Source organism: Acidovorax sp. GW101-11A03 (genome assembly GCF_059424825.1).
Genome location: NZ_JBWKZU010000016.1, coordinates 1 through 57,671, shown reverse-complemented (window position 1 = coordinate 57,671; position 57,671 = coordinate 1). Strand labels below are relative to the sequence as shown.

The window sequence follows — 57,671 nt, the reverse complement described above, 5'->3', positions numbered from 1 at the left end:
GTGGACTTTGCCAAGTCCGCCAAGGAACGCGACGCGATCCTGGGCACCTGGCAAAAGACCATCGGCCGCTGAGCCGCATTCCTGAACCGCTGTACTGAACCGCACTCCCCGAGGACCACACACCATGTCCCTGCAGATCACCGACCTGCACAAGAGCTTTGACGGCCAGGTCGCGCTCGAACGCATCCACCTTGCCGTGGGTGCTTCGGAGTTCGTGTGCCTGCTGGGCCCCAGCGGCTGCGGCAAGACCACGCTGCTGCGCATCATCGCTGGGCTGCTGCCTGCCGACGGCGGCCGCATCACGCTGGGCGGGCGCGACCTGGCCACGTTGCCGGCGCGCGACCGGGGCTTTGGCATCGTGTTCCAGTCGTACTCGCTGTTCCCGCACATGACGGTGGCGCAGAACGTGGGCTACGGCCTGGCCATCCGCCGCACACCGCCCGATGTGGTGCAGGCGCGCACGGCCGAGCTGCTGGACATGGTGAAGCTGGCCGACTTTGGCGCACGCTACCCGGCGCAGCTGTCGGGCGGCCAGCAGCAGCGCGTGGCCATTGCGCGGGCACTGGCGGTGAACCCTTCGCTGCTGCTGCTCGACGAGCCCCTGTCGGCGCTGGATGCGCGCGTGCGCGCCGACCTGCGCCATGAGCTGCGCGAGGTGCAGCGCCGCCTGGGCATTCCCACCATCATGGTCACGCACGACCAGGAAGAAGCCCTGGCCATGGCCGACCGCATCGTCTGCATGCAGGGCGGGCGCATTGCACAGGCGGGCTCGCCGCGCGAGCTGTACCTGGCGCCGCGCACCCGCTTCGTGGCCAACTTCATGGGACACAGCAACCTGCTGCCGCCCGCACAGGCCCGGCTGCTGCAGCCCGCGCTGGGCGATGCCCCCGAAGGCATGGCGCCCGAATCGGCCCTGCTGTGCATCCGCCCCGAACGGCTGCAACTGCAGGCCAGCGCGCAGGGCACGGGACGCGTCATGGGCACCACGTTCCTGGGCAGCATCCAGCGCGTGCAACTGCGCTGGAACGACATGGACCTGCTGGCCGAATCCAGCAGCGCCAGCACCTGGGAGGCAGGCCAGAACGTAGACATCTCGGTGGGCGCGCAGGACTGCGCCTGGGTGCAGGCATGAGCACCACTGCCGCCCCCCACCTGCCGCCCATGCATGCCAGCGAGCGCTGGCTGCTGCGTGCCTGCCTGCTGCTGCCGCTGGCCGCGCTGGTGCTGTTTTTTGGCGTGCCCATGCTGGCCATTGCCTGGCGCAGCCTGGAGCAGGACACGGGCGGCATCGGCTGGGGCAACTACGCCGCGCTGCTCGACACCCCGGGCGTGTGGCGGGCCCTGGCCAACAGCCTGCTGCTGGGTGCCGTGACCACGGCCGTCACGCTGGTGCTGGCCTTTGTGGTGGCGTTTGGCCTGGAGCGCACCGGCATGCCGGGCCGCCGCTTTGTGGCCGGGGCGCTGGCCCTGCCCATGCTGGCGCCCTCGCTGGTGCTGGGGCTGGGGCTGATCTTCCTGCTGGGGCGCAACGGCATCGTGGGCAAGATGCTGGGTGTGCGGCCCGAGATTTATGGCTTTTGGGGTCTGCTGATCGCAGACGTGCTCTATGCGCTGCCGCAGGCCGTGCTCATCGTGCGCACCGCGTTGCGCCAGGGCGATGCCCGGCAGTACGACGCCGCCGAGGTGCTGGGCGCCACGCCCTGGCGGCAGTTTTGCGACATCACGCTGCCGCAGGCCCGCTACGGCCTGCTGAGCGCGGGGTTTGTGGTGTTCACCATCACCATCACCGACTTTGGCAACGCCGTGGTCATTGGCGGCAACTTTGCCGTGCTGGCCACCGAGATCTACAACCAGGTCAGCGGGCAGATGAAGTTTGGCATGGGCGCGGTGGTGGGCATGCTGCTGCTGGCGCCCGCCGCGCTGTCGGTGTTCATCGAACGCATGGCCGCACAGCGCGCCGGTGCGGGGGCCGAATCGGCCCTGCCGCCCACACCCGCACGCAGCCCGGGGCGCGATGCCGCGTTCTTCATCGCCTGCATGGGCATTGCGGGCAGCATCGTGGCCCTGGTGCTCACGGTGGTGGTGGCCAGCTTCATCCGGCTGTGGCCCTACCGGCTGGACCTCACACTCAAGCACTACGACATCACCATTGCGGGGGGCTATGCGCCGCTGTGGACCTCGGTGTGGGTGTCGGCCCTGGCCGCCAGCGTGGGCACGGCGATGCTGTTTGTGCTGTGCTTTGGCATCCGCCGCCTGCCGGGGCGGCTGGCGCAGGCAGCCACAGCGCTGTCGGCCCTGCCGGTGGGCGTGCCCGGGCTGGTGCTGGGGCTGGCCTATGTGTTCACCTTCAACACGGCCACCTGGCCCTGGGGCATGCTGTATGGCACGGCCATCTTGCTGGCGCTGTGCAACTACTACCACTACCACACGCAGGGTTTCATGACCATGATGACCGGCATGCGCAACGTGCCCACCACACTGGAAGACGCGACCACCGTGCTGGGCGGCAGCACCGCCCGCGTGCTGCGCGATGTGTACCTGCCCGCGCTGCTGCCCACGCTGCTGGCGGTGCTGGTGTTCTTGTTCATGCGCTCCATGGTCACGCTGTCGGCGGTGATCTTCCTCATCACGCCCTCGCTGCCCATGGGGGCGGTGACGGTGATGCGGCTGGATGAAGCAGGGCTGACCTCGCAGGCTGCGGCGTTCTCTACCTGCATCATGGCGGTGGTGGGGTCGCTGGCGCTGCTGCTGCACGTTGGCACGCAGCGCCGAAAACCAGGTTCCAAGCCCGCCTAACATCGCCACCATGCTGCAAGAAGAACGTTTCCTCCGCATCCGCACCCTGCTGTCCACGCTCTCGCGTGTGAGCACGGAGCGCATTGCGCAAGACCTGGACGTGTCGCGCGAGACCGTACGCCGCGACATCCTGGCCCTGGAGTCGCAGGGCATTTTGCGGCGCGTGCACGGGGGCGTGGTGGCCCAGGGGCCGGAGCCAGAACCCCCGCTGGCCGTGCGCCAGGCGGTGCGCGAGCGCGAAAAGCGCGCCATCGCCCGCGCCGCCCTGCAACTGCTGCAGCCGGGGCAAACGCTGTTCATTGATGCAGGCAGCACCACCACCCTGCTGGCCGAAGCATTGTCCAGCCTGTCGGGCCTGACCATCATCACCAACGGGCTGAACGTGGCGCTCAAGCTGGCGGCAGCCGACGCCGGGCGCAGTGCGCGCAATGACGTGATCCTGCTCGGAGGCCGCACCGACCCTGCCGTGCAGGCCACGCACGGCGACACCACCGTGGCCGAAATCCACCGCTACCGCGCCGATGTGGCCCTGCTCTCGCCGGTGGGCATCAGCGTGCACAGCGGCGCCAGCAGCTTTGAACACCACGAGGCCGCCGTGGCACGCGCCATGTCCGCGCAGGCCAAAGAGCTGATCCTGCTGGCCGACCACAGCAAGGTGGGGCAAGCCAGCCGTGTGACCTATGCCAGCCTGGCCGATGTGGGCACGCTGGTCACCGACGCGGGTGCCCGCGCCCTGCCCGCCTTCTCGGCCCTGCAGGCGGCGGGCTGCCACATCGTGGTGGCCTGATCACAATCTAGAAAAGGCAAAACACACCATGGCCTACCAGCACACCATCGGCGGCGAGCGCTGGCAGTTCAGCGACCTGCGCGAGGTGATGGCCAAGGCCACACCGCTGCGCTCGGGCGATGCCCTGGCGGGAGTGGCAGCCACATCGGCGGTGGAGCGCATGGCCGCCCGCCTGTGTCTGGCCGACATTCCCCTGTCGCGCTTTCTGAGCGAGGCGCTCATCCCCTACGAAAGCGACGAGGTCACGCGCCTCATCCTCGACACCCACGACGCCACCGCGTTCGCGCCCATCGCCCACCTCACCGTGGGCGACTTTCGCAACTGGCTGCTGGCCCACGGCACCGACAGCGCCCTGCTCGCCACCGTGGCGCCCGGCATCACACCCGAGATGGCGGCCGCCGTGAGCAAGCTGATGCGCAACCAGGACTTGATCGCCGTGGCGCGCAAATGCCGCGTGGTCACGCGGTTTCGCAACACCATCGGCCTGCCGGGCCACCTGGCCGTGCGGCTGCAGCCCAACCACCCCACGGACGACCTGCGCGGCATTGCAGCGTCGATGATCGACGGCCTGCTGTATGGCGCGGGCGACGCGGTGATTGGCGTGAACCCCGCCACCGACAGCATTGCCGCCCTGACGGGGCTGGTGCACATGCTGGGCGATGTGATCGAGCGGCTGCAGATCCCCACGCAGTCGTGTGTGCTCACGCATGTGACCAACACGATCCAGATGGTGGAGCAAGGCGCACCGGTGGACCTGGTGTTCCAGTCCATCGCGGGCACCGAGGCGGCCAACGCGAGCTTTGGTATTTCACTCGCGCTGCTGAAGGAGGCGCGGGAAGCCGCCCTGTCGCTGCACCGCGGAACCCTGGGCGACAACGTGATGTATTTCGAAACCGGCCAGGGCAGTGCCCTGTCGGCCAACGCGCACCACGGCGTGGACCAGCAGACCTGCGAGGCACGCGCCTATGGCGTGGCCCGCGCGTTTGCGCCGCTGCTCACCAACACGGTGGTCGGCTTCATCGGCCCCGAGTACCTGTACGACGGCAAGCAGATCATCCGCGCGGGCCTGGAAGACCACTTCTGCGGCAAGCTGCTGGGCGTGCCGCTGGGTTGCGACGTGTGCTACACCAACCACGCCGAGGCCGACTCGGACGACATGGACACGCTGATGACGCTGCTCGGCACGGCGGGCCTGACTTTCATCATGGGCGTGCCGGGGGCGGACGACATCATGCTCAACTACCAGAGTACTTCGTTCCACGACGCGCTGTATCTGCGCGAGGTGCTGGGCCTGCAGTGCGCACCCGAGTTTGGCGCCTGGCTGCAGCGCATGCACATCACCGATGCGGGCGGGCGGCTGCTGCCTGCCCACGATCAACATCCAGCACTGGCGCAAATGCGGCAATGGAGGTTGGGCGCATGACACACGAACCAGCGCAACGCGGCATCCCTCCCGACCCGTGGGACGACCTGCGCGCCCACACCCAGGCGCGCCTGGCCCTGGGGCGTGCGGGCGCGGCCCTGCCCACGGCCGAACTGCTGCGTTTTGGTCTGGCCCATGCGCAGGCGCGCGATGCCGTGCACATCCCGCTGGACGCCGAAGCGCTGGCCGCGCAGCAGCAGGCCCAGGGCTGCGCGACGCTCCTCGTGCACAGCGCCGCCCCCGACCGCGCCACCTACCTGTTGCGCCCCGATCTGGGCCGCCGCTTGTGCGATGCCGATGCGCAGGCGCTGCGGGCATCCTCTGCAAACGGAACCACTTCCATCGACCTGCTGCTGGTGGTGGCCGACGGCCTCTCGTCCCTGGCCGTGGCGCGGCAGGCGCCGCCGCTGATCGACGCGATTCGCCAACAGGCGCCCGCCGGCTGGCAGCTGGGCCCCGTGGTGATTGCCCAGCAGGCCCGCGTGGCGCTGGGTGACGAGGTGGGCGCACTGCTGGGCGCGCGCCTGGTGGCGGTGCTGATCGGCGAGCGGCCGGGCCTCAGCTCGCCCGACAGCCTGGGCGTCTACCTGACCTGGCACCCGCAGGTGGGGCGCCACGATGCGCAGCGCAACTGCATCTCCAACGTGCGGCCGGAAGGCCTGCCCCCCGCCGCTGCCGCTGCGCGCCTGTGGTGGCTGTGCCAGGAGGCGCGGCAACTGGGGCTGACGGGCGTGGGGCTGAAGGACCGCAGCGATGCGGTGACGCTGGCGGCTGACCAGGGCGGTGACGCAGCGCAGCTGCGTTGAGCCCCCCTCTGGCACAACGCGCAAAGCAGTCCCAAACCGAGCGCCAGCCTCTGAACCCGCGCTGCAACGCCCTCCCATCTCTGCCCCAGGGCGAGACGGCAAGGCCACCAGCGCCGCCTACAGCCGGTGCGAGCGGTCTCCGTGGCTAAACCCCAGCGGCTCCCACGCCTCGCCCGCGCCCACGGCCAGCACCTTGAACAGCTCGCCCATCTCGTGTTCCATGATCAGTTTGGCCGTTGTCGCCCGCTGGGCTTGCGGTAGCTGCTCCATTTTTGGGAGCAACCCACAGTTGATGAGGAAATGCGCCTGCGTGGTGTAACCCAGCACATTCAGGCCCGCCTCCTGCGCGGCCAGCGCCATGGCGGTGAAGTTGACGTGGGCGGTGATGTCTTTGAGGCCCACCGCCACCAGCGGGTCACCATCGGCCAGGTGGCCTTGGTGGCACATCACGGTGCCCATGTGGCGCTGGGGGTGGTAGTACTCGCTTTCGCCAAAGCCGTAGTCCAGCAAGAAAGCCGCGCCGCGCGTGAGCCGGTCGGCCAGCATGCGCATGAAGCCTTCGCCCTGCGCGTGGATCTCGGTCAGGTAGTCCTGCGGGCCTTCGATGTCCACGGGCGGGCGCAGGTCGGTGGGGCGGTCGGCCCAGGCAAAACTGCCGTCTTCGGCCACCACCACGCCGCGCTCATGCCACACACCGCCCTGCTGACCGCCGTGGCGGGCGAGCAGTTGCACCGGCATGGCATCGAGCACTTCATTGCCCACCACCACGCCGCTGAATTTCTCAGGCAAGGTATCCACCCAGTGCAACTTGTTGGCATGCGCCACCAGTTTGGCCTGCTGGCGCGCGCGCAGGCTGCCCGACAGATCGACGATGGTGTAGCGCTGCACCTGATCGCCCAACGCATCCAGCAACTGCAGCGCCAGCGCGCCGGAGCCCGCGCCGAACTCCCACACCTCGTCGGTCCCGGTCTGCGCCAGGGCTTCGCCCACCTGCACGGCCAGCGTCTGGCCGAACAGATCTGTCATCTCGGGTGCGGTCACAAAGTCGCTGCCCGATTCGGGCATGGCGCCGAACTTGGTGGAATCGTTGGCGTAGTAGCCCAGGCCAGGCGTGTACAAGGCCAAGGCCATGAAGCGGTCAAAACCCAGCCATCCGCCCTCGGCGGCAATGGCCTGGGCGATATGCTGGTGCAGGGCGGTCGTTAAACTGTCGGGTCTTTGGGTCACGGCCCGCATTGTCCCCCAGCTCCCATGCCTCACCCCACCCACCCGCGCACCGTTCTGGTCACAGGCGCCGCCAAACGCCTGGGCCGCAGCATTGCACTGGCGCTGGCGGCGGGGGGCTGGCAGGTGGCGGTGCACTACCGCTCGTCGCAGCAGGATGCTATGGATACCGTAGCTGCCTGTGCCCAACTGACGGGCGGTAGCGCCCTTTTTGATGCAGATTTTGAAGACGAGACCGCCGTGCGCGCCCTGCTGCCCCGCGTGGTGGCGCACTTTGGCCGCGTGGATGCGGTGGTCAACAGCGCCTCGCTGTTCGAGCACGACAACGCCGAGACCTTCGGTTTTGCCGCACTCGAAAAACACCTGCGCAGCAACACCGCCACCCCCGTGCTGCTGGCCCAGGCGCTGCACCAGCATGTGGCCGATCGCGTGGCGGCGGGCGAGGCCGATGCGCAGGGCGCTGTGGTCAACCTGCTGGACCAGAAGCTCTGGAACCAGAACCCCGACTTTGTGAGCTACACGCTCTCCAAGGCCGCGCTGGAGGCGGCGGGCACCATGCTGGCCCTGGCGCTGGCGCCGCGCGTGCGGGTGGTGGGCGTGGCACCCGGCCTCACGCTCACCAGCCACATGCTCAGCGACGACAAGTTTGCACAGCTGCATGCGCTCTCCCCGCTGGGCCGCTCGTCCACCGCCGAGGACGTCGCCGCCACCGTGAAGTTCGCGCTGGAGAACCGGTCGATCACCGGCACCACGCTGCTGGTGGATGGTGGCCAGCACCTGATGAAGTTTGACCGCGATTTTTCGCTGATGTGAGCACCCGCACACACGCACATATATACAAACAGGCCCACCCAAGCCAGGACCTCTTTCCATGACCCACGCTGTTGGCACCCAGATCCTCACGCTCACCGGACTGCGCTTTGACGCCAACCTGGGCATCCTCGACCACGAAAAGACCGACCCGCAGCCCATCCAGGTCGATGCCGAACTGAGCCTGGGCGTGCAACCGCTGGCCCCGCGCGACGACGACATCGGCCATGTGCTGGACTACCGGCGTGTGCGCCAGATCATCATCGACGAGTGCACGGCAGAGCATGTGAACCTGCTGGAGAGCCTGATCGGCAAGCTGGCCAACCGCCTGATGCAGTTGCCCGGCGTGCTGGGCGTGCGGGTGAAGATCGCCAAGCTGGAGATTTTTGACGACTGCGAAGTGGCGATCCGCATGGAAACCGGGCAGTGGTGAGCCCCCCTGCCCCTGCCGCCCGAACGGCGGGAATGAGACAATCGGGGGATGAGTACCGTCTGGACAGAAGCCGAATCCCCCGCCGTGGCCGCCCCTGCGCCCGCTACTGCGCCACGCCCTGAGATCAAGATCGAGCGCGAAACCCACAAGCTGGAAAAGCGCCTGTGCCGCGAGGTGGGCAAGGCGATTGTGGACTTCAACATGATCGAAGAGGGCGACAAAGTGATGGTGTGCATGTCCGGCGGCAAGGACAGCTACACCCTGCTGGACATCTTGCTCAAGCTCAGGGCCCGCGCGCCCATCCACTTTGACCTGGTGGCCGTGAACCTGGACCAGAAGCAGCCCGGATTCCCCGAGCATGTGCTGCCCGAGTACCTGAAGAGCACCGGCGTGCCCTTCCACATCGAGAACGAAGACACCTACAGCATCGTCAAGAAGCTGATTCCCGAGGGCAAGACCACCTGCAGCCTGTGCAGCCGCCTGCGCCGGGGCATTCTGTACCGCGTGGCCGATGAGCTGGGCTGCACCAAGATCGCGCTGGGCCACCACCGCGACGACATTTTGCAGACGCTGCTGCTCAACATGTTCTTCGGCGGCAAGATGAAAAGCATGCCACCCAAGCTGGTCAGCGACGACGGCAAGCATGTGGTGATCCGCCCGCTGGCCTACGTGGCCGAGAAGGACACGGCCCGCTGGTCCGCGCACCGCGACTTCCCCATCATCCCCTGCAACCTGTGCGGCAGCCAGGAGAACCTGCAGCGCAAGCAAGTGGGCGAGATGCTGCGCGAGTGGGAGAAAAAATTCCCCGGCCGCGTGGAGAACATGTTCACCGCGCTGCAGAACGTGGTGCCCTCGCACCTGCTGGACGGCAACCTGTACGACTTCAAGAACGCCCGGGCCACGGGCATCGCCAGCGAAGACGGCGACAAGGCGTTCGACAAAGAAGAGTTTGCGGCGCCCTCGCCATCGCTGCCCGGCGTGCAGGTGGTGCAGCTGTCGTGAACTGCTGGGACCAGCGGAACTCTCACAGAGGTCCTTCTTCCAGGAAACTCTGACCATGACACAACGCCGCTGGATTCCCCTTCTTCTACTTGGTCTGGCCACCGCGCTGCTCGCGGGCTGCAGCACCACCCGCGTGGTCGAAGGCCAGGTGCAGAGCTTCTCGACCCTGGCGGCCGTCCCCACGCCCGCCACCTACCGCATTGAACGCCTGCCTTCTCAGCAAGCCCCATCGTTTGACGCCATCGCCACACTGGCCGAGCAATCCCTGGCCCGCGCGGGCCTGCAGCGCGACGATGCCACGCCCCGCCTGCTGGTGCAGCTGGGTGTGCAGGCCGACGCCGTGCCGCGCTATGACCCGTTCCGGCCCTATGGCCCCTACGGCCCCGGCCCCTGGGGCATGGGCGGCTGGTACGGCCGGGGAGGCTGGGGCGTGCATGGCCTGTGGCGCTTTGGCGAGCCCACACCCCTGCACCGCCGCGCCGTCAGCATCGTGATGCGCGACGCCGCCAGCCAGGCCGTGGTGTACGAAACCTCGGCCGTGCACGAGGACGTGTGGGTGAGCGACCCGGCCGTGTATGGCGTGTTGTTCGACGCCGCGCTCAGCGGCTTTCCGAAGCCGCCCCAGGGACCCCGCCAGGTGCGTCTGCCCCTCGCACCGCCAGCTCCTTGACACCCTGCAGCCCCCACCAACCTACTGCATGCAAGCCACCCGCATCGTTGCCATCCGCCACGGCGAAACCGCCTGGAACGTGGACACCCGCATCCAGGGCCACCTGGACATTCCGCTCAACGACACCGGCCTGTGGCAAGCCGACCAGGTGGCCCGCGCACTTGCCGACGAGCCCATCGCGGCCATCTACACCAGCGACCTGCAACGCGCCCACGCCACCGCCCAGGCCGTGGCCCGCACCACGGGCGCACCGCTCACCACCCACGCCGGCCTGCGCGAGCGCAGCTTCGGCCATTTCCAGGGCCGCACCTTTGCCGAGATCGAGGCCGAGCTGCCCGAGGACGCCTACCGCTGGCGCAAGCGCGACCCGCTCTACGCCCCCGAGGGCGGCGAGTCGCTGGTCACATTGAGAGAACGCATCGAACGCACCGTGGCCCAGCTGGCGCAGCAGCACCTGGGCGAGCAGGTGGTGATGGTGGCGCACGGCGGCGTGCTCGATGTGCTGTACCGCCTGGCCACGCGCCAGGACATCCAGGCGCCGCGCACCTGGCAACTCTCCAACGCGGCCATCAACCGCCTGCTGTGGACACCCGACGGCCTGAGCCTGGTGGGCTGGGCCGACACGCAGCACCTGGACAACAACGCCCTCCGCGATGAAACCCATTCCTGAAGCCTTGCAGTCCACCGTGGGACAGCGCGTGGACCTGATCGACACCCCCGCCCTGGTGGTGGACCTGGACGCCATGGACCGCAACATCCAGCGCATGGCCGACTTTGCGCGCAAGCACCAGGTGCGCTGGCGCCCCCACGCCAAGATGCACAAAAGTGCCGAGCTGGCCCTGCTGCAGCAGCAGGCGGGCGCCCAGGGCGTGTGTGTGCAAAAAGTGGCCGAGGCCGAGGCTCTGGCCGCCGGGGGCGTGCACGACATCACCATCACCAACCAGGTGGTTGCCATGCCCAAGCTGCACCGCGTGGCACGGCTGGCCGCCCAGCTGGCGGCGCGCGGCGGGCGCCTGGGCGTGGCGGTGGACCACCCCGAAGGCGTCACCCGCCTGGCCGAAGCCATGGCGCAGCATGGCAGCGATGCGGGCATCGACGTACTGGTGGAGATCGACGTGGGCCAGGGCCGCTGCGGTGTGCCGCCCGGCGAGGCCGCCGTGCCGCTGGCGCTGGCCGTCTCGCGCAGCCCGCGCCTGCGGTTTGCGGGTCTGCAGGCCTACCATGGCCGCGCCCAGCACCTGGGCAGCAGCGTGGGCCGCCGCGAAGCGATCGCCCAGGTGGTGCGCGCCGCCCACCACACGCGCCAGCTCATCGAGGCCGAGGGACTGACCGTGCCGCTGATCACCGGCTCGGGCACCGGCACCCTGGTGCACGAGGCCGCCAGCGGCGTGTTTGGCGAGCTGCAGGCGGGCTCCTTCATGTTCATGGACGCCGACTACGCCCGCAACGAGCGCGAGCCCGCGCAGCCCGCGTTTGAACACGCACTGTTCGTCAAGACCCAGGTGGTGTCGGTGCGCGACACCCACGCGGTGTGCGACGCGGGCCACAAGAGCCACGCCATCGACTCCGGCCTGCCCACCGTGGCCCTGCTGCCCCCCGGGCATGCGCTGCGCTATGGCAACGGCGGCGACGAGCATGGCCTGCTCTACGCCGATGGCCCCGAAGCCCGCCTGCCCACGCTGGGCCGCATGCTGTGGCTGATCCCGGGCCACTGCGACCCCACGGTGAACCTGCACGACTTCCTGATCGGCGTGCGCGGTGGTCTGGTGCAGGGCGTGGTGGAGCGCATCATCCGGGTGGATGCGCGGGGGGCGCTGACGTAGGCGCAGCCCTCTAAACATTGCGGCTCTAGGGGTTCACCTGCCCCGGTGTGGGCTGGTTGCTGGCCCACAATCCGGCGCCATGAGCCCCAGCCAGATCATCGTCCTTGCCACGCCCGTCTTCTTCTTGCTGATCGCCATCGAACTGGCTATCGGCTTCAAACGCCAGCGCAATACCTACCGGCTGGCCGATGCTGTGAGCAGTATCAGCCTGGGCATGCTCAGCCAGACCAGCGCTGTGTTCACGCGGCTGCTGCGCGTCGGCATCTACACAGCGCTGTTCGAGCATATGGCGCTGTGGCGCAACGATGTGTTCTGGACCAGCCTGCCCGGCTGGCTGCTGGCACTGGTGTTCTACGACTTCTGCTACTACTGGCTGCATCGCATGGGGCATGAGTCGGCCGTTCTGTGGGCCGCGCACGCGGTGCATCACCAGAGCCAGGACTACAACCTCAGCACCGCGCTGCGCCAGACCAGCTCGGGCGCGCTGCTGGGCTGGATTTTTTATGTGCCCATGGCGCTTGCCGGTGTGCCGCCGCTGGTGTTTGCAGTGGTGGCGCTCATCGACCTGCTGTACCAGTTCTGGGTGCACACCGAGCAGGTAGGGCGCCTGGGCTGGTTCGACCGCTGGTTCTGCAGCCCGAGCAACCACCGCGTGCACCATGCCGTGAATGACCCGTACCTGGACAAGAACTACGGCGGCATCCTGATCCTGTGGGACCGGATGTTCGGCACCTTCAAGGACGAAGACGACCAGGAGAAATGTGTGTACGGCACGCGCGGTCTGCTCGACAGCTGGGACCCGCTGTGGGCCAACGCCCAGGTGTATGCGGGGCTGGCACACGACAGCTGGCACGCGCGCAGCTGGCTCGACAAACTCAAGGTCTGGATCAAGCCGCCGGGCTGGCGGCCTGCGGATGTGGCGGAGCGTTTTCCCAAGCCCGCCTTCAGCATGGCGCAGATGCAGCTCTACCACCCGCCCATGTCACGGGCCGTGCAGGGGTTTGCGCTGGTGCAGTTCGGCATCCTGCTGGCCGGGGTGGCCGCGTTTCTATGGCAGGCCGACGCGGCGCCGCTGGCGCACAACGCGATCTGGTTTGCGGTGCTGCTGGTCAGCCAGTGGGCGCTGGGCGCCGTGATGCAGGGGCGCATCGGCATGGGGATGGCGCTGATGCTGCAAAGCGCCGCCCTGGCCACGGCCACCAGTGCGCTGGGGCTGACCGAGTGGCACTGGGTCTTCAAGCCCCTGACGATGGCAATAGCTATTATTTTGATAGCGATAAGCGCTTATTCATTGCGCGCAGAAGACCTTTTTGACTCCAAAAACTGGTGGCTGATGGCGGCGGCACTGGCCGGGTCGCTGGCGGGCGACGTGTTTTTGATGTTTTCCGGCTTCTTCATCCCGGGGCTGGTGAGTTTCCTGGTGGCGCACCTGTTCTATGTGGCGCTGTTCAAGAGCGGACAGAGCTGGTTTCCGCACCGGGGTGCGCTGGTGGCCACACTGGGTATTGGCGTGGCGATGTACGCTTTCTTGTGGGCCGCTGGCCTGCCGCCCGCGCTGCGCGCGCCCGTGGCGGCCTATGTGCTGGTGATTGCGCTGATGGCGGCTCAGGCCATCGGGCGTGCCACCGTGCTGCGCGATGGGCCTGCGCTGCTGGTCGCCCTCGGCGCGGGGTTCTTTATGCTGAGCGATTCGCTGCTGGCCACCAACCGTTTTGTGCAGCCCCTGCCCTGGTCGCAGGTGTGGGTCTTGTCCACGTACTACGCGGCGCAGGCGCTCATCGTGGGGGGCTGGCTGCTGGGGCAGCAGGCGGGCGGCAGCGCTCCAGGCCGTTCGCAACCGGCGGCCCCCTCGGCAGCCATCACGGCCTGAGGCCGCCCCGCCCTGCATCAAGCCCGTTGCCGCATGGCCTCCAGGGCCACACGTGGCAGGTGAAAGACGCCCGCCGCAGCCGAGGCCGCCGCCAGCCACAGCAATACACCCGTCCACCACAGGGCCCAGACCCAGGCGTTGAAGTCGGCGGGTGCTGCCAGGGCTTCGGCCTGGATGGCAGGAAGGGCCACACCCGCCAGCCCCCGGGCACCCGCGAACCGCACGCAGGCTTCGCCCCAGACCCACGCCGCAAACGCCGCCAGGCTCACGGCCATCAGCACCAGAAACATCCGGGCCTGCCCCAGCCACTTGAGCGCCACCACGCTGACCACCAGCGCACCAAACGCCACCGCGATGGCGGCGCCCGCCAAAGGCTCCCGCGCCAGCGGCAGACACACTGGCAAGGCAACCTGCACCGGCCACAGCGGCCAGGAAGCCCCCGCCCCCACCAGCCCGCGCCACATAGGCTGCCACGCATCCACCACCGCCAGCCCCACAGCCACCGCTGCCAGGCAGAACCCGCCGCCGTAACGCCAGGCGGAGCGCGGGTCTACCGGCAAATCCCGCGGCGAGCCCCAGCGCCTGCGCAGCGTGCACACCAGGGCCCAGGCCCAGACACCGTCGGCCGCCAGCCAGACCAGCGCAGGCAGGCCCATCAGGCTGACAGGCGCACCCACAAACACCGGGGCCACGCCGTAGCACAGCGTGATGAACGCATGCAGGCACACGCTTGCGCAGGCCAACACCAGCGCCAGCTGCTGCACCGTCCACTGGAACGGGCTCAGGCCCATCCTGGCGGCAAAGTCTTCGTCTGCCAGCAGGGGGCCGGGCTTTTTGACGGGAGGGAGGTGTTTGCGGCCACGCCGCCTTTGCCGCGCCATCGCCTGCGCTGCCAGTCTGTGCCTAGAGGGATCAGGCCCCGAACAGATCGGGATTGCCGCGCTGCGCCGGGGGCTGCAGCCCCAGGTGCCGGAACGCCGCCAGCGTGGCGATGCGCCCGCGCGGCGTGCGTTGCAGAAAGCCCTGCTGGATCAGGTAGGGCTCGATCACATCCTCAATCGTGCCCGCCTCTTCGCCAATGCTGGCGGCAATGTTGTCCAGCCCCACGGGGCCGCCGTCAAAGCGGTGGATCACGGCTTCGAGCAGCTTGCGGTCCATCACGTCAAAACCTTGCGGGTCCACGTCAAGCATGGCGAGTGCCTTGTCGGCAATGGATTTGGTGATGCGGCCATCGCCCTTGACCTCGGCGTAGTCGCGCACGCGGCGCAGCAGCCGGTTGGCAATGCGCGGCGTGCCACGCGAGCGGCGGGCGATCTCAAAGCCGCCTTCGTCGTCCATGGGCGCGTTGAGCAGGCCCGCACTGCGATTGACGATGCGCGCCAGCTCTTCGGCCGTGTAGAACTCCAGCCGCGCCACGATGCCAAAGCGGTCGCGCAGCGGGTTGGTGAGCATGCCCGCACGCGTGGTGGCGCCCACCAGCGTGAAGGGCTGCAGGTCGAGCTTGATGCTGCGCGCGGCGGGCCCTTCGCCGATCATGATGTCGATCTGGTAGTCCTCCAGCGCCGGGTAGAGGATTTCCTCGACCACGGGCGAGAGGCGGTGGATCTCATCGATGAAGAGGACGTCGTTCTTCTCCAGGTTGGTCAGCAGCGCCGCCAAGTCCTTGGGCTTTTCCAGCACCGGGCCGCTGGTCTGGCGCAGGTTCACCCCCAGCTCGGCCGCGATGATGTGCGACAGCGTGGTCTTGCCCAGGCCCGGCGGGCCAAACAGCAGCACATGGTCCAGCGCCTCTTCGCGTTTCCTGGCCGCACCGATGAAGATTTCCAGCTGCTCCCGCGCCTTGGCCTGGCCCACGTACTCCTGCAGCAGCTTGGGCCGCAGGGCCCGCTCGATCGCCTCCTCTTGGGGGGAGCTGGGCGCTGCAGAGACAACGCGCTTGGTGGGGGCGGGGGCGAAATCGTCGGTTTGGATGGTCATGTGGCGAGCGCATCGAGCCTGTGCAATCCGCGGCGGTCCGATAGCGTGGAGCGTTGAAAAAAGCCCTCAAAGCGGCAACACCCCATGGGTTGTGTCGCCGCATTTTTGCTTCTTACTGAGTGGTCCACGCATGGTACATGGGGCCCTCGTACCGGAAGTCTGTATGCACCTGAATCACAAAGTCACGCTCTGCAGCACTGATAGTGTAGAAGTGTGCGCCGGTCTTGCTGTTGTAGAAACGATAGATCGGAGAAGCACCATTGCCAGAAGCCGTTTGCGCATACCAGCTAACAACTTCATAACGGAACTCAGGGAAGGTGGCGATCACAAAATCCCGCTCGGCCACGCTGCCAGAGTAAAAATGTGCGCCGCTGGTCGCGTTGTAAAAACGGAATACGGGGTCTTTTCCGGAACTCACATCGGGGTACGCATAGAAGGCGATGTTCTCGTAACCGAACTCTGGAAAAGTGCGGATCACGAAATCCCGCTCGGAGGCACTCGCCGTGTAGAAATGCGCCCCGGTCTTGCTGTTGTAGAAGCGGTAAACCGCTGTACGCCCCGTGCTCCCCCCCGTCGGTGCCAGCCAGTTCTTCAACGCAGCGTTGTAAGCAACATCAAAGCGCCCATAGAAGTCCGAAGACGATTTGTTGGAACATACCGCACTGCCACCATACAAGGTACCTACGACCTTGCCACTGAGAAACAGGGCGGAACCGCTGCTTCCCCCCTCTGTCGTGCCCTGGCTCCAGTTCACCCGGTAGTAATTGCCGCTGGTGCCCGAGCACGAGAAACTTGTCCCTGAAGTCGTCGCACAGGATGACTGCCCCATCACTGCGCCATAGCTCAGTTTGAGCAAATCACCGCTGGGGTGATGCAACCCGATGATGGACGCACCCGAGGCGACGGTGGAGGCATCCCAACCTGCAAAAACAGCCCCTGCAGGCGGGGTGTCGCTCAGCAGCAGAAGAGCCGTATCGGTGTCGGCACTGGCATATAGGAGCTGGGCTCCGCCGACCTTCCTGGAGCTGGAACTCTGCAGCGCACCGCTGTTGCAGCTGGAAGAACGGAAGAACCAATCTGTACGCAAAGTTGAGGCGACGGTTTGATCGGAAATGCAGTGGTTGGCACTCAGGAAATAAGGTTTCCCTGTCGAATTGCCATCATTGAGCAGTGTGCCCGTGCACAAATAGGACTTCGCGTCTTTGACGAACACCATACGCGCAACCGCATTGCGCTCACTGGCCCCATCTGCGTGGCAAGTGGCATCCAGATTACAGGCATCCGAATCCCCAACATCCTTCGTCCTTTGCTGCTGGGCCTGGAACTCCTCTTCCGTGGGCACCGCAAGATTGACAAAAATATGCGACAGCGTAGGTACTGAAATGTTGAGCGCAGTCGTTGCCACGCCGCGGGGCAGTTCAACCTCCAGGGTCGCCTCTGCTTCGCCCGTATCAGGCGTCCACCAGGTCCTCGCAGCATCCGAGTGATCGCCCGCCGCTTGGTTGCGCTCGATCAACTGCAGAATTTCGTGACCCGCAATTTCGAACACCTTACCTGGCGAAGCCTGGGTGTAAACACGCACCGTGGCACTGCCTGGCAGTTGCTTGACCAGAACCCCCAGGCGCACACCATAGGCCCCTTCTGCCCGAAAACTAATGGCGGCTACGGCGCCCCCGGCCGGGGTCTCTTTCCACTGCCAGAGCGATTGGGTTGCTGAGCCCGACTTGGTGGCGGACACATCACGGCCAGCACCTACCAGCTGCGGTCCCACGGAAGCGGAAGCCTCGGTCTTCTCAACGGCGAGCTCTCCCAGACTGACCACGGATGCCTTGGGTGCTGCAGCTGCACTGCGCGATTTAACGCGTGCCACATCCTGCACCGCGCTGACGGGTTGCACACGGCTTTCCACGGAGGAGCGCAGCTGTGCGCTTGCTGGGGCATCACTGGATCCCCCACACCCCGACAGCACAGCAACTGCAGCCGTCAGGACAACCGCCCAGCGCCGGATGGAAAATTCTTTCATTGTCAAAATCCTTTGTTCCGCATAGACCAGCGCTGTGATGCCACGGGCACGGGGGCACCGCCACTGCCCCGCTCGGGGCTAGAGTGCCATGCTCGCGCAGCTCCAAGGCTTGGTCGGGACGCAATTATCAGCGCGCCAGTGCCTTCAGTGCCAGCTTAATACCGTCACTCACCCCCACCTCCGCAGGCAGCGCCTTGAGCGCCGCCGCCGCCTCTTTGTCGTTGTAGCCCAAAGCCAACAGCGCCTGCAGGATGTCGGCCTGCGCATCGCTGGTGGCAGCGCCACGCACTGCGCCCATGTCTGCGCCCAGCTTGCCCTTGAGTTCCAGCAACAGGCGCTCGGCCGTCTTCTTGCCGATGCCGGGCACTTTGACCAGGCGCCCCGCCTCCTGCAGCGAGATGGCCTGGGCCAGGTCGCCCACGCCCATGCCGCTCAGGATGGACAGCGCGGTGCGCGGGCCCACGCCCGATATCTTGATCAGCTCCCGAAACGCCTGGCGCTCCTGCGCCGTGCCAAAACCATACAGCAGCTGCGCGTCCTCGCGCACAATGAACTGGGTGAGCAGGCTCACACGTTCGCCCACGGCGGGCAGGTTGTAGAAGGTGCTCATGGGCACATTCACCTCATAGCCGACGCCGTGGCAGTCCAGCAGCACCTCGGGGGGATTCTTCTCCAGCAGGGTGCCGGTCAATTTGCCTATCATTGATGTCCTTTTGCCGACGCTGGCCTGCCGCGCGGCACTGCCGCGTGGCCTCGTCATGTGGCCGTTTCTATTGCCTGACGGGAATTATCAGCGTGATCCTGCGCCACACCTTCACTCCCCACAACAACACCCGGCTCACCCACCTGTGTGGCCCGGCCGACGCCCACCTGCGCACCATCGAAGAGGCGCTGCAGGTCAGCATTGCGCACCGGCACGAACAGTTCAAGGTGGACGGCCCCAAGGCCAAGGCCACGCAGGCCATGGAGCTGCTGCAGGCCCTCTACGAAATGGCCGAGCGCCCCATCCCCGAAGACCATATCCAGCTGATGCTGGCAGGCGACAGCGAGCTGCTGGAAGCGCCGGACGACGCCATCGTGCTCAACACGCGCCGGGCCGACCTGCGCGGGCGCACGCCCACACAGAACCTGTACCTGCAGAACATCGCCACGCACGACATCACCTTCGGCATCGGCCCCGCAGGCACGGGCAAGACGTACCTTGCCGTCGCCAGCGCCGTGGATGCCCTGGAGCGCAGCGGCGTGCAGCGCATCGTGCTGACCCGCCCGGCCGTGGAGGCGGGCGAGCGCCTGGGCTTCCTGCCCGGCGATCTGGCGCAGAAGGTGGACCCCTACCTGCGCCCGCTGTACGACGCGCTGTACGAACTGATGGGGCACGATAAGGTGCAAAAGGCCTTCGAGCGCAACGCCATCGAGATCGCGCCACTGGCCTTTATGCGCGGGCGCACGCTGAACAACGCCTTCGTGATCCTGGACGAGGCCCAGAACACCACGCCCGAACAGATGAAGATGTTCCTCACCCGCATCGGCTTCGGCTCGCGCGCCGTGGTCACGGGCGACGTGAGCCAGATCGACCTGCCCAAGGGCGCGATGAGCGGCCTGGTGGACGCCGAACGGGTTTTGAAACGCGTCAAGGGCATCGCCGTCACCCATTTCACCAGCGCCGACGTGGTGCGCCACCCGCTGGTCGCCCGCATCGTGGACGCCTACGATGCCCCTCGCCGCGCTGCAGCTACGCGCAGTCGCGAGTAGAGCTATTATTTTTATAGCTGACAAGCCTTGCCTGTTAGGCGGCAGCAGCCCAAAAATCCTCACAATGCCATTGAACCAACTCTCCCTGTCGCTGCAGTTCGGCGCCTTTGACGGCGCGGCAGCACACCGCGCCGTGCTCCCGCGCCACAAGGTCACGCGCTGGATCCGCCACGCCCTGGCCACCGACGCAGAGATCACCGTGCGCATCGTGGGTGCCGACGAAGGCCAGCAGCTCAACCGCGAGTACCGCCACAAGGACTACGCCACCAACGTGCTCACGTTCGACTACACCCAGGAGCCCGTGGTGACGGCCGACCTGGTGCTCTGCGCCCCGGTGATCGAGCGCGAAGCGAAAGAGCAGAACAAGAGCCTGGAAGAGCACTACGCCCACATGCTGGTGCATGGCACGCTGCACGCCCAGGGCTGGGACCACGAGACCAGCGAGGCCGATGCCGAGGAGATGGAGGCGTACGAGACGGCCATCCTGCAAGAGCTGGGCTTTGCAGACCCGTACGCGCAATAGCCATTGCACGTCCATGTGGCCCACACGGCAGGGGGTGACATGGCCATTTTTGCCCCCCTTTTGGGCAAAACACCTTTGTGCGGCGGCGGCCGGTTCCATGCCGGATAGCCGCGCCACAGTCACTACCATCGGAAGGCCTAGCGCCTGTGCCGCCATCTTCCGACCCGAGACATGTTCGAAACCGCCCTGCTGCTCACCGCCGCCTTCGTCGCCGGCGCTCTCAATGCCGTCGCCGGTGGCGGCAGCTTTCTGACGCTGCCCGCCCTCGTCTTCATCGGCGTGCCGCCGGTGGTCGCCAATGCCACGGGCACGGTGGCGCTGCTGCCGGGTTACGTGGCGGGGGCCTGGGGGTTCCGGGAGGACACCGCGCCGCCGCCGGGGCTGTCGATGCGGCTGCTGGTGGTGTTGTCGCTCATCGGTGGCGCGGCGGGGGCGGCGCTGCTGCTGGTCACGCCCGATGCCACTTTCCGCCGCGTAGTGCCCTGGCTGCTGCTGGCGGCCACGGCGTTGTTTGCGTTCGGGCCGCAGTTGCGCCGGATGCTGGCGGGCGGCACACCGTCCGCCGCCAAGGCCACCGTGGGCGTGCTGGCGGTGGCGGCCTATGGCGGGTACTTCAACGGAGGGCTGGGCATCCTGCTGCTGGCGCTGTTCGGCCTGCTGGGGCAGACCAACCTGAACGCCATGAACGGCCTCAAGAACTGGGTGTCGGCACTGCTCACCGCCATTGCCGTCGCGATCTACGCGGCCGGTGGCGTGGTGCAGTGGCCAGCGGCGCTGATGATGATGGTGGCAGCCACCGCAGGCGGCTATGGCGGTGCACGCGTGGCGCGGCGCATTCCGGCCGACTGGCTGCGCGGCGGCATTGTGCTGACGGGGCTGGTTATGGCGGGGCTGTTCTTCTGGCGGCAATAGCCTACCCGGGCTGGAACAACGGGCCAAAATGGCTGCTACCGCGCGTCCATCAATCGGTTTCAGCTATTAATTTTGACAACCATCAAGCCACTGCTGGCGCGATGCGCAGCGGTATGGTCACCGGCCCGTCGTTGACCAGGTGCACCTGCATGTCGGCCGCAAACTGGCCCGTGGCCACCACGGGATGGGCCTGGCGGGCCTGGGCGACAAAGTAGTCGTACAGGCGGCGCCCCTCGTCGGGTGCAGCGGCCTGGGTGAAGCTGGGGCGGTTGCCCCCGGTGGTGTCGGCGGCCAGGGTGAACTGGCTCACCAGCAGCAGGCCGCCGCCTATGTCCTGCACGCTTTTGTTCATCTTGCCCGCTTCGTCCGAAAAGATGCGCAGCTTGAGGAGCTTGGCCAGCAGCTTGTCGGCCTCGGCCTCGGTGTCGCCGCGTTCGGCACACACCAGCACCAAAAGGCCCGCGCCGATGGCGCCCACGGTCTGCCCGTCCACTTCCACGCGCGCCTCGCGCACACGTTGCAAAACACTGATCACTTCACGGCTTCCTTCACATCGTCACGGGGGTCGTCAAAATGCGCTTCCACGTCGCTGGGCAGCAGCTCGATGGTGGCACGCAGGCCGGGCACGGCGGTCATCAGCGCGCGCTCCACCTGACCACGCAATTCGGCGGCGTGGCGCAGGGTCCAGTCGGCGGGCATGTGCAGGTGCATGTCCACAAACTGGCGCTGGCCCGCGCGGCGGGTGGAGACATGGTCGAACCGCACGGCGCCCGGTGCCTGGGCCGCCACAAACTGTTGCAGCGTGGCGTCGATGGTGGCCTGCACCTCTGGCTCGACCGCCGAATCCATGAGGCCCTGGGACGACCGCCACACCAGCTCCACGCCTTCTTTCAGAATGTTCAGGGCCACGGCAATCGCCGCCACGGCATCCAGCCACAGCCAGCCGGTCAGGGCCGCGCCCGCGATGCCCACCAGCACACCGGCCGAGGTCCACACATCCGTGACCAGGTGGCGGGCATCGGCCTCCAGCGCGATGGAGCGGTGCTCGCGTGCCGAGCGGAACATCACCCAGGCCAGCAGCCCGTTGAGGGCCGAGCTGAGCACCGACAGGCCCAGGCCCCAGCCCACCTGCTCGATGGGCTGCGGGTCGAACAGGCTGTGCCCCGCCGCCCACAGGATGCCTGCCGACACGCCCATGATGAGGATGCCCTCGAACCCCGAAGAAAAGTATTCAGCCTTGTGGTGGCCGTAGGGGTGGTCGTCATCGGCTGGCCGTGCCGCCACCGTCACCATGGCCAGCGCAAACATGGCGCTGGCCAGGTTCACGAAGGACTCCATCGCGTCCGACAGCAAGCCCACCGAGCCCGTGACCACCCAGGCCAAGGTCTTGAGCGCGATGGTGACCACCGCCACGGCCACCGAGGCCCACAGCAGGTTGCGGGGCGAGAGCCAGGGGTGGGATGTGGGAGCAGCAGCGGACATGGAGGGGGCGCGAAGGAGCGGCAGCAGTCGTGTCGGGAATTACACCAGAGCCACCTTAAGCTCTGTTCAGCCAGCGATCCCCCCCCCGGCTGCGGGGGGGATGCCCTGTGCAGCCCCCATGCCAGAATCCGCGCATGCTCCCCGCCTGGCGCCCTCTGTTGCGACATACGCCCCACCTGCCCAGCCTGGTGGTGTGGGCGTTGGTCGCCTGCGCGGGGTGCAGCTGGCTGGCGCTCAACCGCCTGCAGCAGCTGCACGCAGCGTTCGAGACCGACGCGCGCATCGTGCACCGGCTGCTCAGCCAGCGTGTGGTGCAGCACGACGCGATCCTCGCCACCCTGGCCCTGCTGCAGCCCTCGGCGCCCGACCAGGGCAGTGCAGCCGATGCCACCCTGCCCCGCCTGCCCTCGGTATACCCGCAGATCCTGTCGGTGCTGCAGCGGCCCGGGGGCGCGGGTGAGGGAGGCGAGGGAGGCTGGCCGGGCGCACTGCAGGCGCCGCTCTCGGCGGCCGAGGCCGCCTCGCGCCGCTCCGGGCATGCCGAGATGGCGCTGGTGGACCTGCCCGCCGGCCGCTTCCATCTGGTGCTGGCCAGCACCCCGGCCAGCCACGCGCTGCAGATCGACCTGCGCGCCACCGTGCCGCAGGACGAATGGCCGATGGACATGGCCACCAGCCCGGTGCGGGTCACCCTGGAACAGGGCGCCGCCGCCTTTGTGGTGCAGCCGGGCCGCGTGGGCGAGGGGTTGGGCTGGTCGTATGCCTTCCACAAACTGCTGGCCGCACCCAGCCAGCCGCTGGATGTGGTGGCGCGGCGCACGGTGGGGCTGGCCGAGCTGCCCTGGCTGGCCATGCTGGGCTGGTGCGTGTTCACCGCCGCGCTGTGGGGCGGTGGCCTGGCCTGGTGGCGCCAGCGCATTGCGCGCCAGCGGGCCGAGGAGCTGCTGCGCCTGGGCCAGGTGGCGCGGCTGAACACGCTGGGCGAGCTGGCGGCGGGCATGGCCCACGAGCTGAACCAGCCGCTGACCGCACTGCTGTCAAGCACACAGGCCGCCCAGCGCCTGCTGGCCGACGACCCGCCCGATATCGACACCGCGCAGACCGCCATGGCCCGCGCCGTGGAGCAAGCGCGCCGCGCATCCACCGTGGTGGGCCGCCTGCGCCGCCTGGTGGAGCGCCCTGAACTGGCGGGCCAGGCCCAGCCGCTGGCGCTGGCCACCGCCGTGCAGGATGTGCTGCACCTGCTGGAGCCCGAGATGGCGCAGCGCGGCGTGGCACCCACGGTGTCCATCGCGCCCGACCTGCCCGCCGTGCTGGCCGAGCCCGTGGCCCTGCAGCAGATCGTGCACAACCTGCTGATGAACGCGCTGCAGGCGCTGGACCAGGTGCCCCAGGCCGAGCGCCAGCTGGCGCTGCGCCTGTGGATGCCGGACGCCGCGCATGGAGCCCTGTCGGTGCGCGACCACGGCCCCGGCGTGCCGCCCGAGGCGCGCGCGCACCTGTTCGAGCCGTTCTACACCACGCGCAGCGGTGGGCTGGGGCTGGGCCTCACGCTGTGCGAGAGCCTGGCCCAGGCCATGGGCGCCAGCCTGGCCCTGGCGCCCGCCGACCCCGCCGTGCGGGGCGCGGAATTCCTGCTCGTGCTGCCTGCGGCGCCCGACACGCCCGCGCCCTCCTCCATGCCATGACCGACGCCGCCCACTCCCTCTCTCCCCTGATCCACCTGGTGGACGACGATGCCGCCGTGCGCGAGGGCCTCTCCCTGCTCATCAGCACCGTGGGCCTGCGCGTGCAGGCCTGGGCCGACCCGCAGTCCTTCATGGCCGGGTTTGACCGCGCCAGCATCGGCGCCATCGTGCTCGATGTGCGCATGCCCGGCATCAGCGGCCTGACGGTGCTGGAGCAGCTGCTGGCGCAGGGTGTGGACCAGCCCGTGATTTTGCTCACCGGCCACGGCACGGTGGAGATGTGCCGCCGCGCGTTCAAGACCGGTGCGGCCGAGTTCCTGGAAAAGCCGGTGGACGACGAAGTGCTGATCGAGGCCCTGCAAAACGCCGTGCGCCAGCATGTGCGCTCGCGCGAGCGCCACCAGGCCGACCAGCAGGCGCGCGAGCGTTTTGCGCAGCTCTCGGCCCGTGAGCGCGAGGTGCTGGGGCTGATCGTGGAGGGGCTGACCAACAAGGAAATCGGCCGAGCGCTCGAACTCTCCCCGCGCACGGTGGAAACACACCGCGCCAACCTGTTTGCCAAGCTGGGGGCGGAGTCGCTGGCGCAGCTGATCCGGCGGTATGCGGCGCTGGTGGATGCGGCATCCTGAATCAGTCTGCAAAGGCCTTCCGTAGTTTTACGGAGGCCCGCGCGTAGCCGCCCGAATGGCTGAAAACGGCGCCAATTTTTACAGTTCTCCCACGGCGCCACAAAGGGTGGCACCGATCTCAAAAACACCGGAGAACACCATGCACAACCGCCTCGCATCCGCCGCCGCCCTCACCCTGTCCCTGATCGCCACCGCTGCCAGCGCCGAAGGCGTGCGCACCGAAAAGAACATGTCGCTGGACCTGGCCACGCAGATCGCCGCGCAAACCGTGGCCACCTGCACCGCCAACGGCTACAACGTCACCGCCACCGTGGTGGACCGCGCGGGCACCGTGCGCGCAGTGCAGCGCGCCGACAATGCCGGCCCGCACACGCTGGAAGCCAGCCGCCTGAAGGCCTACACCTCGGCATCGGCCAAGAACACCACGCTGGCCATGATGGAAGGCGCACAGAAGAACCCCGCAGCGGCCAACCTGGTCAACATCCCCGGCTACCTGCTGCTGGGCGGCGGCGTGCCCGTGAAGGTGGGGAACGAAGTCATCGGCGCCGTGGGTGTGGGCGGTGCACCCGGCGGCCACCTGGACGAGCAGTGCGCCGTGGCGGGCATCGCCAAGGTGCAGGACTTGCTGAAGTAATCAGCCGCCCTCACCCGCAACGCGAGTTATCGGAGGTCCCCATGAAGCCCTGGAACCTTGTATTCGCATTGGCCGCGTCACTGGCCTACGCCACCACTGCCCAGGCCCAGGTGCCTCCCACGGCGGCCGAAACCGCTGCCTACCAGGGCCTGCATGCCGCTGCGGCGCGGGGCGATATGCCCGCGCTTGCCAAGCTGATCGCGGCAAGGGCCGACGTGAATGCCCGCGATGGCTACGGCCGCACGCCACTGCATGTGGCGACCTTTGCCCGGCAGGCCGATGCCATCCGCGCCCTTGCCCAGGCCGGGGCCGACCTGAATGCGCTGGAGAACGACCGCTACGACGCCGTGACCATCGCCGCCGTGGCCGACGACGAAGCCACGCTGCGCCTGCTGCTGCAACTGGGCGCCAGCGCCAAACAGGTGACCAGCCGCTACGACGGCACGGCCCTGATCGCCGCCGCACACCTGGGGCACGACGGCGTGGTGCGCCAGCTGATTGCCGCCGGGGCGCCGCTGGACCATGTGAACAACCTGCACTGGACGGCGCTCATCGAATCCATCGTGCTGGGCAACGGCGGCCCGCGCCACCAGGCCACGCTGCAGGCGTTGCTGCAGGCGGGCGCCAGCCACGCACTGACCGACCGGCAGGGCAACACGCCCCTGCAGCTGGCACGCCAGCGGGGCTACGGCGCCATGGTGCAGATGCTGCAGGCGGCGGGCGCGGTCAAGTGAGGGGCGGGGTTGGCGAAAGCACCGGGCGAGCCCGCAGTTCGTGACCCGACACGCCCCTGGACCCACGGCCTGCGCACAATCTGTGAACGGTTGCGCTGCACCGCGCCACCCGGCCCAAGCAGTATCAAATCAATAGCTGCTCAGGCTTACTGGACGAGCGGTAACGGCCAATTTCATTCAAAGCTTTCATTGCCCAGCACCAGGCGCGCCTTCACGCTCTTGCCCTTGACGCGCCCACTGTTGAGCCGCTGCACGGCCTGCGCGCCAATCGCACGGTCCACGGCCACGTAGGTCGAGAAGTCGTTCACATTGATCTTGCCCACCTGCTCGCGGGTGTAGCCCATGTCGCCGGTCAGCGCGCCCAGCACATCGCCCGCGCGGATCTTCTCCTTGCGGCCCCCGATGATCTGGATGGTGATCATGGGCGGCACCAGCGGGCCGTTGCCCGTAGGCGTGAGGTCGGCCAGCGGGAACCAGCGCGACTCGCGGCCCTGCAGCTGCTCGATCTTGCCCACGCTGCCCATCTCGTCCATGCTGGCCAGGTTCAGCGCCAGGCCTTCGGCATCGCCCCGACCGGTGCGGCCGATGCGGTGGATGTGCACCTCGGGGTCGGGCGTCACGTCCACGTTGATGACAGCTGCCAGATTGGCGATATCGAGGCCGCGCGCCGCCACATCGGTGGCCACCAGCACCGAGCAACTCTTGTTGGCAAACTGCACCAGCACCTGGTCGCGCTCGCGCTGCTCCAGCTCACCAAACAGCGCCAGCGCGCTGAAACCCTGCGCCTGCAGCACGCCCACCAGGTCGCGGCACTGCTGCTTGGTGTTGCAGAACGCAATGGACGAGTCGGGGCGGAAGTGGTTGAGCAGTTGCGACACCACATGCAGGCGCTCGCTGTTCTTCACCTCGTACCAGCGCTGCTCGATCTTGCCCTCGGCATGCTGGGCCTGCACGGTGATCTGCTCGGGCGACTTCATGAACTGGGCGCTCAGTTTGGCGATGCCTTCGGGGTAGGTGGCCGAGAACAACAGGGTCTGGCGCTCTTTGGGGCACTGGCGCGCCACGGTCACGATGTCGTCGAAGAAGCCCATGTCGAGCATGCGGTCGGCTTCGTCCAGCACCAGGGTGTTCAGCGCCTCCAGCGTCAGGTGCTGGCGCTCCAGGTGGTCCATCACCCGGCCGGGTGTGCCCACCACGATGTGCGCACCATGCTCCAGGCTCAGCATCTGGCCGCGCAGCGGCACGCCACCGCACAGGGTCACGACCTTGATGTTCTCCTCGGCGCGCGCCAGGCGGCGGATCTCGGTGGTCACCTGGTCGGCCAGCTCGCGCGTGGGGCACAGCACCAGGGCCTGCACCGCAAAGCGGCGGGGGTTGAGGTTGGCCAGCAGCGCCAGCGCAAACGCGGCCGTCTTGCCGCTGCCGGTGCTGGCCTGGGCGATCAGGTCCTTGCCCAGCAGCGCGGGTGGCAGGCTGGCGGCCTGGATGGGGGTCATGGTGGTGTAGCCCAGCTGCTGCAGGTTGGCCAGCATGGCGGGGCTCAGGGCCAGCGTGCGGAAATCGGTGCTGGCGGGGGTTTCTTTGGAGGTCATGGCCCGATTATCCGGCCCGGGGTATCCGGGCAACTACCTTACGCCCCCGTCAGGGGTATCGGCTATAACCATCGGACACGCACCGAGTGGGACATGCCAGATTCATCCAATGCAGCCAACGCCCCGGGCCAGGGAGGCTCCAGCGACTCGCTGCTGCGCCTGATCGCCGACTCAGTGCCGGCGCTGATGGCCTACTACGACCTGCCCGGCCTGCGCTGCCAGTTTGCCAACCAGGGCTACGCTGCCTACAACGGCCACAGCACCGAATCCATCCTGGGCCTGACCGTGCAGGAGGCCATTGGCGACAAGGCCTGGCAGGCGATCGAGCCGCATGTGGAGCGCTGCGCGCAGGGCGCGCGCGTGAAGTACACCCGCGAGCAGACCCTGCCCAACGGTGAGACGCGGATGATCGAGGTCACCCTGATCCCGCATTTTGGCGACGCGGAGCAGCAGCTCGGCTCGTTCGTGCTCATCACCGACATCACTGAGCGCTGGCGCGCGGAGCGCGAGGTGCGTCAGAGCGAAGAGCGCATGCGCAAGTTCACCGAGGCCACGGACGAAGCCATCGTGTTCCACCGCGACGGCCTCATCACCGACGGCAACGAGGCACTCACCCGGCTCACGGGCTACAGCCTGCAGGAAGTCATCGGCCTGTCGATCTTCAACTTCATCAGCCCCGAATGGCGCGCCACGGCGCTCGAATACACCCGCAGCGGCCGGGAGGACCCGTACGAGGTCACCATCTGCCACAAGGATGGCCACGCCATCCCCGTCGAGGTGGTGGGCAAGACCATGCCCCTGCACCACGCCGACTACCGCATCGTGGTGGTGCGCGACATCACCGCCCGCAAGCAGGCGCAGGAGCGCGAGGCCTTCATCGCCCTGCACGACACCCTCACGCAGCTGCCCAACCGGCATTTCCTCATGGAGCAGCTGTCGCAGGTGCTGTCGCTGGCGCGCAGGCGCCATGGCTCTGTGGCCGTGCTGTTTGTGAACCTGGACCATTTCAAGACCGTGAACGACTCGCTGGGCCACCACGCAGGCGACCAGCTGCTGCGCAACGTGGCCGAGCGCCTGCGCCAGGGCGTGCGCGATGCCGACGTGGTGGCGCGTCTGGGCGGCGACGAGTTTGTGGTGGTGCTGACCGACGTGCAAAACCAGGACGACGTTGCCATGGTGGCCGACAAGCTGCTGGCATCCATGCACGGCGTGTTCACGGTGGACCAGCTGCCGCTCACCATCTCGCCCTCCATCGGCATCAGCCTCTTCCCGGACCATGGCGGCAGCGCCGATGTGCTGCTGCGCTGCGCCGATGCGGCCATGCACCACGCCAAGGAAAGCGGGCGCGGCAACCGCCAGTTCTATGTCTCCAGCATGGATGCCAGCGCACTGGACGTGCTGCAGCAAGAGCGTCAGCTGCGCGAGGCCATTGCCCACAACCACTTCGTTCTGCACTACCAGCCCCAGATCTGCCTGGCCGACGGCACGCTGCAGGGCCTGGAGGCGCTGGTGCGCTGGCGCCACCCGGAGCGCGGGCTGGTGGGCCCGGACGAATTCATCACCTTCTCGGAATCGCGCGGCCTCATCACCCCCATCGGCCGCTGGGTGATGCGCGAGGCCTGCCGTCAGCTCAAGGCCTGGCAGGACCAGGGCCTGGCCCTGGTGCCCATGGCCGTGAACTTCTCGGCCCTGGAATTCCGCCAGCGCGACGTGGCCGCTGAAATCGCCGCCGTCCTGCTCGAAACCGGCCTCGCGCCCCAGTACCTGGAGATCGAGCTGACGGAATCCGTGCTCATGCACCAGACCGGCCAGGTGCTGGGCACCCTCAACGCCCTCAAGGCCCTGGGCGTGGGCATCTCCATTGACGACTTCGGCACGGGCTATTCATCGCTGGCCTATCTCAAGCGCTACCCCATCGACAAGCTCAAGATCGACCGCTCCTTCGTGGCCGACACCCCCGGCAACTCCGACGACGTGGCCATCGTCACCGCCATCATCCAGATGGGCCGCAGCCTGCAGCTCAAAACCGTGGCCGAAGGGGTGGAGACGCAGGCACAGATCGATCTGCTGGCGGGGCTGGGGTGTGACTTGATTCAGGGGTTTGTGGTGTCCGCCCCCCTGGACGCCGAGGCCACGGAGCGCTGGTTGCGGAATGCTCCGGGCTCAGGCCTGTGAAGCGACAGCGTCGGACTGTTCAACCAGCACAAGGCCGGTCATCCCCTGCTTCGTCTCAAGGCTGAATGTTAGCTGAATCGCCCCGGCTGAACTAGACACCTTCGAGCCTCAAACCTGAGGCCCAATAGGAGGTGCCATGACAAAGCAGCCATATCCCGAAGAATGCAAGATCGAAGCGGTCAAGCAGATCACGGAGCGAGGCCACCGGGTGGCCGATGTATCTGCCCGGATCGGCGTGAGCCAGCACAGCCTGTACAAGTGGATCAAGGTCTATTCGGTGCCTGCGCCAGAACGACAGATGCAGACGTCCCAGACTGAGGAGCTGCGGCGGCTGAAGGCTGAACTCAAGCGCGTGACCGAGGAGCGTGACATCCTAAAAAAAGCCGCCGCGTACTTTGCCAGGCAGTCCGGGTGAGGTACGCGTTCATCAAGCAGCATGCGCAGGAACACAGCGTGCGGCGCATGTGCAAGGTGATGCAGCTACACCCCAGCGGCTACTACGCGTGGAAGGCAGCGCCGCAAAGTCCACGGGCCAAGGACGACCAGAGGCTTCTGGGCTTGCTCAAGCAGGCATGGCTGGAGAGTGGCGGTGTCTACGGCTACCGCAAGCTCACGCTGGACATGCGCGACCTGGGCGAGCGTTGCGGCAAGCATCGCGTGGCGCGGTTGCTCAAGATCGAAGGTCTGCGATCGCAGACGGGCTACGGCCGCCGGCCTGGACTGCGAGGCGGTAAGCCCGCGGTGGTCGCGCCAAACCACCTGCAGCGTCAGTTCAAGGTGGATGAGCCCAATCAGTCCTGGGTCACTGACATCACCTACATCCGAACCCACGAAGGCTGGCTGTACCTGGCGGTTGTGGTCGATCTGTTCTCACGCCAGGTAGTGGGCTGGTCCATGGGCAGCCGCATTGACACGAGCCTGGTCCTCGATGCACTGCTGATGGCGCTATGGCGCCGCCAGCCGCGTGCACCTGTCATAGTTCATTCCGATCAAGGCTGTCAGTTCACCGGCCACAAGTGGCAGACCTTTCTGCGCGACCACAACCTAGTCAGCAGCATGAGCCGGCGTGGCAACTGCCACGACAACGCTGTGGCCGAGAGCTTCTTCCAACTGCTCAAGCGCGAACGCATCCGCAGGCGGGTCTATGCAACCCGTGATGATGCGAAAGCGGACGTCTTCAACTACATCGAAATGTTCTACAACTCACAGCGCCGTCATTCATCGGCGGCAGGACTATCCCCTGTAGAGTTCGAACAGCGACATTCCCAACGGCTCAACGGTGTCTAGGAATGCCGGGGCGATTCAGTCTTGTTGGTCTTGAGTCCGCCCTAAACAACTCAGTTCTCAGCAGCAGACCTACCCGCCTGCGGCCGTGTTCATTGACGGGCCGCAGGTGCGGTTTCAGCGGTGCAAATCAGGGTTGCGACACCGGCATGCACAAAAAAAAAGCCGCATCCTCATCCTTAGACGCAGCCTCAGGCTGCGCAGCCAGTGTGTGCTTGCGCGTGATCTACCGAAGGCCCTGGGGCCCGGGCTATCAGGCTTCCTTGTTTTCCTTGATACTGAAACCCATCTGGCTGGTAGCGCCCTTGCCACCCTGAGCGGTCTGCTCGGAGTACTCGGTCTTGATCTTGGCGGCCTGGAAGGCGTAGTTCACCACCACGGTATCGCCAGAGCTGGTGCCGCTCACGGTGACGTTGGTCACCATAACGTCGGTCAGCGTGATCTTGCCGAACTCGATCTGTGTGCCGCCAGCCTTGCACATCGAGATTTCCACTTGCCCCAAGTGCTTGCCAGTCGCGCAGTGCTTCAGCACGGCGGGGTAGCACTTGTCGATGTTGGCAACGATGTTCAGGTTCTGGAAGTCGGCTTTGCCGGCACCGGCACCACCACCGCTGGCCATGGAGTGGGGCTGGGTCACGCCCCAGGTGAAGGACTCAACATCGGTCCAGTCCTTGTGCGCAGCGTCCTTCGACTCACCGCTGGCACCTTCCACTTTCATAAAAATTGCGACTGTCATCACGTACCTCTTCTTGGTTCAAAAATGCAAAACAACTCGCTCGGGCAAAGTGCCCACATACAAGGCTCCACAGGGAATGCAGAGCCTCACAGACAAGCTGATTGGGAAAGGAATGAAGCCAACGGGGACGTGCGCGTTCAGGCAAAGCAGCCCATTGCCGCCCGCCTTCCGAGACCGCCATGCACACACGGGCCACTGGCGTGGCACACCGCTGGCAAAGGCTTGCTTTGATTCCCCTCCCTCGCAAGCTCGTTTGCGGGCGGATGTTAAGTGGACCGGACGAAAAAAAGGGTTTCAAGTAACAGCAAATGAGCGCAACCGGGCAACATAAGCAACAGTGTGTTTCTTGCCCTCAAAAGCCGCGTTTTGTGACTCTTTTTGCAAAACCTTCACGTTAGACTCGCCCGCGATTTCGCAGTTGGGCCAGCAGCACAAGGCAGCTCCCACGCGTTGCGATGTCTGCTCAAACAACCCCATCGAACAGCACGTCGTTCCGGTGTGCGGCGCAACGCCAGGACATTGATCATCAGCCAAGCCAAGCGGTCTGGGTGTTTTGATCTCCACGGCGAGTAACAGCGCCGCTCCGCCGGTCCGTTCTTCTGCTGTCGCTAGGGAAATGTCTTTGCCAGCAGACTGAGTCCAGCTGTAAACCAAGAATGAAAGCAGAGGCGTCTCGCCATGAATGACACCGTTGGAGGATCCGCCAATTGCCTGGCGCCTGGCGTGCAGATCGGAGAGTACCGGTTGCTCGACGTCATCGGCGAGGGTGGTTTTGGCATCGTGTACCGGGCGAGAGATATCAGCCTGGACCGTATCGTAGCCATCAAGGAGTACATGCCCGCAACGCTGGCGGGGCGCAAATCGTCCCATGCTATCCACGTGCGCTCCCAACACCGCGGTGCGTTCGATGCTGGTTTGCGCAGCTTCATCAATGAGGCGCGCCTTTTGGCCAAGTTCTCGCACCCCGCCTTGGTGCATGTGTATCGGTTTTTCGAGCTCAACGGCACAGCCTATATGGTGATGCGCCACTACGAGGGGCAAACGCTCCGCGAGTTTCTGAACACGCAACAGGAACGCATGAACCAGCGCATGCTGGCAGCAATCATCGGCCCCGTCCTGGATGTGGTGGAGATGCTGCATGCAGCAGATTGCTACCACCGGGACATCGCACCCGACAATGTTTTCCTGCAGAACTCCGGAATGCCAGTGCTGCTCGATTTCGGCGCGGCACGCCGCATCATTGGGGACATGACGCAGGCCCTGACGATGGTGCTCAAGCCCGGATTCGCCCCCATCGAGCAGTATGTGGACGACGGCGCCATGCCCCAGGGCGCATGGACGGACATCTACCAGATCGGTGCCATGCTCTATCTGGCAATCACCGGAAAACCGCCGGCCACATCTGTTGCCCGCATGATCAACGACCCGGTCGCAGCGTTGCAGACTGCGGCTTATCCCGGGTACTCTGCCCAGTTCCTGCAAGGGGTCGGGCGCGCACTGGCGGTAAAGCCCCAAGACCGGCCACAGACGGTCTCAGCCCTCAGGGAACTTCTGGGCATCACGACTTTCACCATACCGATGTCTGCGCCGTGGCAAGCCACACCACCATCCGCCGCTGCGCATTTGCCCACCTCGCAACCACTGCAGCCGCATGCTGCTCCAGTCATGGTGACGCCGCAAACATCGGCGCACAACGACGCCGCGGTCGCCGCGAGTTTCGCTGGACCCAATACAAATCTCGCGGCCTGGGATCTGCCGAGTAAAACACCGTCCGCTGGTGCACCTCTGCCGTCTGAAGGGCTCGCAGAATACGCTGCCGCAGCACCCCTTGGAGCAATTCCAGGGTTGCAGGAATCATCCCCCCAAGGGAACACCGCCGCCACCAGGGCCTTGGCTGCGCAACCGGAATTCACCGCCATCCCAGCGACGGCACCGCCGTATCAAGAAGCCCCCCCGGTCCTGCCTCTTTCCCCTGCAGACGCTGCAGCAACACACTCAGCGCCCCCCACCAAGAAAAGGCCTGAAACCCCGCACCACGACGCCGTAACGCAAGCCGGCCGCCGGCAAGCCGGGCCTCACCCGGCAGCAATACGGTGGACAGCAATCATTGTTGCCCTCGCCGCCGCGGTAACGCTGGCCGCATGGTGGGGCACGCATGGCAATCCAGGGAACAAGGGCGGTGCAGGAGTTGCACTTAATCAGGACAGCCAGCATTGGAAAGAAGCACAAGCCAAAGGTACGGTCAGCGCACTGGAAGCCTACCTGAGCGCCCATCCCGCTGGCATGCATCGCAGCGATGCCATGGCCCTCCTCGACCGGATAGAAGTCCAGGAGCCCGCCATCAAGACGCAAGTAGCACCTGAGGCAGCCGCGACAGTCACTGCCGCAGCCCCTGCTGTCGAACACCCCGTACCGGCAGCGGTCGCGATACAAGCCCCTCCCGCTGCCGCCGCTGCGGCAACGTCCACGGCGCCCAGAACAGCCCTCCCCCCTGCGTCGGCAACAGCCTCCGCAGAACCAGCCCCGCCCGCCAAGACACCGCCTAAGCCTGTAGGCGACGTAGGGCGCGTGGTGCTCCGAATCAGCCCCTGGGGCAGAGTTTCCGTGAATGGCAGCTCGCTGGGCACCACTCCCCCACTCACCCACATCGAGCTTCCTGAAGGGTCCCATCGCATTGAGGTGAACAACCCCGCTGCGGCGCCCGTCGTGAAGACCGTGCAGGTGAAAAAAGGCGAACCCGTGGTCATCAGCCACCAGTTCGAGTAGCCCCAGCCCACAGACGACACCTGCTGACATGCGAATGAACGACGCTTTACTGCGATGGGTCGCTTTGTGCTTCTGCGCCAGCGTGGGGGTGGCTGCGGCCTCCACCGACTGCAACGAGCCCCCTGCGGCGGATGCGCGCGGCCCCGACTCTGCGGCTGGGCGTCAGTACCTGGGTCAGGGCATCTCACTCTACGACGCGCGCAAGCTCGACCTGGCGGAGAAGGCCCTGCAGGCATCCTTGTTCGCAGGCCTGCCGGACAGGCGCGAGCGTTCCACCGCGCACAAGTACCTCGCGTTCGTGTACTGCACGAACAAGGAATGGGCGCGATGCGATGCGGCTTTCGATGCAGCCTTCGACGCACGCCCATCGTTTGCGCTGGAAGGGTACGAACTGCAGAACACGCCCTGGCGCGAGGCCTACATCAAAGCGCACGGTAAGCGCGGTGGGCAGTGCAGCCGGCCCGTCGGCCCCCTGGGCGGCAACGAGCTACAGAACCCGGCCCACGCCAACTCCCTCGTCTTTTCCCTCAACAGCACAGTGATCACGGCCATCACGCCCCTGCTGCCGATAGCGGGTGGTTCTTCGCTGCAGGACGTTGCGCCCTCTAGTGCACTGGGTGCGCGCAGGCAGCTTCGCACCGAAAACAATGTACAGCTTCGCATATCCCCATGGGCCAACGTGACCCTCAACGGAAAGCGGCTTGGCGTCACGCCGCCGCTCACGGAACTCAAGCTCCCGACAGGCTCCCACAGCATCGACCTCAGCAACCCCGGCTTTGAGACCGTTCGCAAGACCCTCAAGGTCGAACCCGACCAAACGATCACGATCACCCATGACTTTGACGCGAGATAAATCCATGCGAACCCGTTACTGGAGCGCCCTGATCATTGCCTGCGCCGGGCTGCTCTTGACTGCTTGCGAGACAGCACCAAAGGCCCCCGAGCCCAAGGTCGAGGCCCCGCCACCGCCTCCGCCGCCGGCCCCTGAGCCCGTCGCACCGGTGGATCCGCGCGCGCAGAAGGAGGCAATGCTGACTGAAGCGCTCAACGTGTATGCGGAGGGCCAGTTCGACGAAGCGATTGCCAAGCTGACGCCGCTGGCCGATGCCTCCGAGCTGCCGCTGACCTCACAGATCAAAGCCCGAAAGTTCATGGCATTCAGCCACTGCGCCGCTGGACGGCCGCGCCCCTGCAGACAGCAGTTTGAACTCGCCCTGGAGCAGGACCCGACGTTCCAGCTGACGGAGGCGGAGAAGGGCCACCCTGTCTGGGGCCGCGAGTTCATCAACGCCCGCAATGCCGCGCGATCCAAGCGCAATACCCGCAAGACACCCTGACCGAGCCCCGAGACAACGCGAGCACAGATACGCAATGGACAAGATAGAACTGGTGGTCACGCACCAAGCTGGCAGCCCGGTGGGTCGCCATTGGTCTGCCATCTTTGGGATGGCGGGCGGAACCGTGGGACGCGCAGGGCAGAACAAGCTGGTCCTGCCCGATGACGATGCGATGGTCGCGCGCGTGCATGCCATGGTCCGCCTGGATTCCGACCAAGCCTACATAGCCAACCTGTGCGAACGCCGCTCCGTGCAGGTGGACGGGCTGGAGGTTCTGTCCGGCCAGGAAGTGCCGCTCGTACCCGGTGCGACCATCGGAATCGGGCCCTACCAGTTGCGTGCACTGGTTCCAGGTCTGCAACTGGATGCGCCGACTGCAAGAGCGGCGACCTCTCATCCTTCAGCCGATGCTATTGCGTGGGGCACGCCAGTGGTTAAGCCTGGCGCGGAGCCGGGGGTATCCACGCCGGGGGCCAGCGCTGCAGCGCCGAGGTTCGATCTCGCGTCCCTGCCCAACCCCTGGGCTGACATTCCGCCCATCGTCGGAGGGGATATGCATATTCCGGATCTCCTGCCCTCGTCCATGCCCGAGGCGCTGCCGCAGCCGACGACAGACAGCCCTGCAGATGCCAACCCGTTCGCCATGCTGGGCCGAGTGGAAGCCCCCTCTGTCATGGAGCAGTTCCACGAACAGCCGACCGCCGAGCCAACGCCAGGCGATCCTCCAGGCGCCGCCTCTTCGGCAACAGCCACCGTGGTCACGGATATGCTGCCGGCGATCAGCCCGGCCGAGCACATGCCGCCCCATCCATTCGAAATTTCGGCCACCAAAGCAGCACCAGCGAAGCCGACCACGCACCGTGCGATGGTCATACCCGACGATTTCGACCCGTTCGCAGCCGACCCCAAGGAGCAGGCCCTCCACCGTGACCCCTGGAGCGGAGATCTTGCCGCCAAGAGCCTGGCCGAGGTGGCGCAGCTCAAGCACGACGACCTGCTCCAGGCCTTGCCCAGGACGGGTGAATTTGCGGGTGAGATGGACAACGCCACACACACCGGCTTGCCCCAGCAGTTGGACCCAACCATCGAACTCAACCCGCTGAAGCTCTTTCGCGAACCCGGTGAGTCGATGTATGCAGAGCCAGAAGACCATGGCATGTCCCGCGGCTCGGACCTGGCCCAGGTGTTCAACATGCCGCGCGATGCGCAACAACGCCGTGTCGAGGCAGTCGCAGCGCCGGTGCCCCCCCCGCCCGCAGCGCCCGTAGTGCAGGCCGGTCTTCATGCCATGCAAGGGCTGGACCTGGCCCTGTTCGGCGGCGACGCAGCGCAAGCCATTCCATCTGCGGACTTGCTGGACATCACCAGCATCAACGCGCGGCAAGGCGAAACAGCCTCCGCCAATCCACCCGCTCCAGTACTGCAGACCACAGACATATCCGACCGGCTCATCAGGACGACCTGCCAGGATATGGTGCAGCCGTCGCAGCGCATCCAAACTCCGACACAGGAACACGCACAGATCCTGGCGGAGACCACACGTTTTTCCCATTCCGCATCGCAGTTGCCGGGCAGCCCGTCGCTGCAAGCCCAGGAAGACCGCGTCACGCCCGCAGCCGCCCATGCCCAGGCGCACATGCCTTCCACGGCCGCTTCGCTGGAAGCGCTCGCAACCGCTTTTCTAGAAGGGGCCGCCATAGAGCCAGGCAAAATCAACGTCGCAATCACGCCGGACTTCATGCGTGCATTTGGCGAAGTGCTGCGTGTGGCGGTGCAAGGCTCCATCGATCTGCTCTCGGCGCGCTCGGAAATCAAGCGCGAGTTCCGCGCGGACGTCACCATCATCGCTTCAGGCGCCAACAACCCGCTCAAGTTCCTGCCCACCGCAGACGGCGTGATGCTGCAGCTTGCGGGCCAAACGTTCCCAGGGTTCATGAAACCTGTGCCCGCCATGAAGGAGGCGTACCAGGACCTGGCGGTGCACCAGATTGCGCTGATGGCGGGTATCCGCGCCGCCTACGCCGAGGCTGTCGCACGTCTAAGCCCCGCAGAGCTGGAAAAGGACGCCACGGCGGCCCCTGGCCTGCTAGCCAAGATATCGAGCGTGCACCGCAAAGCCGCGCTGTGGGACGATTTCCAGCAGCGGTACGAATCTGTTCGTCGCCATGCGGAAGATGACCTGATGGCGTTCTCCGGGCAAACCTTCGTGGACGCCTATGAAGCTGCCGCACAGTCTGCAAAGGGGCATGTGTGATCGCTCATATCGCTGGGGATGCGCACCGCCTGCAGCTATCGGTGTCAGCCATTACCGACCAAGGCGGCCGTGCCTCGAATGAAGACTATCTGGGCATGATCGACCTGGGCCCCAAGGGTTTTTGCTGCACCTTGGCGGATGGGGCGGGAGGCCACGGCAATGGTGCGCTGGCCGCGCGACTCACGGTGGACGCCGTGCTGGGCGGCTACCGCGAAAACCCCATGTTCGCGCCCGCCAGCCTGGCATCGCTGATCTTCCGCGCGGAACACACGGTGTCCGAAGAACAGCCCACATCCGCCTCGCGAATGCACATGAGCGCCACCGTGGTGCTGCTGTGCATTGAACCGGTCAGCGGCCGCGCGCTCTGGGCCCATTGGGGCGACTCGCGCCTGTACTGGTTCCGCGACGGCAAGGTCCACCGCATGACCGAAGACCACAGCGTGGTGCAGCAGCTTTTGCACGCGGGCATGTATGCCAACGGAGACCCGCGTTCGCTGCCCAACCGCAGCGTCCTGGCCGGAGCGGTCGGGGCCGAATCCCAAGTGCCTCCCACCGTGCTGCATGAGTCCATCGAACTGATGGAGGGCGACGCCTTCTTGCTGTGTTCCGACGGCCTCTGGGAAAACCTGCACGAATCCGCAATGGAGCAAGCGCTTCAGTCCGCAGAGCGGCCCGATGTCTGGCTGCAGGACATGGCCGGTGCCGTCCGCTCCAAGGGCCGCCCCCACCAGGACAACCTTAGCGCGCTCGCCGTGTGGGTGTCCGCGAACCCAACCCCCAACTGAACCCACTGCCCACTCAACGGGAGGATGCCGCCATGCAGATGACCAAGAACGCCGTATCCAGGCGCACGATCCTGAAGACCGCCCCCTGGCTGTCGATGGCTGCGCTTCCGCTGTCCGGGTGTGGCGTGGTGAACACGCTGAACCGCCCGAGCGAAGCGCCCACTGGGGTGCCATCGGCCACCATCGAGATCATGGCCGAGCGCAGTCTGAACCCTGACGTGGACGGTATGCCCAAGCCGGTGCTGTTGCGCATCTACGAGCTGCGCACACCCGCCACGTTCGAACGCTCCAGTTTCTTCGACCTGCTAGACAAAGACGAGAGCCAGCTCGGCGGCGACTTCGTGCGGCGCGAAGAAGTATTGATTGCGCCCGGAGAGCGTCGCGTCATCGAACGCAAGGGCAACCCCGACGTGCGCGCCTTTGGTTTTTTCGCGAGCTACCGTGACCTCGAGCGCAGTACTTGGCGTACGCATATTGATGCCCCGAACTCGGTGGAAATGCGCCGACGCTGGTGGGGGCTCGGTGAAACCCAGCGGCTCAAGCCCGTTCATTACCTGGTCACGGTCTCACGCGACGCCGTCCGGGTGCAGCATCAAATCACTTCGAGGTAGAACCATGGTTTGGCAACGCAAGGTGGTGTGGGCCGAGGGCATGTTCCTGCGCCCACAGCACTTTCAACAACAAGAGCGGTACACGGACTTCCTGGTCCAGGGACGCGCCCTTCCTGCCCAGCCGTTCTACTGGGGGTTTTCGGAGCTGACCCTGGACACCCAGATGTTGGCACTGGGCAAGATTGCCCTGGTCTCGGCAAAGGGCGTGCTGCCCGACGGGACACCGTTCCAGATCCCGCAGGTGGATGAAGCCCCGCCGCCGCTCGATGTGGGCAAGGACATCAAGGACGCACTGATCCACCTGTCGCTCCCTCTACGGCGGCGCAGCGGCGCTGAAGTGACCCTGTCCGAGGGTGACACAGGCATGACGCGTTACCAAGTGCAGGTGCAGGAAGTGGCAGATACCAACGATGTGGGGGCACAGCCGGCCGAAGTGCAGTTGGGCATCGCACGCTTCAGCCTGCGCGCGTCGCAGGACCTGTCCGAGGGCTGGGTGTCTTTGCCCGTGGCCCATGTGGTGGAACGCAAAGCCGACGGCGCAGCGCTGTTGGACAAGAGCTTCATCCCGACGGTGGTCAACAACTCCGAGATATCCGCGCTGTTCGCATTTTGCCGCGAGCTTCACGGGCTGCTGCGCCAACGGGGTGCCGCACTGGAAGAACGGCTGATCCAGCCAGGGCGAGGCGGCGTCGGCGAGGTGGGCGACTTTCTGATGCTGCAGTTCATCAACCGCTGGGAGCCCGCCGTGGAGCACTGGGTCAGGGTTTGCACTATCCACCCCGAGCGCCTCTTCGATGACCTTTTGAAGATGGCAGGCGAGCTGGCCACCTTCACCCGCGAGCAGCGGCGTCCCGCACCGCTGCCCGCCTACGACCACGATGATCTGCGCAGCTGCTTCCCGCCCCTGATGCTGGAACTTCGCCGCGGCCTGTCGTCGGTGCTTGAGCAGAACGCGATCCAGATTGAGCTGCAGGAGCGGCAGTACGGCGTGCGCGTGGCCATCATCCCGTCCACGGAGCTGCTGACCACCTGTGATTTCGTGCTCGCGGTGCATGCCCAAACCACGGTGGAGTTCCTGCGCACCCACTTTCCCACACAGACGAAGCTGGGGCCAGTCGAGAAGATCCGGGATCTCGTCAACCTTCATTTGCCGGGTGTCACCCTGCGGTCGCTGTCCGTGGCGCCGAGAGAGATTCCCTACCACGCCGGGTACTCCTACTTCGAGGTGGACACCACACACGACCTGTGGCGCCAGCTCAACAGCTCGGGCGGCCTGGCCATGCATGTCTCCGGCGAGTTCCCCGAACTGCAGCTGGAATTCTGGGCGATCCGCAGATAAGAAAAATCCATGTCGATCCCAATGACGGACAACGTCTTCGCTTTCAGCGCCAGTGACCATACCAAGCATGACGCACACAGCATGCCTGACACATCTATGCCCACGCCCACAGCCGATGCCGTGCCGAGAACCAATCTGCCCGATGTGGTCAGCGGTGGCAATCCACTGGTCGCATCTGCCAATGTGCTACTCAACCTCATTCCGCAGATCCGAGCGATGGCGTCGAATGCAGACCCTGAAGGCTTTCAGCGCCTGCTGCTCGCCAACATCCGCGACTTCGAGCGCAGCGCCGGTGTGGCAAGCGTACCTATCGAGACCGTAATCGGCGCCCGGTATTGCCTGTGTACCGTGGTGGATGAGGCTGCCGCGCAGACACCGTGGGGCGGCTCCGGCGTCTGGCCCAAGTTCAGCCTGCTGGTGGCTCTGCACAACGAGACCTGGGGCGGAGAGAAGTTCTTCCAGCTGCTCGCCAAGCTGGTGCAGACACCCCACCAGCACATCGACCTGATCGAGCTGATGTACTTTTGCCTGATGCTCGGCTTCGAAGGCCGCTACCGTGTGATCGAGAACGGCCGCAGCCAGTTGGAAACGCTCAAGGCCCGTCTGCTGGCTCTGATAGAAAGCACCCGTGGCGACCGCAGCGGTGCGCTGTCGATCCGCTGGAAGGGCGAAGAGCGCAAGGCTGCGCCCCCCTGGACGATGGTGCCCCTGTGGGTGGCCACAGTACTCACACTGCTGCTCGCCTTTGCTCTGTTCCTCTGGTTCAATTACCGGCTTGCGGCGCAGTCCGACGCGCTATTCGCCTCCATCAACGCCATCCGGTTCCCCAAAGCCATCGCTGCCGTCGCGAGCGTGGACAAGCCGAGACTGCGCCAGTTCCTTGAACCCGAAATTCGGGAAGGCCTGGTCGAGGTCATCGACCAAGCCGACCGAAGCACCATCATCCTGCGCGGTGACGGCCTGTTCGACCTGGGCTCCAACGTGGTCAAGCCCCGTTACGTGCAGGTGATCGAACGTATTGCTGCCGCGCTGAATGAGGTGCCCGGCAAGGTGGTCGTGAACGGTTACACCGACAACTCCCCTATCCGCACTGCCAGGTACCCGTCCAACTGGCACCTGTCGCAAGACCGGGCCCGGTCGGTCTCCGACATGCTGTTGCGCACCGTGCGAGATGGACAGCGCGTCCACGCGGAAGGCCGTGGAGAGGCCGACCCCGTGGCCCCCAACACCACGAGCGAAGGCAAGGCAAGGAACCGTCGCGTGGAGATCGTACTGCTAGTAGCACCCCAGGTGCGCGACAGCGAATTGCAGCTCAGCGGCAATGCCCCGCAGATTGAAGGCATCAAGAAATGAGCATGCTGAGAAACATGGCAGCGCTGCTGTTCAATCGCTTTACCCTCGCCTTCATCGGGTTGGTCCTGCTTAGCCTGGTGATCTGGTTCATCGGCCCCCTGGTCTACATCAAGCCTTATCAGCCCCTGGAGAGCGAGAGTGTTCGCTGGGCACTGATCGCCGCGCTGTTTGTGATCTGGGTGATCAAACTCCTCTTCCACTGGTGGCGCGCCAAGCGCATGAACGACAAGCTGATGGGACAAATCGCACGGCTCACAGCTGGCCACGATACGCCCCAGGAACTGATGCCCGGACAGGAGGAGGTTGCAGAGCTGGAAGGGCGCTTCAAGGAGGCCGTAGAAGTCCTGTCCAAGACACGCTTCGGTGCCACCGAGAGCGGCCTCTTCGGCCGTTTCACCAAGCGCTATGTGTATCAGCTGCCCTGGTACCTGATCATCGGCTCGCCAGGCTCTGGCAAGACCACCGCACTGATCAACTCCGGGCTCGACTTCCCGTTGGCTGAGCAGTTCGGCAAGGGCTCCATCCGGGGCGTGGGCGGCACGCGCAACTGCGACTGGTGGTTCACCGACCAGGCGGTGCTGCTCGATACCGCCGGCCGGTACACGACGCAGGAAAGCGACGCCGTGCAGGACAAGGCCGCCTGGTCGGGTTTCCTGCAACTGCTCAAGCGCTTTCGCGGCCGGCAGCCCATCAACGGTGTCATCGTCGCGCTCAGCGTACAGGAGCTGCTGAGCAGCACCGAAGGGGAACGCGCACGCTTGGCCAAGACCATCGGCACCCGGCTCGGTGAGCTGTGCGACGAACTGGCGATCAAGTTCCCGGTGTACGTCCTGATCACCAAGGCCGACCTGCTGGCGGGCTTCAATGAGTTCTTTGGCCAGATGACGCGCGACGAGCGCTCGCAGGTCTGGGGCTTTACCCAGCAGTACAAGGAGAATGCGTCCGCAGGCGACCCCACCGCGCAATTCACCGCCGAGTTCGATGCACTGGTCGCGCAGATCAACCGTCTCCTCCCCCAACGCCTGCTGGCGGAACCCGATCTTTCACGGCGCGGGCTGATCTATGGGCTGCCCCAGCAGTTCGTGGGTCTGCGCGAACTTGTGCACCAGACATTGCAGGAGGCATTCTCGTCGTCCCGCTTCAAGGAAAAGCCGCTGTTCCGCGGCGTGTATTTCACCAGCGGAACGCAGGAGGGCATGCCTTTCGACCGGGTGCTGTCGGCACTCAAGCGACGCTTTGCCATCGCCAACCCCATGAGGCCTGGCGCTGGACAACAAGGCAAGAGCTTCTTCATCGAGACCCTTTTCAAAGGGGTGATGTTCAACGAAGCGGGGTTGACTGGCCGCAACGCCAAGAAAGAGCGCCAGCTCAGGCTGTTGCAGGCCGGAGGCCTCATCGGCCTTGCCCTGGCACTGAGCGGCGCAGCGCTGGCCTGGAGCATCAGCCACCAGAACAACCTGGCTTATCTGGAGGAGGTCAAGGCGAGTGCAAGCACCTTGCGCCAGGCCGTCGAAGACGCCAAGACCAGCGACCCGGAAAATCTGGTGGCGCTGCTGCCCCTGCTGGACCATGCCGAATCCCTCGCAGTGAGCGAGCGCTATACAGGCTCTCCACCGCTGAGCTGGCGTTGGGGCCTGCTGCAGGTGCCGAAGGTGGAAACAGCCGCCGACACCACCTACCTGCGCCTGCTGGAAGACGCGTGGCTGCCTGGCATCGTGCGACAACTGCGCCGCTCGCTGCAGCAAGCCTCGACCAGCAACCCCGAAGCCAGCTACGAAGCGCTGAAGGCCTATCTCATGGTCCATGACGCTGACCGCTTCGACGCACGGACGGTGAAGGCGTGGATCCGGCACGAGTGGGATGCAAGCCTTACGCCGCAACTACTGCAGGCCGGCGTGGGCGACCGCCTTTCGCACCATCTGGACCGTCTCATGGACGGTCGTTTGGCGCTCTCGCCGACCCCGATCGACACCGTGCTCGTGGCCGAGGTGCGCCAGCGCTTGGCGCAGATGTCTCCCGCCCAGCGCGCTTACAGCCGTTTGAAGCAACTGCTGATCACGGGCACCAATCTGCCGGCGGATTTCAGCGTGGTGCGCGCCAGCGGCCCCGAGGCGCCGCAGGTGTTCAGTCGCCGCAGCGGCAGACCACTCACCCAGGGGATCTCCGGCCTGTTCACTTACGACGGATACCACGGCGTGTTCCTGCACGAGCTACCCAAGATCACCACATTGCTGTCCAAGGAGGAAGGCTGGGTACTGGGGCAGGCCGACGGCAAACGCAGTACCACGCAGGAAGTGCTGACCGGTCAGGTGGCCAACGAAGTGAAACGCCTGTACTTGATGGAATACGCCAAGCTCTGGGAAGACTACCTGGCCGACGTGCGGCCCACCCGCATAGGCTCGCTGGACCAGGCGGGGGAGCAAGCGCGCCTGTACTCCTCCGCCAATTCAAGCCTGGAACAGTTCATCCGCGCCGTCTCCAAGGAAACAACGCTCGCGCGGCGGCCCGACGCGGACGCGGACAGCAGTGGCGCCAGCACCAGCAGTTGGCTGGGAGAAAAGCTCAACCGCATCCGTGAAGAGCAGCGGCAGCTCAGCAGGCTGACTGGCAAGCAAGTCAACGTGGGCGGCCTCACACCCAGCGGAACGCTCGAAGCGGACATCGTGGATTTTCGATTCCGCGAGTACCGGCGCCTGGCCACGAGCAATGGCTCGGGCCCGTCACCATTGACGCAAAGCCTACAGGTACTCAACGAGGCATCCGCAGTTATCGCGTCGGCACGGCAGCAGGTGAAATCGGGCGGCACCATCCCGCCGACATTGTCCTCTACCCTCGAAAGAGTGCGTGCCGAAGCCAAGCGCTTGCCCCCTCCGCTCAACCTCATGTACACCGACCTGGCTGAAGCGACGTCCACCATGGTCGGGCGGGACGTGCGCAGCACCATCGGCGGCAACCTGAATGCGACCATCGGAGACTTTTGCCGCCGCGCTGTGCTCGGCAGGTACCCCTTCACGCGCAGCGCCGGCCGAGACGTCACTGCCGATGATTTCGCCAAGCTGTTCGCCGTGGGCGGTGTCATGGACGATTTCTTCCGCAGCACCCTGCAACCCATGGTCGACATCTCGGCCTCCACCTGGACTTTCAAACAAGGCGTGGACGGCACCCCTGTCGGTGGGTCAGCGTCGCTCGCGTCCTTCCAGAAGGCGGCCACGATCCGCGATGTCTACTTCCGCGCAGGGGGCAAGGCGCCCGGAATCCGCCTGGACATCAAGCCCATCGAGATGGACGCGACCATCTCCCAGATGGTGCTGGACGTGGACGGCGACGTGCTTCGGTACCAGCACGGGCCGCAGATTCCGAAGTCCATGAACTGGCCGGGCACACGCGGCACGGGCCAGGTCAGGCTGCAGATCACGAGTGCCAACGGCGAAAACTCTGGACTGGTCACCGAAGGGCCATGGGCGCTGCACCGGCTGTTCGACCGCGCGCAGATTCTTCCGGGCAACGCGCCGGAGAAATTTGCCGCTGTCTTCAACGTGGACGGACGCAGGGTGCGGTTTGAAGTCACCACCAGCAGCGTCTTCAACCCGTTCCGACTCAAGTCGATGGAGGAGTTCGAATGCCCGAGCAACCTCTAAGCGCTGACCACCGCAGCATGCTGGCGCCGTCCGTCGCCTGGTACGGCAAACTGCCGAGTCTGGGTGACTTTGCGGGCCGACGCATGCCGCATGCACTCACTTCAGAGTGGGATGCCTGGCTGCGCGAGGGAATGGAAGAGCTGCGCCGAGCAGATGACACGGGCTGGCCGGAGACGTTTGTGAACGCTCCGCTGTGGTTCTTTATTGCCCCTGTGGCGGCCCTCGGCTCACCGGCGATTGGCGCGCTGGCGCCCAGCATGGACCGCGTGGGCCGCTACTACCCACTCACCGTGATGGCCACGGCACCGCACGAGGGCTGCCCCTTTGCGGACGACCTGCAGGTCAAAGCCTTTCTGGCTGGTGCGCGTTCGGCCATCGTGGACGCGCGCCGCAGCCCGCTCTCCGTCGATGAGCTCGACAGGAGGATCAGCCAACTGCCCAGCCCCTTCGAGACCACGCACTCCGGCGAGCGTGAACCGTCCCTCATCGACGACATCCTGTCGGACCTGAATCAAGCCTCGCGTGCCCACCAGGCTGCGGCGAACGACCATGCCGACAACATCGTGCTGCCCACAGGTGACTGGAGAGCACGCACTGCCCCGCAGCGCGAGCAAAGTCTGTGGTGGGTCTCGCCCACGATTCGCATTGGCTACCAAGAACTACTGCACCAGGGCGCAAGCGACCGCTGGCTCTTCACGCAGCTGTTCTCCAGGCACTGACAAAACAGCCCCCAACGCGTCCAACCGAACCCTCACCATGACAGACATCGACGAGCTCCTGAACGAAGCACCGACTGCGCAGCCCTGCGGTCCGGAAATGACTTATGCAGCGGAGTTTCTGGCGCTGGAGCAGCTGGCCCGCGGGAAGGTAGAACAGCAGTACGGCGACACCATCATTCCTGCAGAAGACCCGGACTGGCAGTCAGTCGAAAGCAGTGCCTTGCAGTTACTCAAACAGAGCAAGGACATGCGCGTCGCCGGCTTGCTGTGCAGGTCGTGGACGAACACCGAAGGGTTTGTCGGGCTGGCCTGCGGACTGGAACTGATGGGCGCGTTGCTGGAGAAGTACTGGGATGACGTCCACCCCTTGCCCGAGGACGGTGACTACTTCATGCGGATGAACGCCGTTGCCATGCTCAACGACGTCACCGGCCTGCTGCGCGAATTGCGGCAGACGGAACTCCTCGCCTCCAACGTTGGCCACTTCACCGTCCGCGACGCTGAGGCGCTGGCACGCGGACAGCGCGCGGAATCGAATGCTCAGCTGACCTTGGACCAACTGCGCCTGGGCATAGCGCATGCGATGGAACAAGGGCATCCGCCGCTCCTCGCGGTGTCGCGCGCAAAAGAGGCGCTCGAGAAACTGGTGCGGCTGTGCGGCGAAAAGCTGCCCCACCACCAGCAGCCAGATCTGGCCAACATCCAGTCCCTGACAACGCTGCTCAATGCCCAGCTGCCCAAGGAGAAACCAGGGGCCGAGGTTCCCGTCGATCCGGCCGATACGGCCGAAAGCCCCGTTGCCGGCACCACCATGCCGGTAGCTGGGCTGGAAATTAGGAGCCGGGAAGACGCGATCAAGCAATTGGTCAAGATCGCCGAGTTCCTCGAGTCCACCGAGCCCACAAACCCCGCCTCGCTCCTCATCCGCCGATCCGCAAAACTGATGGGCATGAGCTTCATCGACATCCTGCGCGAACTCGCCCCACAGAGCCTTCAGCAGATCGAGGTGATCACCGGAGTACAGCCCGAACAGACCTCCTGAACTACGAACTGTAACAGTCGATTCACTGGCTGATCGGATACTGAAAGACCGAGGCGACATCACTCTTCGGCGCACCCAGGCCGCATGAAATCATGCGCCCGCCGTGCCCCGAAGGAGATCCTGCACAGCAGGCACCTCAATGTTCATGCCCTGGACATTTCGCCGTGGCAGGACAGCCCAGGAACGATTCGTTTCGGTCACGACAAACCGTAGCGAATTCACACAACTTTGTAAGCATTTGAACCAGATGCCCGCGTGAGCCCCGGGGCGTCTGTCAGCAGGCCAAAAAACTTGAGAGAGGTAAACCATGTCAATCACCAAAGTGGGAAAAAGCGGACAGAAGTTCATTGCCAGAAACCGGGCACCGCGTGTGCAGATCGAGTACGACGTGGAAATCTACGGCTCGGAGAAGAAGGTGCACATTCCCTTTGTCATGGGGGTGATGGCCGACCTCTCGGGCAAGCCTCTGGAGAACCTGCCTGAGATCGCTGACCGCAAGTTCCTGGACATCGACATCGATAACTTCGATGCCCGCATGAAGTCCATCAAGCCCCGCGCATCGTTCCTGGTACCGAACACTCTCACGGGCGAGGGCTACCTGAGCGTGGACCTTACCTTCGAAAGCATGGATGACTTCTCGCCTGCCGCAGTCGCACGCAACATCGGCCCACTCAACGAACTGCTGGAAGCCCGCACGCAGCTGCACAACCTGCTCTCCTACATGGACGGCAAGCAGGGCGCCGAAGAGCTCATCCGCAAGGTGCTGCAAAACCCTGCACTTCTCAAGTCGCTGGCCACCAGCGCCAAACCAGCCACTGAGCCTGCCAACGGCCCAGTCCAGAACGACGCCGCCTGAGACCCCGCGAACGGAGATTACCCATGAGCGCAGTAGCCATCAACGAATCATCCACAGCCCAGTCGCTGGAAGGCCACGACTTTGCAGCCTTGCTGAACAAGGAGTTCAAGCCCAAGACCGACCAGGCACGCGACGCCGTCGAGGCGGCGGTCCAGACGCTGGCGCAACAAGCCCTGGCGTCTGTCGCCACCATTTCCAATGACGCCTACCAGACCGTCCAGGCCATCATCGCGGAGATCGACCGCAAGCTGTCCGAACAGGTCAACCTGGTGATCCACCACGCGGAATTCCAGAAGCTCGAGGGCGCCTGGCGTGGCCTGCAGCATCTGGTGACGAACACCGAGGTGGACGAGATGCTCAAGATCCGCGTGATGAACATCTCGAAGAAAGAGCTGCACCGCAATATGCGCCGCTACAAGGGCGTCGGTTGGGACCAGAGCCCCATCTTCAAGAAGGTCTACGAAGAAGAATACGGACAGTTCGGTGGCGAGCCCTTCGGCTGCCTGGTGGGTGACTACCACTTCGACCACAGCCCGCCGGACGTCGAGCTGCTGGGCGAGATGGCCAAGGTGGCTGCCGCTGCCCACTGCCCCTTCATCTCCGGCGCATCGCCTGCACTGATGCAGATGGATTCGTGGCAGGAGTTGGCCAACCCGCGCGACCTGACCAAGATCTTCACCAACACCGAGTACGCAGCCTGGCGCAGTCTGCGCGAGTCCGACGACTCCAAGTACATCGGCCTGGCCATGCCGCGTTTCCTGGCGCGCCTTCCCTATGGCGCCAAGACCAACCCGGTGGACGAATTCGACTTCGAAGAAGAAACCGCGAGCGGCAACCACAGCAAGTACTGCTGGGCCAACTCGGCCTATGCCATGGCGGTGAACATCAACCGGTCCTTCAAGTACTACGGCTGGTGTACGTCCATCCGAGGTGTGGAGTCTGGCGGGGCGGTGGAGAACCTGCCCGCGCACACCTTCCCGACGGACGATGGCGGCGTGGACATGAAATGCCCCACCGAAATCGCCATCAGCGACCGCCGCGAGGCCGAGCTGGCCAAGAACGGCTTCATGCCCTTGGTCCACCGGAAGAACTCGGACGTTGCAGCCTTCATCGGCGCGCAGTCGCTCAACAAGCCCGCAGAGTACTACGACGCCGACGCAACGGCGAACGCGAACCTCTCAGCACGGCTACCCTACATGTTCGCGTGCTGCCGCTTCGCCCACTACCTCAAGTGCATCGTGCGCGACAAGATCGGTTCGTTCAAGGAGCGCAGCGACATGGAGCGCTGGCTCAACGACTGGATCATGAACTACGTCGATGGCGATCCGTCGAACTCCTCGCAGGAAACCAAGGCGCGCAAGCCGTTGGCCGCTGCCGAGGTCGAGGTGAACGAAGTGGAGGGCAACCCGGGGTACTACACGTCCAAGTTCTTCCTGCGCCCGCACTACCAGCTCGAAGGCCTGACTGTGTCACTGCGGCTGGTGTCGAAGCTGCCGTCCGTCAAGGAAGCCAGCAACTGATCCCGGCCAGTTCAGGGGTGGTTCTCTGACTCCGAGGCATCGTGTCGGCCACTGGTCAGCGCGATGCCCATATCTACAGTGGCAGGCGCCCCGGCGCTCGACCACACACACCTTGAGCAACCCACCGCGCGGACCACATCCGCCAGGAACACGAGCGGATGCCCCAAGGCGCAGCAAAAACATGCGGGCACGCGGTTGCTCAAAAGGGCCAAGCACGGTCGAGCGGACAGCTGCGTGCCAGGCTGCGGCCCCTCCAGCCTCCTTGTCCGCACCTAGTAGTGCCATGCATGCCATCACCTCAACGAGTTTCCAACGTGACTTCTGTTGTACTTTTTGATTCCCAAAGCCCGCTGGACCTTCAGATGAACCGCGTCAAGGAAGCGATCCGGGCGGAACCTGCACAAGCACCGCTGCGCACGTTCTACTTCCAGTTGCTCGCCGTGCTCGGAGACTGGAACAAGGCGCTGGCGCAGCTGCAGATGTGCGCGCAGCTGGACCCCAAAGCCATACCCATGGCTCAGGCCTACCGTGAGGCCTTGCGCTGCGAGCTGCTGCGCAAGGAAGTGTTCGAAGGTCAGCGCACGCCCTACATCCTCGGTGAGCCGCCCGCCTGGTTGAGCTACATGGTGGATGCGCTGAAGGCGCAAGCCCACGGATCGCACGACGCTGCGCTGAAACTGCGCACACAGGCCTTGGACATGGCGCCTGCCTCGGCAGGTGCCATCAATGGCGATGCGTTCGAATGGCTTTGCGACTCGGACTCTCGACTCGGCCCCGCCTTCGAGCTTTACACCAACGGCTGCTACTACTGGGTGCCTTTCTCCGCCGTGCGCAGCGTGACACTGGACAAGCCGTCAGACCTTCGCGACCTCGTGTGGCAACCCGCCGAACTGGCACTCGCGAACGAGAGCACCCTGCGCGGCCTCATACCGACACGCTATCCAACGCAAGAGGGTGACGACGACAGCCTGCGGCTGGCACGCCGCACCGAATGGACGGAACTCGGCGGCGAACATGTTGCGGGCCGGGGCCAGCGGGTACTGATTTCCGACCAAGGCGACCACGCCTTGCTCGACATCCGCACGATCTCCTTCAACGCCTGACGCGGGTTGCCATGCTGACCAGGCGCCAAAGCGGTTTCGGCACGGAGAAAGATCGCCTGCAGCCAGCTTTGCTGGACCGGCTGACCGACCACGAGCCCACCCGCCGCACCGAGCAGGCCGACGCGGTCTACGTCACCGAGGCGCGTCTGCGCGCCGCACTGCTGCGCGACCTGGGCTGGCTGCTCAATGCAAGCAATGCGTCAGGGCACATCGACTTCGACGGCCTGGCGCACGCAGAGCGATCCACACTCAACTACGGCATGACCCCCTTGGCGGGCAAACTCCTGTCCGATCTGGACTGGAAGGACGTCGAAGCCAACGTGAGCCGGGCGATCCTTGCGTTCGAGCCCCGCGTGCTACCGGAGTCGCTAACAGTGGCGCTGCTGCCCTCGTTCGACTCACTGAACCACCACAACACCTTGCAGTTCGAGATCAGATGCCAGTTCTGGTCCATGCCCTATCCGCTGGAACTGCTGCTCAAGACCAGCCTGGACCTGGAGACCGGCCAGGTGGTGGTGTCCGACCTCAGAAGCTGAGAGTGAAAGCCGTGCAATGAATCCGCGCCTGGTCGAGTACTACAACCGCGAACTCGCATACCTGCGCGAACTGGGCGCCGAGTTCGCTGCGGCCTTCCCAAAGATCGCAGGGCGCTTGGCGCTGCGCGACATGGACGTGGCCGACCCGTATGTCGAACGGCTGCTGGAAGGCTTCAGCTTCCTCACGGCCCGGGTACAGATGAAGATGGACGCGGAGTTTCCGAGGCTGTCGCAGCGCATCCTCGAAATGGTGTGCCCGCACTATCTGGCCCCCACTCCCGCGATGGTCATCGTCCAGATGTCGCCCAGCGAAACCGAAGGCAACGTGGCTGACGGTTACTGCCTGCCAGCGGGCAGCATGCTGAGGTCCCGCAAGTCCAACGACGACCAGACGCCGTGCGACTTCCGCACCGGGCACGATGTGACGCTCTGGCCCGTGTCCCTCACGCGTGCAGCACTGGGCGGCCCGCCGCTGGATGTTCCGCTGGCCCGCTTCGGCCTGCCTCAGGAGCCCGCAGGGCATCTGCGGATGGAATTCGAAACTCAGGGTGCGACCGATTTTTCGCGCCTGCCGATGGACCGGCTCGACTTCTACATCCATGCCACCGACACCGTGGCTTCCCACCTGCAAGAGGTGCTGCACCACGCGCTGCAGGGCATCGTGGTGCATGACGTGCAGGACCCCGGCAAGGTGTACGGCTACCTGCCGGCCCAGGCGTTGCAGGCGGAAGGCTATGAACAGCGACAGGCACTGCTGCCCTACTCGCACCGCGCGTTCCAAGGCCACCGGTTGCTGCACGAGTACTTCGCCTTTCCGCCCCGTTTCCGGTTCTTTTCCATACAGGGCCTGGCCGCTTCGCTCAGGCAGGTTCCCTCGCGGCGGCTGGCAATGACGCTGCTGCTGCGCAAGGCCCGTCCGGACCTGGAGCCAGTCGTGGACGCACAGAACTTCCTGTTGCACTGCACTCCGGCCATCAACCTCTTCGAACGCATGGCGGACCGCATCCACGTGTCCGCAGATGTGAACGAGTACCACGTGGTGATGGAGCGCACACGGCCGCGCGACTTCGAGGTGTACAGCGTTCTCGGGGTCACGGGGCACCAGGAGGGCCAGATCAACGACCGGGAGTTCGTTCCCCTCTACGCCTCCGTGCACGGCATCAGGTCGGAAGACCAGGCGTACTTCGCGGTACGGCGGGAGCCCCGGCTTTTTTCGGAGCACGCGGTGCGCTTCGGTCCCCGCACCCAGTACCTTGGCAGCGAGGTTTTCCTGTCGCTGGTGGACCAGCAGGCAGCCCCGTTCTCCGACGATCTCAAGCAACTGTCCGTCCGCACGCTGTGCACGAACCGGGACTTGCCGCTGCTCATGTCCACCAACCAGGCTGAGGGCGATTTCATCACGCTCGATTCGGCCCCCATTGGCGCCATCCGCACCATCGCGGGCCCCTCACGGCCCGTGGGCAGCATCGCCGAAAACGAAGTCACTTGGCGGCTGATTTCCCACCTCTCGCTGAACTACCTCGCGATGACAGACCTCTCCGAGCAAGAAGGGGCAGCAACCTTGCGCGAGCTGATGAACCTCTATCTGGCCCTCGGAGACCATGCGCTCGCGGGCCAGGTCGCGGGACTCAAAGAAATGAGCATCCGCCCCATCACCCGGCGCCTCACGCAGCACAGGCAGCTGGTGTACGGCCGCGGTGTGGGCGTCACTCTGACGGTGGACGAATCCTCCTTTGCCGGCGTCAGCGCCTGGCCGCTCGCTTGCGTGCTGGAGCGCTTCTTCGCACGCCATGTGGGCGTGAACAGCTTCACGGAGCTGTCTCTGCACTCCCGGCAGCGTGGGCCTGTCGCCACATGGGACGTGCGGCCCGGCCAGAGGCCCAACACATGAGTCGCATGGCACCGCCCACCCTGCCGCAGGCAGGGCAACGCACCGGTGAACCAGTCTTGTGGCGGCGGCTACGCCACGACCCGCATGCCTTCGATCTGTTTTTCACACTGCGCTGGCTCCAGGCTCACCATCCCGAGCAGCCGCGTCTGGGCCGCGCCGCCCGCCCGCAAGCCGAGCCCATCCGCCTGGGACAGGACCCGTCGCTCGCTTTCGCGCCCGCGACCATTGCAGAACTCCTGCCCCCCACCGCAGGCCAGCCAGAGCGCCTGACGGTCTGGAACTTCGGCCTCTACGGCCCCAACGGGCCCATGCCAACGCACCTGACGGAATATGTTCGGGAGCGCCAGCGCCAGTACGACGACCCCACGCTCGCACGGTTTTCCGACATCTTCCACCACCGGCTGCTCCTGCTCTTCTTCCGCGCCTGGGCCGATGCCCAGCCCACCGTGTCGCTCGACCGGCCGGGCGACAGCATGTTCAGCCGACACCTGGCCAGCCTCATCGGGATCGGCGAGCCGTCTGCGCGCCAGCGCGACGCCGTGCAAGACCACGCCAAGCTGCACATGGCCGGGCACATGACGCGGTCCACCCGCAACCCGGAAGGGCTGCAACGTGCCATCGGCAGCTACTTCGGGGTGCCGGTAGTGATGCAGGAGTACTGCCTTCACTTCCTGGCACTGGAACCATCGCAACAGACCCGCCTGTCGCGACAGCCGTGCAACTCCCAACTGGGCGTGGACACGGTGGTCGGTTCACGGGTGCCGGACGCCCAAAGCAAGTTCCGCCTGCGCATTGGTCCCATGACGCTCGCCCAGTACGAGTGTTTCCTGCCCGACCAACCCGATTTCAGGGCCCTGGTGGATTGGGTGCGCAACTACCTGGGCATCGAATACGCCTGGGATTTCGAACTCGTATTGCAGCGGGAGGAAGTGCCTGGCACACGCCTTGGCGGTGGCACCCGGCTGGGCTGGACCAGCTGGATGCTCGATGGCCCTGCGCCCCGCGACGCGAATGACTTCCGCCTGGACCCGGAAAGCTGGTTCCAGTCCCGCGGCCACCGCGTCATCGCCCGAACAGTGCCAGCGGCCACCCGCTAGCGGCCGCCCCACACACAACCCTTCCAGCATTTTTCTCTTCAACGCACCGTCACCACGCCCATGTCAGAGATCAGCCGCCTTGCCCTGTTCGGAAAACTCAACCCCCTGCTTTTCAAGTCGCTCGAAGGCGCCACCGTGTTTTGCAAACTGCGGGGCAACCCTTACGTGGAGCTGGTGCACTGGCTGCACCAGCTGCTGCAGGAGAACGATTCCGACCTGCTGCGGATCTTCCGCCACTTCGAAATCGATGCCGAGCAGCTCGCCGCCGATGTGCTGCGCAGCCTGGACCGGCTCCCCCGGGGCGCTACATCGATCTCCGACTTCTCGGACCAGATCGAAACGTCGATCGAGCGCGGGTGGGTCTATGCCACATTGATGTTCAACGAGTCGCAGATCCGCAGCGCCTACTGGCTGTCGGGCATGCTGCGCACCCGGGCACTGGCCAACGAGCTGCGGTCCATCTCCAAGGAGCTGGAAAAGATCAACGAACCCGCGTTGAGCGATGCATTTCCCAAGGTGCTGCCGCACTCGCCGGAGGCCAAGTTGCAAGCGGCCGATGGCTCAGGTCTGCAAGGAAGCCCCGGCGAGGCCAGCGGTGCGACGCCGTCGCTGGGCGCGGGCAAGCAAGAGGCGCTGCAGCGATACACGGTGGACCTGACTGAGCGCGCCCGCAAAGGCGAGCTTGACCCGGTGACTGGGCGTGACGAGGAGGTGCGCCAGATGATCGACATCCTCATGCGCCGCCGTCAGAACAACCCCATCCTGGTAGGCGAAGCGGGTGTCGGCAAAACCGCCGTGGTGGAAGGCCTGGCACTGCGCATTGCATCGGACGACGTCCCTCCGCCGCTGCGTGGCGTTCAGCTGCGCGTCATGGATGTCGGCCTGCTGCAGGCCGGCGCCAGCATGAAGGGCGAGTTCGAAAACCGCCTGCGCTCGCTGCTGGACGAGGTGCAGGCCAGTACCACACCCATCGTGCTGTTCATCGACGAAGTGCACACGCTGATCGGAGCCGGTGGCCAGGCGGGCACGGGCGACGCTGCCAACCTGCTCAAGCCCGCGCTGGCCCGTGGCGTGCTGCGCACCATCGGCGCCACGACCTGGGCCGAATACAAGAAGTACATCGAAAAAGACCCAGCGCTGACCCGGCGCTTCCAGCTGGTGCACATCCACGAGCCGGATGAGCCCAAGGCCGCCCACATGCTGCGCGGTGTGGCCGCCAAGCTGGAAGCTCACCACAAGGTGCGGATCGCGGACGAGGCCGTGGTGGCTGCCGTCAGCCTTTCGCACCGGTACATCCCTTCGCGCCAGCTCCCGGACAAGGCCGTGAGCCTCATCGACACGGCCTGCTCCCGCGTCGCCATGGCCCTGACAGCGACACCCGCGCGCCTGGAAGCGATCACCCGGCAGCAAGACGCTCTCCAGGTGGAACTCGACGTCGTGCAGCGCGAAGCGGAACTGGGCCTGGCGGACGCGGGCCGCCAGGACGAACTGACGGCCACATTGGAGCGCCTGGAGCAGGAACGCAGCACGCTGGCCGAGCGGTTGGGCCGCGAAAGCGAGCTTGCCCAGCGCATCGTCCAGGCAGAGGCTGCGTTGATGGTGGCACGCCTTGCCCGCACGCAGGGCGAAGCCGTCGCCCCGGCAGAGCCTTCCGTCACTGCACCGACCGTCACAGCATCACAACTGGAAGCGCTGCGCAATGAGCTTGAGGCCCTGCAAGGTGATGACCCACTGCTGCATCCTGTGGTCGATGCCGGTGTCGTGGCTGCCGTGGTCGCCGAATGGACTGGCATCCCGGTCGGCCGGATGGTGCGCGACGAAGTGAAGTCGGTACTGACGCTCGCACAAACATTGGAAAAACGGGTGATCGGACAGCGCCACGGCCTGGAGGCCATTACGCGCCGCATCCAGACGGCCCGCGCGCAGCTGGACAACCCCAGCAAGCCCATCGGCGTATTCCTGCTCGCGGGCCCGTCCGGTGTGGGCAAGACTGAAACCGCGCTGTCCTTGGCCGAAGCCCTGTATGGCGGCGAGCAAAACCTCATCACCATCAACATGAGCGAGTTCCAGGAAGCGCACACGGTCTCCACACTCAAGGGGGCGCCTCCAGGCTACGTCGGCTACGGCGAAGGTGGCGTGCTGACCGAAGCCGTGCGGCGCAGGCCCTACAGCGTGGTGCTGCTCGATGAAATCGAGAAGGCCCACCCCGACGTGCACGAAATGTTCTTCCAGGTGTTCGACAAAGGCTGGATGGAGGACGGCGAGGGTCGCTACATCGACTTCAAGAACACCGTGATCATCCTGACCTCGAATGTCGGCTCGGAGCTGATAGCCGGCATGTGCAGTGACCCGGAGCTGGCCCCCACACCAGAAGCCTTGGCCAAGGCCGTGCGGCAACCCTTGCTCGACAAGTTTCCCGCCGCACTGCTGGGACGCCTTACGGTGGTGCCTTACTACCCCATCTCCGATGAGATGCTCGAGCAGATCATCGGACTGCAGCTGCGCCGTATCCAGGCCCGCATCCAGGCCAACCACGGCGCACAGTTCCAGTTCGACGACCGTGCGGTGCAACTGATCCGCGAGCGCTGCAGCGAAGTCGAATCCGGGGCACGCATGATTGACGCGATCCTGACCCAGAACCTTCTCCCTCGCCTCGCGATGGAGTTCCTGCAGGCCTCGGTGGATGCGAAATGCATCGACCGCATTGACGTGAGCGCTGCCGACAACGACTTTGTGATCCGCTACACCTGATTCCAAAAGCCCTTTCTCGCCAGTCCACGCCACTATGCCCAACGACCGCCAGCTACGCGACCTGTTCCAGATCCCCCGCGCCACCAGGGCTTCGCCAGCCAGCGCGCCCACGCAGAGCAGTAGAGCATGCGACATGCATCGACCGCATCGCGGACTGTGCGGACCGCGCAGGCTGTGGGCTGCCGGACTGCTCGCACTGACGCTGACCCCGATCGGACCGGTGCACGCGGGGCTGCTCGACGGTCTGGGTCGGGCGGGCGAGGTCATGAGCCGCGGTGAGGGCGCGGT

The 57,671-nt window shown here is 65.5% G+C and carries 50 protein-coding genes (1 of these 50 running past the window's edge); 41 read left to right on the top strand and 9 right to left on the bottom strand.

The genetic code is table 11. From position 1 onward, the window contains the following. The 6 genes in view from AC07Z7_RS09230 to eutC are tightly spaced (at most 52 nt apart) and all read left to right on the top strand, a layout consistent with a single transcriptional unit that may run on beyond the window. Positions 1-72: the 3' end of an ABC transporter substrate-binding protein gene (locus AC07Z7_RS09230; protein ID WP_494766097.1), read on the top strand. The gene continues 954 nt to the left of window position 1, outside the view; the window shows 72 of its 1,026 coding nt (coding positions 955-1,026); the start codon falls outside the window, past its left edge; it ends in the stop codon at positions 70-72. A gap of 52 nt (positions 73-124) precedes the next feature. Next, the gene (locus AC07Z7_RS09225; RefSeq protein ID WP_494766096.1) at positions 125-1,132 is read left to right on the top strand and encodes an ABC transporter ATP-binding protein; all 1,008 of its coding nucleotides are present in this window, start codon (positions 125-127) and stop codon (positions 1,130-1,132) included. Next, entirely contained in the window at positions 1,129-2,796 is a 1,668-nt protein-coding gene (locus tag AC07Z7_RS09220; protein ID WP_494766095.1) for an ABC transporter permease subunit, read from the top strand. Before AC07Z7_RS09225 ends, AC07Z7_RS09220 begins: the two co-directional genes overlap by 4 nt. A 10-nt stretch (positions 2,797-2,806) precedes the next feature. Beyond that, positions 2,807-3,583 (top strand): DeoR/GlpR family DNA-binding transcription regulator, encoded by a 777-nt coding sequence (locus tag AC07Z7_RS09215; protein WP_494766094.1) that lies wholly within the window; start codon positions 2,807-2,809, stop codon positions 3,581-3,583. A gap of 28 nt (positions 3,584-3,611) precedes the next feature. Further along, the gene (locus tag AC07Z7_RS09210; protein ID WP_494766093.1) at positions 3,612-5,006 is read left to right on the top strand and encodes an ethanolamine ammonia-lyase subunit EutB; all 1,395 of its coding nucleotides are present in this window, start codon (positions 3,612-3,614) and stop codon (positions 5,004-5,006) included. Beyond that, positions 5,003-5,812: an ethanolamine ammonia-lyase subunit EutC gene (eutC, locus tag AC07Z7_RS09205; RefSeq protein WP_494766092.1), complete on the top strand. Its 810-nt coding sequence runs from the start codon at positions 5,003-5,005 to the stop codon at positions 5,810-5,812. The genes AC07Z7_RS09210 and eutC overlap by 4 nt, the downstream gene beginning before the upstream one ends. Before the next feature lie 117 nt (positions 5,813-5,929). Here eutC and AC07Z7_RS09200 read toward each other — a convergent pair whose 3' ends face one another. Next, positions 5,930-7,048: a class I SAM-dependent methyltransferase gene (locus tag AC07Z7_RS09200; protein WP_494766091.1), complete on the bottom strand. Its 1,119-nt coding sequence runs from the start codon at positions 7,046-7,048 to the stop codon at positions 5,930-5,932. 15 nt (positions 7,049-7,063) lie between these two features. On the opposite strand from AC07Z7_RS09200, the gene AC07Z7_RS09195 reads away from it, so the two are divergent. From AC07Z7_RS09195 to AC07Z7_RS09165, 7 genes are all read left to right on the top strand, one after another. Then, positions 7,064-7,849, top strand: coding sequence for an SDR family oxidoreductase (locus AC07Z7_RS09195; RefSeq protein ID WP_252660436.1), 786 nt, complete (start codon positions 7,064-7,066; stop codon positions 7,847-7,849). 58 nt (positions 7,850-7,907) lie between these two features. Next, entirely contained in the window at positions 7,908-8,279 is a 372-nt protein-coding gene (locus tag AC07Z7_RS09190) for a dihydroneopterin aldolase (RefSeq protein WP_094289013.1), read from the top strand. A gap of 48 nt (positions 8,280-8,327) precedes the next feature. Continuing rightward, positions 8,328-9,281 (top strand): tRNA 2-thiocytidine(32) synthetase TtcA, encoded by a 954-nt coding sequence (gene ttcA / locus AC07Z7_RS09185; RefSeq protein WP_240515660.1) that lies wholly within the window; start codon positions 8,328-8,330, stop codon positions 9,279-9,281. 55 nt (positions 9,282-9,336) lie between these two features. Further along, positions 9,337-9,951 carry a DUF4136 domain-containing protein gene (locus AC07Z7_RS09180; RefSeq protein WP_494766090.1) on the top strand — a complete coding sequence of 205 codons (615 nt, stop codon included), beginning with the start codon at positions 9,337-9,339 and terminating at the stop codon, positions 9,949-9,951. A 28-nt stretch (positions 9,952-9,979) separates the two neighbouring features. Beyond that, positions 9,980-10,621, top strand: coding sequence for a histidine phosphatase family protein (locus tag AC07Z7_RS09175; RefSeq protein WP_494766089.1), 642 nt, complete (start codon positions 9,980-9,982; stop codon positions 10,619-10,621). Then, entirely contained in the window at positions 10,605-11,774 is a 1,170-nt protein-coding gene (locus AC07Z7_RS09170) for a DSD1 family PLP-dependent enzyme (protein ID WP_494766088.1), read from the top strand. Before AC07Z7_RS09175 ends, AC07Z7_RS09170 begins: the two co-directional genes overlap by 17 nt. A 79-nt stretch (positions 11,775-11,853) precedes the next feature. Then, positions 11,854-13,644, top strand: coding sequence for a lysoplasmalogenase family protein (locus AC07Z7_RS09165; protein ID WP_494766087.1), 1,791 nt, complete (start codon positions 11,854-11,856; stop codon positions 13,642-13,644). A gap of 17 nt (positions 13,645-13,661) precedes the next feature. On the opposite strand, the gene AC07Z7_RS09160 is transcribed toward AC07Z7_RS09165, so the two are convergent. The 4 genes from AC07Z7_RS09160 to ruvA form a co-directional block, all read right to left on the bottom strand. Continuing rightward, entirely contained in the window at positions 13,662-14,525 is an 864-nt protein-coding gene (locus tag AC07Z7_RS09160; RefSeq protein ID WP_494766086.1) for a hypothetical protein, read from the bottom strand. Between the two features lie 31 nt (positions 14,526-14,556). Continuing rightward, positions 14,557-15,621, bottom strand: coding sequence for a Holliday junction branch migration DNA helicase RuvB (ruvB, locus tag AC07Z7_RS09155; protein ID WP_494766085.1), 1,065 nt, complete (start codon positions 15,619-15,621; stop codon positions 14,557-14,559). 112 nt (positions 15,622-15,733) lie between these two features. Beyond that, positions 15,734-17,644: a trypsin-like peptidase domain-containing protein gene (locus AC07Z7_RS09150; RefSeq protein ID WP_494766084.1), complete on the bottom strand. Its 1,911-nt coding sequence runs from the start codon at positions 17,642-17,644 to the stop codon at positions 15,734-15,736. Between the two features lie 127 nt (positions 17,645-17,771). Continuing rightward, a complete protein-coding gene (gene ruvA, locus AC07Z7_RS09145) occupies positions 17,772-18,347 on the bottom strand; it encodes a Holliday junction branch migration protein RuvA (RefSeq protein ID WP_494766083.1) in 576 nt (191 codons plus the stop codon). Positions 18,348-18,439: 92 nt separating this feature from the next. Here ruvA and AC07Z7_RS09140 point away from each other — a divergent pair, with 92 nt between their 5' ends. The 3 genes from AC07Z7_RS09140 to AC07Z7_RS09130 all read left to right on the top strand — a co-directional run bounded on the left by AC07Z7_RS09140 (position 18,440) and on the right by AC07Z7_RS09130 (position 20,831). Beyond that, entirely contained in the window at positions 18,440-19,396 is a 957-nt protein-coding gene (locus AC07Z7_RS09140) for a PhoH family protein (RefSeq protein WP_494766082.1), read from the top strand. A gap of 64 nt (positions 19,397-19,460) precedes the next feature. Further along, positions 19,461-19,919, top strand: coding sequence for an rRNA maturation RNase YbeY (ybeY, locus tag AC07Z7_RS09135; protein WP_094289031.1), 459 nt, complete (start codon positions 19,461-19,463; stop codon positions 19,917-19,919). Positions 19,920-20,090: 171 nt separating this feature from the next. Then, positions 20,091-20,831, top strand: a complete 741-nt coding sequence (locus tag AC07Z7_RS09130; protein WP_494766081.1) for a sulfite exporter TauE/SafE family protein — start codon at positions 20,091-20,093, stop codon at positions 20,829-20,831. Positions 20,832-20,913: 82 nt separating this feature from the next. On the opposite strand, the gene dtd is transcribed toward AC07Z7_RS09130, so the two are convergent. Both dtd and AC07Z7_RS09120 read right to left on the bottom strand, forming a co-directional pair. After that, complete coding sequence (dtd, locus tag AC07Z7_RS09125) at positions 20,914-21,366, bottom strand: D-aminoacyl-tRNA deacylase (protein ID WP_494766080.1); 453 nt, start codon at positions 21,364-21,366, stop codon at positions 20,914-20,916. After that, positions 21,363-22,313, bottom strand: a complete 951-nt coding sequence (locus AC07Z7_RS09120) for a cation diffusion facilitator family transporter (RefSeq protein WP_494766079.1) — start codon at positions 22,311-22,313, stop codon at positions 21,363-21,365. The genes dtd and AC07Z7_RS09120 overlap by 4 nt, the downstream gene beginning before the upstream one ends. Before the next feature lie 134 nt (positions 22,314-22,447). Here AC07Z7_RS09120 and AC07Z7_RS09115 point away from each other — a divergent pair, with 134 nt between their 5' ends. The 4 genes from AC07Z7_RS09115 (at position 22,448) to AC07Z7_RS09100 (ending at position 25,998) form a co-directional block, all read left to right on the top strand. Further along, on the top strand, positions 22,448-24,001 hold the full coding sequence (locus tag AC07Z7_RS09115; RefSeq protein ID WP_252661348.1) for a sensor histidine kinase: 1,554 nt from the start codon (positions 22,448-22,450) through the stop codon (positions 23,999-24,001). Continuing rightward, positions 23,998-24,630 (top strand): response regulator transcription factor, encoded by a 633-nt coding sequence (locus AC07Z7_RS09110; protein ID WP_252661349.1) that lies wholly within the window; start codon positions 23,998-24,000, stop codon positions 24,628-24,630. Before AC07Z7_RS09115 ends, AC07Z7_RS09110 begins: the two co-directional genes overlap by 4 nt. Before the next feature lie 139 nt (positions 24,631-24,769). Further along, positions 24,770-25,264 (top strand): GlcG/HbpS family heme-binding protein, encoded by a 495-nt coding sequence (locus tag AC07Z7_RS09105; protein ID WP_494766078.1) that lies wholly within the window; start codon positions 24,770-24,772, stop codon positions 25,262-25,264. 41 nt (positions 25,265-25,305) lie between these two features. Next, on the top strand, positions 25,306-25,998 hold the full coding sequence (locus AC07Z7_RS09100; RefSeq protein ID WP_494766077.1) for an ankyrin repeat domain-containing protein: 693 nt from the start codon (positions 25,306-25,308) through the stop codon (positions 25,996-25,998). 173 nt (positions 25,999-26,171) lie between these two features. Here the strand turns inward: AC07Z7_RS09100 and dbpA are convergent, their stop codons facing one another. After that, positions 26,172-27,590: an ATP-dependent RNA helicase DbpA gene (dbpA, locus tag AC07Z7_RS09095; RefSeq protein WP_494766076.1), complete on the bottom strand. Its 1,419-nt coding sequence runs from the start codon at positions 27,588-27,590 to the stop codon at positions 26,172-26,174. A gap of 93 nt (positions 27,591-27,683) precedes the next feature. Between dbpA and AC07Z7_RS09090 the strand changes: the two genes are divergently transcribed. Then, positions 27,684-29,765 carry a putative bifunctional diguanylate cyclase/phosphodiesterase gene (locus AC07Z7_RS09090; protein WP_494766075.1) on the top strand — a complete coding sequence of 694 codons (2,082 nt, stop codon included), beginning with the start codon at positions 27,684-27,686 and terminating at the stop codon, positions 29,763-29,765. Positions 29,766-29,901: 136 nt separating this feature from the next. Further along, positions 29,902-31,052, top strand: a protein-coding gene (locus tag AC07Z7_RS09085; protein ID WP_494766074.1) for an IS3 family transposase whose coding sequence is annotated in 2 segments (ribosomal slippage) — positions 29,902-30,139 and positions 30,139-31,052 — 1,152 coding nt in all. Because the reading frame shifts where the segments join, the coding sequence is not laid out codon by codon here. A gap of 250 nt (positions 31,053-31,302) precedes the next feature. Here the strand turns inward: AC07Z7_RS09085 and AC07Z7_RS09080 are convergent. Then, positions 31,303-31,785, bottom strand: coding sequence for an Hcp family type VI secretion system effector (locus AC07Z7_RS09080; protein ID WP_056409670.1), 483 nt, complete (start codon positions 31,783-31,785; stop codon positions 31,303-31,305). A 678-nt stretch (positions 31,786-32,463) separates the two neighbouring features. Between AC07Z7_RS09080 and AC07Z7_RS09075 the strand changes: the two genes are divergently transcribed. The 19 genes from AC07Z7_RS09075 to AC07Z7_RS08985 form a co-directional block, all read left to right on the top strand. After that, positions 32,464-34,551, top strand: a complete 2,088-nt coding sequence (locus tag AC07Z7_RS09075) for a protein kinase domain-containing protein (RefSeq protein ID WP_494766073.1) — start codon at positions 32,464-32,466, stop codon at positions 34,549-34,551. A 34-nt stretch (positions 34,552-34,585) separates the two neighbouring features. Beyond that, the gene (locus AC07Z7_RS09070; protein WP_252661361.1) at positions 34,586-35,404 is read left to right on the top strand and encodes a PEGA domain-containing protein; all 819 of its coding nucleotides are present in this window, start codon (positions 34,586-34,588) and stop codon (positions 35,402-35,404) included. Then, the gene (locus AC07Z7_RS09065; RefSeq protein ID WP_252661362.1) at positions 35,385-35,888 is read left to right on the top strand and encodes a TssQ family T6SS-associated lipoprotein; all 504 of its coding nucleotides are present in this window, start codon (positions 35,385-35,387) and stop codon (positions 35,886-35,888) included. Before AC07Z7_RS09070 ends, AC07Z7_RS09065 begins: the two co-directional genes overlap by 20 nt. Positions 35,889-35,922: 34 nt before the next feature. After that, positions 35,923-38,142 (top strand): type VI secretion system-associated FHA domain protein TagH, encoded by a 2,220-nt coding sequence (gene tagH, locus AC07Z7_RS09060; protein ID WP_494766072.1) that lies wholly within the window; start codon positions 35,923-35,925, stop codon positions 38,140-38,142. Beyond that, on the top strand, positions 38,139-38,927 hold the full coding sequence (locus tag AC07Z7_RS09055; protein ID WP_494766071.1) for a PP2C family protein-serine/threonine phosphatase: 789 nt from the start codon (positions 38,139-38,141) through the stop codon (positions 38,925-38,927). Before tagH ends, AC07Z7_RS09055 begins: the two co-directional genes overlap by 4 nt. Before the next feature lie 32 nt (positions 38,928-38,959). After that, positions 38,960-39,538, top strand: coding sequence for a type VI secretion system lipoprotein TssJ (gene tssJ, locus AC07Z7_RS09050; RefSeq protein ID WP_252661365.1), 579 nt, complete (start codon positions 38,960-38,962; stop codon positions 39,536-39,538). Positions 39,539-39,542: 4 nt separating this feature from the next. Beyond that, entirely contained in the window at positions 39,543-40,877 is a 1,335-nt protein-coding gene (tssK, locus tag AC07Z7_RS09045) for a type VI secretion system baseplate subunit TssK (RefSeq protein WP_494766070.1), read from the top strand. 9 nt (positions 40,878-40,886) lie between these two features. Then, positions 40,887-42,230 carry a DotU family type VI secretion system protein gene (locus AC07Z7_RS09040; RefSeq protein WP_494766069.1) on the top strand — a complete coding sequence of 448 codons (1,344 nt, stop codon included), beginning with the start codon at positions 40,887-40,889 and terminating at the stop codon, positions 42,228-42,230. A 14-nt stretch (positions 42,231-42,244) separates the two neighbouring features. After that, positions 42,245-45,868 carry a type VI secretion system membrane subunit TssM gene (gene tssM, locus AC07Z7_RS09035; protein WP_494766068.1) on the top strand — a complete coding sequence of 1,208 codons (3,624 nt, stop codon included), beginning with the start codon at positions 42,245-42,247 and terminating at the stop codon, positions 45,866-45,868. After that, the gene (gene tagF / locus AC07Z7_RS09030) at positions 45,850-46,587 is read left to right on the top strand and encodes a type VI secretion system-associated protein TagF (RefSeq protein ID WP_494766067.1); all 738 of its coding nucleotides are present in this window, start codon (positions 45,850-45,852) and stop codon (positions 46,585-46,587) included. The genes tssM and tagF overlap by 19 nt, the downstream gene beginning before the upstream one ends. Before the next feature lie 37 nt (positions 46,588-46,624). Next, the gene (gene tssA, locus AC07Z7_RS09025) at positions 46,625-47,629 is read left to right on the top strand and encodes a type VI secretion system protein TssA (RefSeq protein WP_494766066.1); all 1,005 of its coding nucleotides are present in this window, start codon (positions 46,625-46,627) and stop codon (positions 47,627-47,629) included. 307 nt (positions 47,630-47,936) lie between these two features. Then, positions 47,937-48,485: a type VI secretion system contractile sheath small subunit gene (gene tssB / locus AC07Z7_RS09020; RefSeq protein ID WP_094289072.1), complete on the top strand. Its 549-nt coding sequence runs from the start codon at positions 47,937-47,939 to the stop codon at positions 48,483-48,485. A gap of 23 nt (positions 48,486-48,508) precedes the next feature. Further along, on the top strand, positions 48,509-50,005 hold the full coding sequence (gene tssC, locus AC07Z7_RS09015; RefSeq protein ID WP_094289074.1) for a type VI secretion system contractile sheath large subunit: 1,497 nt from the start codon (positions 48,509-48,511) through the stop codon (positions 50,003-50,005). A 314-nt stretch (positions 50,006-50,319) separates the two neighbouring features. Further along, positions 50,320-51,108, top strand: coding sequence for a type VI secretion system accessory protein TagJ (locus tag AC07Z7_RS09010; RefSeq protein WP_494766065.1), 789 nt, complete (start codon positions 50,320-50,322; stop codon positions 51,106-51,108). Positions 51,109-51,119: 11 nt separating this feature from the next. Continuing rightward, on the top strand, positions 51,120-51,644 hold the full coding sequence (gene tssE, locus AC07Z7_RS09005; RefSeq protein WP_094289078.1) for a type VI secretion system baseplate subunit TssE: 525 nt from the start codon (positions 51,120-51,122) through the stop codon (positions 51,642-51,644). Between the two features lie 16 nt (positions 51,645-51,660). After that, positions 51,661-53,535 carry a type VI secretion system baseplate subunit TssF gene (gene tssF, locus AC07Z7_RS09000; protein ID WP_494766064.1) on the top strand — a complete coding sequence of 625 codons (1,875 nt, stop codon included), beginning with the start codon at positions 51,661-51,663 and terminating at the stop codon, positions 53,533-53,535. After that, positions 53,532-54,632: a type VI secretion system baseplate subunit TssG gene (gene tssG / locus AC07Z7_RS08995; protein ID WP_494766063.1), complete on the top strand. Its 1,101-nt coding sequence runs from the start codon at positions 53,532-53,534 to the stop codon at positions 54,630-54,632. Before tssF ends, tssG begins: the two co-directional genes overlap by 4 nt. Positions 54,633-54,692: 60 nt before the next feature. Beyond that, entirely contained in the window at positions 54,693-57,383 is a 2,691-nt protein-coding gene (gene tssH, locus AC07Z7_RS08990; protein ID WP_494766062.1) for a type VI secretion system ATPase TssH, read from the top strand. A 34-nt stretch (positions 57,384-57,417) separates the two neighbouring features. Then, positions 57,418-57,671, top strand: a 254-nt coding sequence (locus AC07Z7_RS08985) for a hypothetical protein (protein WP_494766061.1), incomplete at its 3' end; no start/stop codon positions are given.

Coding starts and splice junctions, on each gene's coding strand:
- AC07Z7_RS09225 (WP_494766096.1), top strand. CDS start 125: ATGTCCCTGCAGATCACCGACCTGCACAAGAGCTTTGACGGCCAGGTC.
- AC07Z7_RS09220 (WP_494766095.1), top strand. CDS start 1,129: ATGAGCACCACTGCCGCCCCCCACCTGCCGCCCATGCATGCCAGCGAG.
- AC07Z7_RS09215 (WP_494766094.1), top strand. CDS start 2,807: ATGCTGCAAGAAGAACGTTTCCTCCGCATCCGCACCCTGCTGTCCACG.
- AC07Z7_RS09210 (WP_494766093.1), top strand. CDS start 3,612: ATGGCCTACCAGCACACCATCGGCGGCGAGCGCTGGCAGTTCAGCGAC.
- eutC (WP_494766092.1), top strand. CDS start 5,003: ATGACACACGAACCAGCGCAACGCGGCATCCCTCCCGACCCGTGGGAC.
- AC07Z7_RS09200 (WP_494766091.1), bottom strand. CDS start 7,048: ATGCGGGCCGTGACCCAAAGACCCGACAGTTTAACGACCGCCCTGCAC.
- AC07Z7_RS09195 (WP_252660436.1), top strand. CDS start 7,064: ATGCCTCACCCCACCCACCCGCGCACCGTTCTGGTCACAGGCGCCGCC.
- AC07Z7_RS09190 (WP_094289013.1), top strand. CDS start 7,908: ATGACCCACGCTGTTGGCACCCAGATCCTCACGCTCACCGGACTGCGC.
- ttcA (WP_240515660.1), top strand. CDS start 8,328: ATGAGTACCGTCTGGACAGAAGCCGAATCCCCCGCCGTGGCCGCCCCT.
- AC07Z7_RS09180 (WP_494766090.1), top strand. CDS start 9,337: ATGACACAACGCCGCTGGATTCCCCTTCTTCTACTTGGTCTGGCCACC.
- AC07Z7_RS09175 (WP_494766089.1), top strand. CDS start 9,980: ATGCAAGCCACCCGCATCGTTGCCATCCGCCACGGCGAAACCGCCTGG.
- AC07Z7_RS09170 (WP_494766088.1), top strand. CDS start 10,605: ATGAAACCCATTCCTGAAGCCTTGCAGTCCACCGTGGGACAGCGCGTG.
- AC07Z7_RS09165 (WP_494766087.1), top strand. CDS start 11,854: ATGAGCCCCAGCCAGATCATCGTCCTTGCCACGCCCGTCTTCTTCTTG.
- AC07Z7_RS09160 (WP_494766086.1), bottom strand. CDS start 14,525: ATGGCGCGGCAAAGGCGGCGTGGCCGCAAACACCTCCCTCCCGTCAAA.
- ruvB (WP_494766085.1), bottom strand. CDS start 15,621: ATGACCATCCAAACCGACGATTTCGCCCCCGCCCCCACCAAGCGCGTT.
- AC07Z7_RS09150 (WP_494766084.1), bottom strand. CDS start 17,644: ATGAAAGAATTTTCCATCCGGCGCTGGGCGGTTGTCCTGACGGCTGCA.
- ruvA (WP_494766083.1), bottom strand. CDS start 18,347: ATGATAGGCAAATTGACCGGCACCCTGCTGGAGAAGAATCCCCCCGAG.
- ybeY (WP_094289031.1), top strand. CDS start 19,461: ATGCCATTGAACCAACTCTCCCTGTCGCTGCAGTTCGGCGCCTTTGAC.
- AC07Z7_RS09130 (WP_494766081.1), top strand. CDS start 20,091: ATGTTCGAAACCGCCCTGCTGCTCACCGCCGCCTTCGTCGCCGGCGCT.
- AC07Z7_RS09120 (WP_494766079.1), bottom strand. CDS start 22,313: ATGTCCGCTGCTGCTCCCACATCCCACCCCTGGCTCTCGCCCCGCAAC.
- AC07Z7_RS09115 (WP_252661348.1), top strand. CDS start 22,448: ATGCTCCCCGCCTGGCGCCCTCTGTTGCGACATACGCCCCACCTGCCC.
- AC07Z7_RS09110 (WP_252661349.1), top strand. CDS start 23,998: ATGACCGACGCCGCCCACTCCCTCTCTCCCCTGATCCACCTGGTGGAC.
- AC07Z7_RS09105 (WP_494766078.1), top strand. CDS start 24,770: ATGCACAACCGCCTCGCATCCGCCGCCGCCCTCACCCTGTCCCTGATC.
- AC07Z7_RS09100 (WP_494766077.1), top strand. CDS start 25,306: ATGAAGCCCTGGAACCTTGTATTCGCATTGGCCGCGTCACTGGCCTAC.
- dbpA (WP_494766076.1), bottom strand. CDS start 27,590: ATGACCTCCAAAGAAACCCCCGCCAGCACCGATTTCCGCACGCTGGCC.
- AC07Z7_RS09090 (WP_494766075.1), top strand. CDS start 27,684: ATGCCAGATTCATCCAATGCAGCCAACGCCCCGGGCCAGGGAGGCTCC.
- AC07Z7_RS09080 (WP_056409670.1), bottom strand. CDS start 31,785: ATGACAGTCGCAATTTTTATGAAAGTGGAAGGTGCCAGCGGTGAGTCG.
- AC07Z7_RS09075 (WP_494766073.1), top strand. CDS start 32,464: ATGAATGACACCGTTGGAGGATCCGCCAATTGCCTGGCGCCTGGCGTG.
- AC07Z7_RS09070 (WP_252661361.1), top strand. CDS start 34,586: ATGAACGACGCTTTACTGCGATGGGTCGCTTTGTGCTTCTGCGCCAGC.
- AC07Z7_RS09065 (WP_252661362.1), top strand. CDS start 35,385: ATGACTTTGACGCGAGATAAATCCATGCGAACCCGTTACTGGAGCGCC.
- tagH (WP_494766072.1), top strand. CDS start 35,923: ATGGACAAGATAGAACTGGTGGTCACGCACCAAGCTGGCAGCCCGGTG.
- tssJ (WP_252661365.1), top strand. CDS start 38,960: ATGCAGATGACCAAGAACGCCGTATCCAGGCGCACGATCCTGAAGACC.
- tssK (WP_494766070.1), top strand. CDS start 39,543: ATGGTTTGGCAACGCAAGGTGGTGTGGGCCGAGGGCATGTTCCTGCGC.
- AC07Z7_RS09040 (WP_494766069.1), top strand. CDS start 40,887: ATGTCGATCCCAATGACGGACAACGTCTTCGCTTTCAGCGCCAGTGAC.
- tssM (WP_494766068.1), top strand. CDS start 42,245: ATGGCAGCGCTGCTGTTCAATCGCTTTACCCTCGCCTTCATCGGGTTG.
- tagF (WP_494766067.1), top strand. CDS start 45,850: ATGCCCGAGCAACCTCTAAGCGCTGACCACCGCAGCATGCTGGCGCCG.
- tssA (WP_494766066.1), top strand. CDS start 46,625: ATGACAGACATCGACGAGCTCCTGAACGAAGCACCGACTGCGCAGCCC.
- tssB (WP_094289072.1), top strand. CDS start 47,937: ATGTCAATCACCAAAGTGGGAAAAAGCGGACAGAAGTTCATTGCCAGA.
- tssC (WP_094289074.1), top strand. CDS start 48,509: ATGAGCGCAGTAGCCATCAACGAATCATCCACAGCCCAGTCGCTGGAA.
- tssE (WP_094289078.1), top strand. CDS start 51,120: ATGCTGACCAGGCGCCAAAGCGGTTTCGGCACGGAGAAAGATCGCCTG.
- tssF (WP_494766064.1), top strand. CDS start 51,661: ATGAATCCGCGCCTGGTCGAGTACTACAACCGCGAACTCGCATACCTG.
- tssG (WP_494766063.1), top strand. CDS start 53,532: ATGAGTCGCATGGCACCGCCCACCCTGCCGCAGGCAGGGCAACGCACC.
- tssH (WP_494766062.1), top strand. CDS start 54,693: ATGTCAGAGATCAGCCGCCTTGCCCTGTTCGGAAAACTCAACCCCCTG.